This is a genomic window from Pseudomonas sp. C321 (genome assembly GCF_055407105.1).
The window spans coordinates 54,726-112,396 of record NZ_JBUZRB010000010.1 but is presented as its reverse complement, the minus strand read 5'-3'; the positions used below and the strand labels follow the sequence as shown (position 1 = coordinate 112,396).

Sequence of the window (57,671 nt, the reverse complement as noted above, 5' to 3'; positions counted from 1 at the left end):
GCAGGAATGGCCGGTCGCTGGGGATCGGCGTGGTGCGTTCAAAGCCTTGCAGGTTCTGCTGCCACCATTGGCGCGCCTCGGCCAGGTTCTGGCGTTGCAGCCAGGCAATGTAGTCGCGATAGCGCGGCGGCATTGCCAGTTGCGCGGCACGGCCTTCGCCCAACGCCGTGTAAATGTCGAAGAAATCGTTCATCAACAACGAGCGGCACCAGGCATCGATCAGGATGTGGTGGTTGCTCATCATGAACCAGTAACGGGCCTCGCCGACGCGGATCAGCCGCAGATGGAAAGGCGCCTGGTTGAGCAGATCGAAGCCAGCTTCGCGCTCGCTTTTGAGCAGCGCTTGCAGACGCGGCTCCTGTTCAGCTTGCAGCTCATTGCTCCAGTCCAGGTACTCGATGGGCGTATGACCCGGCTTGTGGATCACCTGCAACATATCTTCGCCAACGTTCCAGCAGAACGAGGCGCGCAAGGCTTCATGACGGGCAATCACTGCCTGCCAGGCCAGGGCGAAGCGCTCGGGATTCAGTTCGCTGTTGATGCGGTAACGGTCCTGCATGTAGTAGAGGCCGGTGCCCGGTTCCAACAGGGTGTGCAACAGCAAGCCTTCCTGCATCGGCGTCAGCGGGTAGACGTCTTCAATGGCGCTGGCTGGCACCGGCAGTGCATCGAGTTGCGATTGGGTCAGGTGCGCCAGCGGGAAGTCGGACGGCGTGAGGCCGCCGGCATCGTCGCGCAGACAATGCTCGATCAGGCTCTGCAACTCGCCCAGATAAGCATCCGCCAATTCGCTGATGGTTTGGCTGTCGTGACGTTCGCGGCTGAAGGTCCAGCGCAGCACCAACTCGCCGCCGTAGACCTGACTGTCGACGCTCAACTCGTTGGGTAAAGGCGCGTCCGGATCATGGGCCGGGCCTGCAGACTCCTCCAGCGGGAGGAACAACGCGTCGCCATCAAAACTCTGGTCGAATTGGCCGAGGTAGTTGAAGGTGATCGCCGCCGTTGGCAAAGCGGCCATGGCCTGGCGGCACAGGTCGTCCGCCAGGTAGCGCAGCACGCCATAACCCAGTCCTTTATGCGGCACTGCACGTAGTTGTTCCTTGATCGCCTTGATCGAGGCGCCCTGCCCGGCGGCCTCTTCGATTTGCACAGGTGTCAGGCGCAAGGGGTAGGCGCTGGTGAACCAGCCAACGCTGCGGGTCAGGTCGATTTCATCAAACAGGGTTTCACGACCGTGGCCTTCCAGCTGGATCAGCGCCGATTCATGGCCGCTCCAGCGACACAGCACACGGGCCAATGCCGTCAGTAACAGGTCGTTGACCTGGGTGCGATAGGCGCTCGGTGCCTGTTGCAACAATTGCCGAGTGCTCTCGGCATCCAGGCGCACGCTGATGGTCTCGGCGTCGCGGTTGTGCAGCGAACCTTGCGGGCGATCCACTGGCAATTCAACGGCCGGCCCGGCCAACTGCTCCTGCCATAGGCTCAACTCTTCGCGCAGGGATTCGCTGCTGGCGTAGGCCTGCAAACGAGCCGCCCAGTCGCGCAACGCACTGGTCTTGGCCGGTAGGCTGACGGACTGGCCGTCGCTCAGTTGGCGATAGACGTTTTGCAGATCTTCCAGCAACACCCGCCAGGACACGCCATCCACCACCAGGTGATGGATCGCGATCAGCAGGCGTTGCTGGCCCAGCGGTCCATCCACCAGCAAGGCGCGTATCAGCGGGCCGTGCTCCAGGTCAAGGCTGCGCTGGGCGTCGGCGAACAGCACAGCGCACTGCTCCATGTCCGGCACTTGAGCCAGCCACAGCACGCCGCCTTCCGGCACCACCAAGTGTTCGGCGTGCCACTGAGCATCGCGCCAGGTGAAGCTAAGGCGCAGGGCATCGTGATGTTCCAGCACCGCCAGCAGCGCCTGTTCCAGGCGATGGGGGTCGAGGGCCTGCACCGGCGCCAGCAGCAACGCCTGGTTCCAGTGATGGCGGGCCGGGATCTCGGTATCGAAAAACCAGTGCTGGATCGGCGTCAAGCCAGAGGCGCCGGCCAGCACGCCTTGCTCGGCGCTGATCTGCTCGCATCGGATAGCGACGGCTGCCAGGGTCTGCACGGTCTGGTGCTGGAACAAATCGCGAGGGCTGAAATGAATCCCCGCCTGCCGCGCCCGGCTCACTACCTGGATCGACAGGATCGAGTCCCCGCCCAGCTCGAAGAAGTTGTCGTGCAGCCCAACCTGCTGCACGTTAAGCACCGCGCACCAGATCGCCGCCAGGGTCAGCTCAAGCTCGTTGCTCGGCGCCACGTAGTGTTGACGATTGGCCTGCGGGTCCGGCTGCGGCAAGGCGCGGCGGTCGAGTTTGCCGTTGGCGGTCAGTGGCATGCTGTCCAGCACCATCAGGTGCGTCGGCACCATGTAGTCGGGCAGTTGCGCCTTGAGATGAGCCTTGAGGGATTCGCGCAAGGCGCTGTGATCCGCCTCATCACTGACCAGATAGGCCACAAGGTGTTTGCCGCTTGGGGACTCCAGGGCCAGCACCACGGTTTCACGCACCGCTGGGTGTTCCAGCAGACGGCTTTCGATTTCCCCCAGCTCGATACGGAAACCACGAATCTTCACTTGATGGTCGATACGTCCCAGATACTCCACCAGCCCATCGGCGCGTTGGCGCACCAGGTCGCCGGTGCGGTAAAGACGTCCACCACTGGCAAACGGATCAGCGACAAAGCGCTCGGCTGTCATTCCCGCACGCTGGTGATAACCCTGTGCCAGACCAGCACCGCCGATGTACAACTCGCCGGTAGCGCCCTGGGGAACCAACGCCAGATCGGCGTCAAAAATATAGGCTACACGCGCACCGATAATGCTGCCGATCGGCACGCTGCCAGCGCCCTCTTCCAGATGCTCCGGGGCGAGGCAGGCCAACGGCATGACCACCGTTTCAGTCGGACCATAGGCGTTGAAAAACAGCGCCGGCTGGAACGCAGCGCGGATGCGTTGCAGGTGCTCGCCGGTCAGCGCTTCGCCGCCGGTGATGCACATGCGCACCGGCAACGTCTGGTTCTGCGTGGCCAGCCATTGCGCCAACTGGCTGCCGTAGCTGGGAGTAAAACCAAGGATATTGATGCGATGTTGTCGAATCAGCCCGCAGATTTCTTCGGCATCCCACTGGCCCTGGGCGCGCAACACCACCTGCGCCCCACTGAGTAACGGCACCAACAGGCGCTCGGTGGCGGCGTCAAAGTTGATGGAATAGAAGTGCAGTTCACAGTCATCCGCACGCATGCCAAAACGCTGGATGACCGCCTGGCAATGCATGGCGATTTCACCGTGGGACACCACCACGCCCTTGGGTTTACCAGTGGAGCCGGAGGTGTAGATCAAGTAGGCCTGATGTTGCGCAAGGCTGATGGACGGCAATTCGCTGGCGGGGTAATTGGCCAATTGCGGCAGGTCATCTTCCAGGCACCAGCGGCTGACGCTGGCGGGCAGATCGCCTAGCGCTTCGAACATCGGCGCATCACTGAGCAACAAGCCAATGCCGCTGTCTTCGATCATGTAGTGCAGGCGGTCCAGCGGGTATTCCGGGTCCAGAGGCACATAGGCGCCGCCGGCCTTGAGGATCGCCAGCAGGCCGATGACCATTTCCAGGGAGCGCGGCAGCGCCAGGCCAACCCGCACCTGCGGGCCGACACCGCGCTCGCGAAGCATCCAGGCCAGGCGATTGGCGCGGCCGTCCAACTCGGCGTAGCTCAAGGTCTGCTCGGCAAAGGTCAGCGCTGGCGCATCGCCGCGGGCCAGGGCCTGTGCGCTGAACAGATGGTGAATGCATTGATCAAGGCGATGTTCACCGGCTTCAATACCAAGGCTGTCTTGCAGGGCGCGTTGCTCATCGGCTTGCAGCAGCGCCAACTCACTCAGGCGCTGCTGAGGATCGGCAATCAAGGCTTCCAGCAAGTTGCGCCAATGCTCGGCCATGCGCGCAATGCGCGGCTCGTCGAACAGGTCGGTGCTGTAGGTCAGGCAGCAACCCAGGCGATGGTCGAGGTCGGTGACTTCCAGGTTGAGGTCGAACTTGGTGGCGCGGGCGTCGTTGGCCAGGTACTCGACGGTCATTGCGGCCAGTTGGCGACTTTGCTGGAACTCCCAGCGCTGCACGTTGCACATCACCTGGAACAGCGGGTTGTACGCCACACTGCGGGGAGGTTGCAGGGCTTCCACCAGATGGTCGAACGGCAAGTCCTGGTGGGATTGCCCCTCGATCACAGTGTGGCGCACGTGCTCGAACAGCTCGCCGACGCGCATCTGCCCATTGAGTTGGCAACGCAGCACCTGAGTGTTGAGGAACGCACCGATCAGCCCTTCACTTTCCGGACGAATACGGTTGGCCACCGGCGCGCCAATGCGCAGGTCGGTCTGGCCGCTGTAGCGGTAGAGCAACACGGCGAGGGTCGCGGTCATGGTCATGAACAGGGTCAGGCCACGCTCGGTGTTGAAGCTGCGCACGCGGGCGGCAAGGTCATCGCTGAGGTCGAAACGGTACAGCTCGCCTTGATGACTTTGCACTGGCGGCCGTGGTCGGTCGCTGGGCAGTTCCAACAGCGGATGTTCAGTGCCCAATTGCGCGGTCCAGTAATCCAGCTGGCGTTGGCGCTCGCCGGACTCCAGCCACTGGCGCTGCCACACACTGTAATCCAGGTACTGCACCGGCAGCGGTTCCAGGGGTGATTCGCGCTCGTCGATAAAGGCTTCATAAAGCGCACTGAGTTCACGGGCAAAGATGTCCATGGCCCAGCCTTCGGTGACGATATGGTGCAGGGTCAGCACCAGGTAGTGTTCCTGCTCGCCGGCCTTGACCAGACAGGCGCGCAGCAGCGGACCGGTTTCCAGATCGAACGGCGTGTGGGCTTCGCCGTCGGCCAATTGCTGCAAGCGTTGCTGACGGGTTTGCTCATCCAGCACGGAAAAATCCTGCCAGTCCATGCGCACGCCGGTTTGCGCCGCGACTTTCTGCTGCGCCACGCCATTGATGCTCGGAAAGGTGGTGCGCAGGGTTTCGTGACGCATGATCAAGGCCTGCAAGGCCGCCTCGAAGCGCCCGACATCCAGCACCCCGCGCAGCCGCGCCATACCGCCGACGTTGTAGGCCGGGCTGTCCGGCTCCATCTGCCAGAGGAACCACATGCGCTGCTGGGAATAGGACAACGGTACAGGCTGGCTGCGGTCGACTTTGGCGATCGCTGTCTGTTGATTGCGTTGCCCCGAGGCCTGGATCAAACGTACTTGTTCGGCAAAATCGCCCAGTTCACTGGCTTCGAACAAGGTGCGCAGCGGCAGCTCGACGTCGCAGGCCTGGCGGGTGCGGGAGATGATCTGCGTGGCCAGCAGCGAATGGCCGCCCAATGCGAAGAAATCATCCAGCAGGCCGATACGCGGCAGGCCCAGCACTTCGCGCCAGATAGCGGCGATTTGCTGTTCAAACGGTGTTTGCGGCTCGACGTGCTCACGCACTTGCCAGACGGGTTCCGGCAGCGCACGGCGGTCGACTTTACCGCTGGGGCTCAGGGGCATGGCGTCCAGGCGCATCAGTTGCGCCGGGACCATATATTCCGGCAACTCGGCAGCCAGGGCCGCCTTCACGTCCTGTTCATCCAGCGGTTGGCTGGCCGTGTAGTAGCCGATCAACTGCGCACCGGCAGCCGTTTCCCACACCAGCACCACGGCCTGGGCGATGCCGCCCAGGGCCAGCAGGCGGGCCTCGATTTCCTCCGGTTCAACGCGAAAACCGCGCAGCTTGACCTGCTGATCCAAACGACCGAGGTATTCCAGCACGCCGTCGGTGCTCCAGCGCACACGGTCACCCGTGCGGTACAGGCGTGCGCCCTCTTCTCCCAACGGGTCGGCGACAAAGCGTTCCGCCGTCAGCCCGGCACGGCCGAGATAACCACGGGCCAGACCCACTCCGCCGATGCACAACTCACCCGGCACACCCACCGGCAGCGAATTGAGCTGGTCATCCAGCACCCGGCAAATCACGTTGCCCAATGGCCGGCCAATCGGCGAACGCTCACCATCTTCGGCGCGGCAGTGCCAGTGGGTGACGTTGATCGCAGTTTCGGTCGGGCCATAACGGTTATGCAGTTGCACCGCCGGCAATTGCGCCAACACCCGATTGCGCAGCTGCGCGGGCAAGGCTTCGCCGCCGGAGAACAGCCGACGCAAGCTGGTGCATTCGCCCGCCTGCGGCTCATCGACAAACAGCTGCAACAGCGGCGGCACGAAGTGCAGCGTGGTCACGCCATGCTCCTGCACCAACTGCGCGATGCGATGAGGATCACGATGCTCGCCGGGGCCGGCCAGTACCAGGCGGCAGCCGGTGATCAACGGCCAGAAACACTCCCACACCGAGACGTCGAAACTGATGGGCGCCTTTTGCATCAGTACATCGGTTTCGTCGAGTTGATACGTGGCCTGCATCCACTGCAAACGCTCGGCCAGGGCAGCATGGGTGTTGCCCACGCCCTTGGGCTGGCCGGTGGAGCCGGAGGTATAGATCACGTAGGCGAGGTTGTCGCCATTGAGGTGCAGGCCAGGCGCGTGACTCGGCCAACTGTCGAGCTTGAGGCTGTCCATGGCGATGACGCAGACGCCCTCGGCCGCAGGCAGTTGTTCCAGCAAGTGGGTTTGCGTGAGCAGCAGTTGCACGCCGCTGTCCTTGAGCATGTACGCCAGGCGCTCGGCCGGGTAATCCGGGTCCAGCGGCACGTAGGCGCCGCCGGCCTTGAGGATCGCCAGCAGGCCGATCAGCAGTTGCGGCGAGCGCTCGGCGGCAATCGCCACACACACGTCGGGGCCGACGCCTTTGTCGCGCAGGTAATGGGCGAGGCGGTTGGCCTGGGTGTGCAACTGGGCAAAGGTCAGGCTGGCGTCCTGCCACACCAGCGCGGTGCGCTCCGAAGTGTGTTGGTTGAGTTGCTCCGGCAGCAGGCGTTGCGCCGGCAAGCACGGCGCCTCACTCCATTGGCGTTGCTGCGCGTGCTCGTCGGCATTGAGTAATGTCAGGTCACCAATGGCCTGTTGCGGTTGTTCGCACACCGCTTGCAGCAAGTTGACGAAGTGTTCGGCCAGCCGCTGGATCGTGGCGCTATCGAACAGTTCATCGGCGTAGTCGAAGGACAGGCTCAAGCGCCCGTTGCGGTCTTCTTCGCTGTGCAGTTGCAGGTCGAACTTGGCTTCGCGGCTGTGCCACGGCAACTCCTCGGCGAGCAGGCCAGGTAAACGGCGCAAGGCACTGAGGTCGCGTTGCTGGTGGTTGAACATGACCTGGAACAGGCCTTGTTCGCGGGCTTGCGGGAACGCTTCCAGCAGTTGCTCGAACGGCAGGTCCTGATGCGCCTGGGCGCCCAGGGCGGCATGACGGGTTGCCGCCAACAGCTCGCTGAACGGCAGACGCGCGTCCAGCTCGGCGCGCAGTACAAGGGTGTTGATAAAGAAGCCGATCAGGCCTTGGGTTTCCTGGCGCCCACGGTTGGCGTTGGGCACGCCGATGCGGATGTCGCGCTGGCCGCTGTAGCGGTGCAGCAGGCTCTGGAATGCCGCCAGCAACAGCATGAACGGCGTGGATTCATGGGCCTGGGCGGTCTGGCGAATCGCTTCGCCCAGGCTCGCGCCCAACCGCACACTGTGGCGTGATGCGCTGCGATGTTGTTGGGCCGAGCGCGGATGATCTGTGGCCAGGCTCAAGGTCGGATGCTCGTCGCCCAACTGTTCCTTCCAATAGGCCAACTGCCGCTGACCTTCGCCCTCCGCCAGCCATTGGCGCTGCCAGCTGCCGTAGTCGGCGTACTGCAAGGCCAGGGCCGGCAGTTCGATGGTTTGTCCCTGAGACGCGGCAGCATACAGGCGTGAGAATTCGTCGATCAGCACGTTGAGCGACCAGCCGTCGGCGATGATGTGGTGCATCGTCACCAGCAGTTGGTGGTCTTCATCGTCGAAGCGCACCAAGGTCACCCACAGCAGCGGACCTTTCTCCAGATCGAACTGGGTACGGGCTTCGTCTTCGCGGATTTGCTGGGCGCGGGCTTCGCGCTCAAAGGCAGGCAGGTCGCTGAGGTCGATGACTTGCAGCTCGAAAGCCGTGGTGGCGTCGATTCGTTGGAACGCCTGGCCGTCACGTTCAAAGAAGCGCGTGCGCAGGGCTTCGTGGCGCTGGATCAACTGCTGAAAGCTGGCGCGTACCGCGTCTTCATCCAACGCCCCGCGCAAGCGCAAGGCGCCGGGAATCGTATAGGCGCGGCTCTGCGGGTCCAGTTGCCAGGTGATCCACAGGCGGTTTTGCGCCAGGGATTGCGGCAGGTCGTCCTGGCGCGACAACGCATGGATCAAGCCTTGGGCCACTCCGCCGTCCTGTTGCAACTGCGCAACACTGGCAGCGAAGGTAGCGAGGGTCGGCGCTTCGAACAGCAGGCGCAGGTTCAATTCCAGGCCCAGGCTTTCCCGCAGGCGGGCGACCACCTGGGTGGCGCTGATGGAGTTGCCGCCCAGCAGGAAGAAGTGATCATCGGCGCCAACCTGAGCCACCTGTAACTGTTCGCACCAGATGGCGGCAATGCGGCCTTGCAACTCGGATTCCAGGCGGGCGCTATCGCTTGTTTGCGCGTGCAACTGCGGGAACTGCGCGTAGCTGTCGAGGCTGCCATCGGCCAGGCGATTACGGCAGGCGGACCGCTGGACTTTGCCGCTGGAGGTTTTCGGCAATGCACCAGGGTTGAGCAATACCACTACGCACGGCGCTTGCTGATAGGCCTCGGCCACGGCTTGGCGGATGACCTTGATCAGCGCTTCAGGCGCCAGGATTTTTTGCACGCTGCGGCTGATTTCGGCGGCAATGCCGATACCTTCCAGGCCCTGGTCATTGACTGCAAAAGCGGCGACCCGGCCCTTGCGCACCACTTCCACTTCGCGCTCGATGGTTTGTTCAATGTCCTGGGGGTAGAGGTTGTGGCCACGCACGATCAGCAGGTCTTTCAAGCGACCGGTGATGAACACCTCGCCATCGCGGATAAAGCCCAGGTCGCCGGTACGCAGCCAGGTGCGGCCGGCGTGCTGGACGAAGGTCTCGGCGGTGGCCTCGGGGTTGCGCCAGTAGCCGTGGGCGATGCTCGGGCCAGCGGCCCAGATTTCGCCGACGGCATTGTCGGCCAGTTCCGCCAGGGTCTGCGGGTCGGCAATCAGCACCGCGTGTTCGGGCTGGCTGGTGCCGCAACTCATGATCGCGCAGCCAGGCCCCGGCTCGGCGCGGTTGGCGGCCAACGCCTGTTCGTCCAGGCGCAAGGCCGGGATGCCTTGGCCACGAGTGCTGCCAGCGACAAACAGAGTCGCTTCGGCCAGACCATAGGAAGCGAAGAAATTATTCGGGGTAAAACCGCAGGGTGCGAACTTCTCGGCGAAACGTTCCAGGGTGTCCAGGCGGATCGGCTCGGAGCCGGAATAGGCCACACGCCATTTGCTCAAGTCCAGGCGTTCCAGGGCCGAATCGCTGACCCGCTCGCTGCACAAGCGGTAGGCAAAATCCGGCCCGCCACTGATAGTGCCGCCGTACTCGCTGATCGCTTCCAGCCAGCGCAAGGGCCGGCCGAGGAAGTAGGCCGGCGACATCAACACGCAAGGCACACCGCTGAAGATCGGTTGCAGCAGGCCGCCAATCAGGCCCATGTCGTGGTACAGCGGCAGCCAACTGACGATCACATCGTCGGGATTGAGATCAATGCCAAAACCGCGACGAATCAGCAGTTCGTTGGCTACCAGGTTGCCATGGGTAACTTGCACGCCCTTGGGCAGCGCCGTGGAGCCGGAGGTGTATTGCAGGAAGGCGATGTCATCGCCTGCCAGGTTCGGGGCGATCCAGCGGTCAGCGATCCCGCTATCCAAATCATCGACACACAGCAACGACGGTGCTGCATTTATCTGCGCCAGCGAATCGCGCAGGCCCGTGGTGGTCAGCAACAACCGTGGCTCAGCGTCAGCGATGATCGACAGCAGCCGCTCCTGGTGATGACGACGGGTGGACTCCGGCGGATAGGCCGGCACCGCGATCACCCCGGCGTACAGGCAGCCGAAAAACGCCGCGACATAATCCGCACCGCTGGGGAACAACAGCACCGCACGGTCGCCCTGGCCCGCCGTGGCCTGCAAGGCGGCGGCGATGGTGCGGGCACGCAGGTCCAGGTCGCGGTAACTGAGGACGACGTTTTGCTCGGCGGACTCGGCCAGAAAACGCAGGGCCAGTTGATCCGGGGTCTGCGCGGCACGATGCTGGAGGGACTGGACCAGGGTACGAGGAAGTTCGAAGGCGTCCATCATGGGGTTCCTGCCTGAAATCGGCTTACGGGGAAATCGAGGGAATGTGTGGCCAGGGAGGCAATGGCTTTTTCAGCCGGTCGCCTGGGCCAAATGCCGCGCCGCGCCATTGCGCCAGCGGGCCAAGTGTTCGTCGGCATAACGCCTGAGGCAGCGCAACACGCTGTCTTGCTGCTGCACGAGGAAGAAGTGATGGCCCTCAAACATGTCCAGGGAAAAACCGGTGGCGGTGTCTTCCTGCCAGTCCAGCAGTTGCTCGGCACGCACGCTGTCCTGTTTGCCGCCAAACACATGGATCGGCATCGACAACGGCTCGCGCTCGCCGTACTGGAAACTGCCACAGAGGAGAAAGTCGGCCCGCAGGATCGGCAGCATCAACTGCATCAGCTCGTGGTTCGCGAGGACGTCTTCTGCCGTGCCCTTGAGTTCACGCAAGCGGGCGATCAGTTCTTCGTCGGTTTTCTCGACGGCGTATTCGCTGACATCGCGATGGGCCGGGCCAGCAGTACCGGATGCAAACAGCGCCAGCGGCTGTGGTAACCCACGCATGTGCAGGGCATGGGCCAACTCGAACGCCAGCAGGCCGCCGAGGCTGTGGCCAAACAAGGCGTAGGGGCCATCGAGTTCGGTGCTGATTTCATCGGCCAGTTGCGCGGCCAGGGCCTTGATATCGCGTTGCAACGGCTCATCCATGCGCATGCCGCGACCCGGCAGCTCCAGCGGACAAACCTGCAACCAATCCGGCAATGCCCTGCGCCAGCGGCTGTAGACCATGGCGCTGGCGCCTGAATAAGGCAGGCAAAACAGGCGCAATCGACTCGGCGTGCTCATTTCAGACCACCCCTACCTGGAACACGCTGTTCTCAAGACACGAACCCATTTTGTCCTCCTGCGGGTGCTAATCCTTGGCCGGTTTGTTAACTGGCCTGTCACCCATGAGAACGGATGGCGCCTGCAAATAATTAGTCATCGGGGGGCAAGCGAGACGCGGTTCACACCTCACAGCAAGACATAAGATTAGTTCGTCTTCTCATTTGACAATCATTATCATTAAGCATAATTTGTTGCCCGATGTGTAGGAGGACTCAGCACGGACGCCCTCCACTAACCTTATTTGCAGCAAGGTGATTTCCATGACGGAACAAGTATCCACAAGCAGGTGCGACTCACCGCTACTCCAGGCCTTTGTCGACAACCGGCTGATTCTGGTCAAGATCGCAGCGCGTATCACCGGCTGCCGCTCCCGTGCTGAAGACGTGGTGCAAGACGCCTACTTCAGGCTGCAATCGGCGCCACAGATCACTTCTTCGTTCAAGGCTCAACTCAGTTACCTGTTCCAGATCGTGCGCAACCTGGCCATCGACCACTACCGCAAACAGGCTCTGGAACTGAAATACTCCGGGCCCGAAGAGGAAGGCTTGAATGTGGTTATTCATGGCGCGTCACCGGAAACCTCCCACATCAATTTCTCCACCCTGGAAAACATCGCCGACGCACTGACCGAACTGCCCAAGCGCACTCGCTACGCGTTCGAGATGTACCGCCTGCACGGCGTGCCGCAAAAAGACATCGCCAAGGAACTGGGGGTTTCGCCGACGCTGGTGAACTTTATGATTCGCGATGCGCTGGTGCATTGCCGCAAAGTTTCGGGCACTCATAGCGATACGTTTGCGCGGCGGGTCTGACAGCCCTTGGGGGGCTGAAAGAACTGGTTCAATGTGTGTGGGTTGGGTTGGGTTGGGGGCATATCCGTTATTTTGGTTGGGGCGGATTAGGGTTACGCCCTTACGGCGTGTCACTTTCGAAAAGCGCGAAAGTAACCAAAGCGCTCTTGCCCCACCACTTGGTGCCTCGCTTAGGCTCGGCATGCCTTCTCTCCGGCATTGCTCCGTGGGCCGCCGCGATGGGCCATCCTTGGCCCAGCGCGGCTAAACCGGCGTCCTGCCGGTTTACCCACGGATCAATGCCTGCGTTCAGCCATCGTGGTTAACGGGGCGCCTTAGATCAAGATCAAAAGCAAAAGCACGGCGGCCTGGTAGCCGACCTGAGTGGTGAGAAGCAAGAGCGGATCTACTGCCCACTGTAGGAGCGAGCTTGCTCGCGATGGTCGTTAACGATGACGTGGGCTTCCTGGATGAACGCGGCGCCCTCAGGTTCTTCGCGAGCAAGAACTAGGCGTCCCCCTCGCTCCTACAGAAAAGCGGATTGGCACTGGCTCTTGATCTGCCTGCCCATAAAACCAGAGGCCGAACGCAGGTGTTGCGCCGATAGGTAGGGCAGGAGCGCTTTGGTTACTTTCGTCTGGGCTGGCATTCCGGCTTTTCGAAAGTGACACGCCGTAAGGGCGTAACCCTAAGTAGCCGTTACCGCAGCAACGGATATGTACACGGCAAGCCCCCGCCTCAAACCAACCCGCATCGGTCAAAAAACCGCTCACGCCCCAGAATCATCAGCGCCGCGCGCTTGTGGGGAAAGTCGAATTCCTTCTCGCAGTGGAAACACTGGTTCTGCATATGGCTGATCATCTTCGCGTTATCGGCGCGAGGCTCGGCCACCACCCGCTGGGTGCGCGGGTCATCAAGAAACAGGTAATGCACCAGCGCCGACAACCAACTGGCAACCTTGTGCGGCCCACGGTGATGCTCCTCCCCTACCAGCATATGAATGCCCCGATCGTAATCGGCAACGTCATAGAACGGCGCGATGCGATCTTCCTTGGCCCAATAGGCCTCGAAATAGGCAAACGGTTCATCGTCGAAACAGCCCATCAACGTCAGGGTATGAGGGTCAGCATCAAGCTTGGCCAGGTACTTGCGGTGCTGCTCCAGGCTGCCGCTTTCCTCCCAGAAATTCGCCACTCGCGGGCTGTTCTGCCAGCGATTGAAGCGGGCCAGGTCAACGTCGATCTCCACCGTACGCAATGACACCCAGGCGCCCAGGCGCGTATCGAAACGTCGATAGACTTCACCGCGAGGCTTGGGCGCACGGGCGGGATGACGCTTGCCGGCACTGATGATCATTTGCTGCGCATAGCCGCCACTGAAGGGCTGGCCCAGCCAGGGTTGCGGCAATTGCCAGAACAAGGTGCGCTCGCAGTGGAATTGGCCTGCCGCCTCAGTGGCCACCAGCAAACCGCTGCGCAAGGCGTCGTCGGGTGCGTGTTCAAGGTGCCAGGTCAGGCGCTGACGCAGCGGTTCCTTGGCAAACAGCCAGTAACACGCTGCCCACAAGGCACGTACCGAAGGCACCTCACTCGGTGTTTGCAGGTGAAGATGCAGCGCATCGCCCCGCTCCAGTCGCAGACGGATCAGCGGCTGGCCTTCCAGGGTCAGGATCAGCCGGCTATCGGTTTCATCTGCATTCAGGGCGGGCCCTGCCGGTAGCGGCAGGACAGACAAGTCATTGAGATTGGACATGGAGAGGGCTCACGGTAATCGTCGGCAGTTAGACGAAGTGACGTGAACCGGCAGGAAAAATTTAAGCCTATCTTGCGCAGGTCATGGCGTAGCAGGCACGGACAGGACGTCGATCCGGTAAGGTTCGAAGATCTTCAGCAGCTCGCCGCTGTCCCGCAAGCCCTTGAGCAACTCGGAAAACGCCGCGTCACTGATAGGCGCCTTGGGCCGCAACAACGCATAGTGGTGATACACCTGATCAATCCGCTCGGACACCAGGAACTGCCCAGCCATATCAGCATTGCGCACTAAAAAATCGCTGAGGTAGGAACGGGTCACCAAGGCGATGTCGGCGCGGCCACGGGTGACCATCAGCAGGTTGCTGTCGTGGGAATAGGTCAGCGTGGCGTTGAACTTCTCGGCCATGTATTTGGGGTCAGCGTTGAAGTTGGCAAAGGCGTAGTGATAACCGCTGAACACCGCAAGGCGCTTGTCGTTCAGGTCGGTGAAGTACGACTGGTCACGACCGGGTTCACGCTGGGCGACGAATATTTCCGCGTCTTCCAGGCCCATGTCGACAGTGGTGTGGGCGATGTTCTGCCAGCCCCATTGCGGGTTCTCGAAGATCGCCATGTCGATCCGGCCTTGCTGCAAGTCACGAAAACGCCGGGGAATCGAAGTGGGTACCAGCACAAACTGATATTCGGTTTGCGCACGGTTCAAGGCTTCCACCAGTTGCGGCAGCAAGCCGGTGTCAGCGCCCTGCTCCGGGCGCACCGTATAGGGCGGAAAATGCGCAGCACCGACCCTCACCAGTTGCGAGGCCGAAGCGGGCATTAACCACAGTGTGCCAAGCGCCAATAGTGTAAGTCCCGCAGCCAGCCGCAATGGCGAAAACATCAAGGCACGCACCGTTCAAAACTCTGATCCCGCTAAGCTAGGCGTTTTTTTCTGGAGAGACAACTTTGTGCCCAACAATTAGCAGCTTGCGTAACTTGTCTAATCAGCCTTGAGCACCAACAGCAGCGCTTCGTCTGCCAGTTGCTCCAGGGTCATGCTGCCCTGGGCACGGAACCACGTGTTGGTCCAGGACAAGGCACCCGTGAGAAAACGCCGGGTGATAAACACATCGCCCTTGATATAACCAGCCTGCTTGGCCTCGCCCAGCACCTGCAACCAGATGTCTTCGTAGACATCGCGCAACGCCAGCACCTGGGCCTGCCCTTCGGCTGACAGCGAACGCCACTCGTACACCAGCACCGCCATCGCCTCGCCACTGCCGCCCATGATCGACTGCAGTTCGCAGCGAATCAGCGCCAGCACTCGCTCGCGAACATCGCGGGCCTCAGCCAGGGACGCGCGCATCATGGCCGTGTTGTAGTGGATGGTTTCTTCCATTACCGCCCGCAGGATTTCATCCTTGCTCTTGAAGTGATGAAAGATGCTGCCGGACTGGATACCCACCGCGCTGGCCAGGTCACGCACCGTGGTGCGCTCAAAACCCTTGTTGCGAAACAGGTGAGCCGCCGTTTGCAGCAACTTGCCCCTGGCACTGTCGGGATCGGTCAATTGCCCGCCGTCGACCATGGTGCGCATTACCCTCAGGGCTTTTTGCTCATCCATGCTGCTCTCCTCAACTACTTTATGGCGTCATGGCCGGCAATTTAGGCCGTGACAGCCACCCAAGCAAGCGCTTGGGCGAAAGTTGTGAGTAGAGTTTACAAACCAAGCGCTTGCTTGGTAGTCTCAGCCCAGCGATTTCAGAGAAGGACTTCTCATGAACAAGACCGTTCGTATCGGCTGCGCCAGTGCCTTCTGGGGCGACACCTGCACCGCTGCCGCGCAACTGGTGCACGGCGGCGCGCTGGACTATCTGGTGTTCGACTACCTGGCGGAAGTCACCATGTCGATCCTCGCCGGGGCACGGATGAAAGATCCCCAGGCCGGCTACGCCACGGACTTTGTTGAAGTCCTTACACCCTTGTTGGCGGGTATCCAGCGCCAGGGCATCCGCGTGATCAGCAACGCCGGTGGTATCAATCCCCAGGCTTGCGCCGCCGCGTTGCAGGCCGCCTGCGATCAGGCGCAGATCCCGTTGAAGATCGCTGTGCTGCTGGGCGATGACCTGCAACCCACCTTCAAACACCTGCGCGGCATCAGCGACATGTTCAGCGGCGCGCCATTGCCGGCGATGTGCGTCTCCACCAATGCTTACCTCGGCGCACCAGGCATCGTCGAGGCGTTAAAGCTGGGCGCCGATATTGTCATCACCGGCCGCGTGGTCGATAGCGCCGTGGTCAGCGCGGCGCTGGTGCATGAGTTCAACTGGTCATGGCAGGATTACGATCACCTGGCCCAGGCCGCGTTGGCCGGGCATATCATCGAATGCGGTGCCCAGTGCACCGGCGGTAATTTCACCGATTGGCGTGATGTGCCGGATTACGAGCACATCGGCTTCCCCATCGTCGAAGTCAGCGCCGATGGCCAGTTCACCGTCAATAAAGTCCAAGGCTCGGGTGGGCTGATCAGCGAGCTTAGCGTCAGCGAACAATTGCTCTACGAGATCGGCGACCCACGCGCCTATCTGTTGCCCGACGTGATCTGCGATTTCAGCCAGGTCAAACTTCAACAGCAAGGCAAAAACTGCGTGCGACTGCACGGCGCCAAAGGCCTGCCGCCCACCGACCAGTACAAGGTCAGCGCCACCTACCCCGACGGTTTTCGCTGCACCGCCAGTTGCTTGATCGCCGGCATCGATGCGGTGGCCAAGGCCGAACGGGTCAGCCAGGCAATCATCAACAAGACCTCGCAGTTGTTCAGCCAGCGCGGCTGGGCTCCTTATACAGACGTCAGTATCGAACTGCTGGGCAGCGAAGCCACCTACGGCGCCCACGGCCAACGCCAGGACTGCCGGGAAGTGGTGGTGAAGCTGGCGGTCCGTCACCCAAGCAAACAAGCCCTGGTGCTGTTCGCCCGGGAGATCGCCCAAGCAGCCACCGGCATGGCGCCGGGATTGACCGGCATCGTCGGCGGCCGGCCAACGGTGTATCCGTTGATTCGGCTGTTCTCGTTCTTGATCGACAAATCCGCCTGTACGCTTTCGATCGACTTTCTCGGCGAACGTCACTCTTGCGACCTCCCGAAAAGCGAACCGCTTAACACCCAAGCCCTGCCCGTCCCTCTCGACCCACCCAAACCCCAGGGCTGCGCCGACGCCAGCGTGCCTTTGGTAAAACTGGCCGTGGCCCGTTCCGGTGACAAGGGCAACCACAGCAACATCGGCGTGATCGCCCGCCAGCCCGAATACCTGCCCTGGATCGCCGAGGCGCTGACACCGGAGGTCATCGTCGACTGGATGAGCCACGTACTCGACCCGATTCACGGCCGCGTGGAGCGCTGGTATTTACCCGGCAGCCACAGCCTCAACTTCCTCCTGGAAAACGCCCTGGGCGGCGGCGGGATTGCCAGCCTGCGCATCGACCCCCAAGGCAAGGCCTTCGCCCAGCAACTGCTGGAGATACCCATTGCGGTGCCGCAACACATCGCTGATCAACTTAACTAGAGGACGCACGCCGTGGCCTTCGACTCGATCTTCAAAGCCGATCTGTTCCAGGGGCAGACCATTATCGTCACCGGCGGCGGCAGCGGCATTGGCCGTTGCACCGCCCATGAGCTGGCGGCCCTCGGCGCCCATGTGATCCTCGTGGGTCGCAAGCCCGAGAAGCTGCAAAAGGTCGCGGCGGAAATTACCGAAGACGGCGGCCGCGCCAGTTGGCAGGCCTGCGATATTCGCGATGAGGAAGCCGTCAAAGCCTTGGTCAGCCAACTGATCCAGGAACACGGCGCAATCCACGGCCTGGTGAATAACGCCGGCGGCCAATACCCCTCGCCCCTGGCATCAATCAATCAGAAAGGCTTTGAAACCGTGTTGCGCACCAACCTCGTCGGCGGGTTCCTGATGGCGCGGGAAGTGTTCAACCAATCCATGAGCAAGCCTTCCCTGGGAACAAAAGGCGGCGCCATCGTCAACATGCTCGCCGACATGTGGGGCGGTATGCCGGGCATGGGCCACTCCGGTGCGGCGCGTTCAGGCATGGACAATTTCACAAAGACCGCCGCCTTCGAATGGGGTTATGCCGGGGTGCGGGTCAACGCCGTGGCACCCGGCTGGATTGCCTCAAGCGGCATGGACACTTACGAAGGCGCGTTCAAGGCCGTGATCCCGACCTTGCGCGAACACGTGCCCCTCAAGCGCATCGGCACCGAGTCGGAAGTCAGTGCGGCGATAGTGTTTCTGCTCAGCCCCGCTGCCGCCTTCATCAGCGGCAGCACCTTGCGCATCGACGGCGCCGCCAGCCTGGGCAGCCGTGCCTGGCCGCTGCACAAGGCGCACCCTTCGAGCGCATCCTTTAACGGATTTCACCGGGCGTATCTGCCAGATGTGCTCAAGGAGGAGAAATAAGCCATGCCGGTGATCGACTCGCAACTCGACGTCCACAGCCCGCCGTTCGCCCAGAACCGCGAAGCCATGCTCACGACCCTCCACCACCTGCGCCAACTGGAGCAAAACCTGCTGAGCAAGGCCCTGGAGGCCAAGCCAAAATTCGACAAGCGCGGGCAACTGCTGCCTCGTGAGCGCCTTAACCTGTTGCTCGATCCGGGTGCGCCATTTCTCGAACTGGCTAGCCTTGCCGGCTACAAACTGCACGATGACAAGGACGGCAGCCAGGCCGGCGGCGGGCTGATTGCCGGGATTGGTTTTGTCTCGGGCGTACGCATGCTGGTGGTGGCCAACAACAGCGCGATCAAGGGCGGAACCATTTCCCCCAGCGGCCTGAAAAAATCCCTGCGCCTGCAGCAGATCGCCATGGAGAACAAGCTGCCGATAGTGACCCTCGCGGAAAGCGGCGGCGCCAACCTCAATTACGCGGCAGAGATCTTCGTCGAGGGCGCCCGCAGTTTCGCCAACCAGGCGCGGATGTCGGCCATGGGCCTGCCGCAAATCACCGTAGTTCACGGCTCGGCTACGGCAGGTGGCGCTTATCAGCCGGGGCTTTCGGATTACGTAGTGGTAGTGCGCGGCAAGGCCAAGCTGTTTCTCGCCGGCCCACCGTTGCTCAAGGCGGCTACCGGCGAGGTGGCCACCGATGAAGAGTTGGGCGGCGCCCAGATGCACGCACAAATCGCCGGCACCGCCGAATACCTGGCCGAAAACGACGCCGACGGTGTGCGCATCGTTCGGGAGATTGTCAGCCTGTTGCCCTGGGATGATCGGCTGCCCGTCACGCCGGCGCGGCCCTATGCCGAGCCGTTGTATCCGGTGGAGGAACTGTTGGGCCTGATTCCCGACGATCCGAAAAAACCCTACGACGTTCGCGAAATTATTGCGCGGGTGGCGGACGCTTCCAACTTCCTCGAATTCAAGGGTGAGTTCGATCCCCACACGGTGTGCGGCCACTTGCAGATCCAGGGCCGCGCCTGCGGCTTTATCGGCAACAATGGCCCGATCACCCCCAGGGGCGCGAGCAAGGCGGCGCAGTTTATCCAGCTGTGTGACCAGAGCCAGACGCCGCTACTGTTCTTCCACAACACCACCGGTTTTATGGTCGGCACTGAATCGGAGCAGCAAGGCGTGATCAAGCACGGCGCGAAGATGATCCAGGCGGTAGCCAATGCTCAAGTCCCGAAACTGACCATCGTCGTCGGCGGCTCCTATGGTGCCGGCAACTACGCGATGTGCGGCCGTGGCCTGGACCCGCGCTTTATCTTCGCCTGGCCCAACAGCCGCACCGCGGTGATGGGCGGCGCCCAGGCGGGCAAGGTGCTGCGCATCGTCACCGAGGCCAAACAACTCAAGGACGGCCTGGTGCCCGACCCCAAGGTGCTCGACATGCTCGAACAGGTCACCGCACAGAAACTCGACAGCCAGTCCACGGCGCTTTATGGCAGTGCCAATCTGTGGGACGACGGGCTGATTGATCCACGGGATACCCGCACCTTGCTTGGGCTTCTGTTGGATATTTGCCATGAAGCCCAGGTGCGGCAGTTGCAGCCCAACAGCTTTGGTGTGGCGCGGTTTTAATCATTATTTCGCCCGTGGCGCTTTGCGTCACGACAGGGAGCACAATAAAAATGATCTTCACCCCGGAACACGAAGAACTGCGTCGCACCGTCCATGGCTTTGTCGAGCGCGAGATCAACCCTCACGTCGATGAATGGGAAAAGGCCGGACGCTTCCCGATCCACGAGATTTTCCGCAAGGCCGGCGACCTCGGCCTATTGGGTATTTCCAAACCGGAAAAATTCGGCGGCATGGGCCTGGACTACAGCTACTCGATTGTCGCCGCCGAAGCGTTCGGCACCATTCGCTGCGGCGGTATCCCTATGTCCATCGGCGTGCAGACTGACATGTGCACCCCGGCCCTGGCCCGCTTCGGCTCCGATGAGTTACGCGACGAGTTCCTGCGCCCGGCCATCAGCGGCGAACAAGTGGGCTGTATCGGCGTTTCGGAAACCGGCGCCGGTTCCGACGTCGCAGGGCTGAAAACCCATGCCCGCAAGGACGGCGACGACTACGTGATCAACGGCAGCAAGATGTGGATCACTAACTCGCCGAGCGCTGATTTTATCTGCCTGTTGGCCAACACCTCCGACGACAAGCCGCACATCAACAAGTCGCTGATCATGGTGCCCATGAACACTGCGGGCGTCAGTGTCAGCCCGGACCTGGAAAAGCTCGGCATGCACAGTTCGCAAACCGCCCAGGTGTTTTTCGATGACGTGCGCGTGCCCCAGCGCAACCGCATCGGCCATGAAGGCGCGGGCTTCATGATGCAGATGCTGCAGTTCCAGGAAGAAAGGCTGTTCGGCGCCGCCAATATGATCAAGGGCCTGGAGTACTGCATCGACAGCACCATCGAGTACTGCAAGGAGCGCAAGACCTTCGGCAAGGCGCTGATCGACAACCAGGTGATCCACTTTCGCCTGGCGGAGCTTGCCACCGAAATCGAATGCCTGCGGGCGCTGGTCTACCAGGCCACCGAGCAATACATCAAAGGCCAGGACGTGACGCGCCTGGCCTCCATGTCCAAGCTCAAGGCCGGGCGCCTGGGCCGGGAAGTCAGCGACAGCTGCCTGCAATATTGGGGCGGCATGGGCTTTATGTGGGACAACCCCGTGGCCCGTGCCTATCGCGATGTGCGGCTGGTGTCGATCGGCGGCGGCGCCGATGAAATCATGCTGGGGATCATCTGCAAGCTGATGGGTACGCTGCCGGGGAAAAAACCATGATCAGCCTGCCCGCTTGCGAAACGCTGTTGCTGGAACCTCACAACGGCGTGCTGCACGTTACCCTTAATCGCCCGCAAAGCCGCAATGCCATGAGCTTGCAGATGGTCGAAGAACTGCGCGCAGTATTGGCAGCCGTGACCAGTGACAGCCAGGTGCGGGCGCTGGTCATCAGTGGCGCTGATGGGCATTTCTCGGCAGGTGGTGACGTGAAGGACATGATCGGCGCAGGCTCGCGGAGTGCTTTGCGGGATCTGAACCGTGCATTCGGTACGCTGTTGCAGGAAGTCGAAGGGTTGCCACAGGTGGTGATCGTAGTGTTGCAAGGCGCGGTGCTGGGGGGTGGGTTTGGTTTGGCCTGTGTCAGTGACATCGCCATTGCCGATCACCAGGCGCAGTTCGGCTTGCCGGAAACCAGCCTCGGCCTGCTGCCCGCGCAGATTGCGCCGTTTGTGGTCAAGCGCATTGGGTTGACTCAGGCACGGCGCTTGGCTTTGACGGCTGCGCGGTTTGATGGAGTTGAGGCTGAGCGACTGGGGTTGGTGCATTTTGTTGAGCACGATGCCCAAGCGTTGGCTGAGCGGCTGGACGAGGTGTTGGGGCAGGTATTGCGATGTGCGCCTGGGGCCAATGCGCGGACCAAGGCTCTGCTGCTAGCCAGTTTGGAGCAGCCGATGGAGACGTTGCTGGACCAGGCGGCGGAGTGGTTTGCCGAGGCGGTGACGAGCGAGGAAGGGATTGAGGGGACTCAGGCCTTTGTGCAAAAGCGCAAGCCTCGGTGGAGTAGATGAAGACTTTTGAAGGTGTACATATCCGTTGCTGCGACAACAGCGGTTTAGGGTTACGCCCTTACGGCGTGTCACTTTGCAAAAGCGGCATCCTTGCCGGTTTACCCACTGAGCAACACCTGCGTTCGGCCTCTGGTTTTATGGGCAGGCAGATCAAGAGCCAGTGCCAATCCGCTTTTCTGTAGGAGCGAGGGGGACGCCTAGTTCTTGCTCGCGAAGAACCTGAGGGCACCGCGTTCATCCAGGAAGCCAGCGTCATCGTTAACGACCATCGTCGGAACGCCGCCCGGAGCAAGCTCGCTCCTACAAGTGGCATGGGGTCCGTTTTTGCTTTTCACCACTCAGGTCGGCTACCAGGCCGCCGTGCTTTTGATTCTGATCTAAGGCGCCCCGTTAACCACGATGGCAATGCCACAGCGAGGCACCAAGTGGTGGGGCAAGAGCCTTTTGGTTACTTTTGGGCTCTTTTCAAAAGTGACACGCCGTAAGGGCGTAACCCTAAGCCGCCGTTACCGCAACAACGGATATGTACTCAATAAACCAGGGGGCCCCTCATGCCAAAATTCACCAAAATCCTCATCGCCAACCGCGGCGAAATCGCCTGCCGCATCCAGCGCACCGCCCAATCCCTGGGCTACCGCACCGTCGCGATCTACAGCGACGCCGACGCCAACGCCCTGCACGTCCAGATGGCCGACGAAGCCGTCAATATCGGCCCGCCCCCGGTGCAACACTCCTACCTGAACATCCCCGCCATCCTCGACGCTGCGCGCCGCACAGGCGCCGACGCAATCCACCCCGGCTACGGCTTCCTCTCGGAAAACCCCGAGTTCGCCAGCGCCTGCCTGAATGCTGGCCTGATCTTCATCGGCCCCAGCGCCGAAGCCATCGAACTGATGGGCAGCAAGCGCCTGTCGAAAATCGCCATGCTGGCCGCCGGTGTACCGTGCATCGCCGGTTACCAAGGGGCCGAGCAGGATGACCCCACACTGCAACGCGAGGCAGATCGCATCGGCTACCCGCTGATGATCAAGGCCAGCGCCGGCGGTGGCGGACGCGGCATGCGCCTGGTGCACAGTGCCGACCACTTGTTGGAGCAACTGCGCACCGCACGTTCCGAAGCCCTGAATGCCTTTGGCAGCGCCGAGCTGATTCTGGAACAGGCGTTGATCGAGCCGCGCCATGTCGAGGTCCAGTTGTTCGGCGATACCTCGGGCAACCTTATCTATCTGGGCGAGCGTGATTGTTCGATCCAGCGCCGTCACCAGAAAGTCATCGAAGAAGCGCCCTGCCCGGTCATGACCGTCAAGTTGCGCCAGGCCATGGGCGAAGCGGCGCTCAAGGCCGGACGCGCGGTGAATTATGTCGGCGCCGGCACCGTCGAGTTCCTGCTGGACAAAAGCGGGCAGTTTTACTTCCTGGAAATGAACACCCGCCTGCAAGTGGAGCACCCGGTGACCGAACTGATCACCGGCGTGGACCTGGTGGATTGGCAATTAAAAATCGCCGCCGGCCAGCCCCTGCCCTTGCGCCAGGACCAAGTCACTCTGACCGGCCATGCCATGGAAGTGCGCCTGTATGCCGAAGACCCGGCCCAGGACTTTCTACCGCAGACCGGCGACGTGCTGCGCTGGGAACCTGCAGCCGGTGTGCGGATTGATCATGGTTTGTGTGAGGGCCAACAGATCAGCCCTTTCTACGACCCAATGCTGGGCAAGATCATTGCCCACGGCGCCACCCGCGAAGAAGCGCGGCGCAAGCTGCTGCGAGCGGTGGAAGATTGCGTACTGCTAGGGGTTACCAGCAATCAGCGGCTGTTGGCCAACCTGCTCAAGCATCCACAGTTTGTAGCCGGCGACTTCAGTACCGGTTTTATCCCCGAACATTTCAGCCATGACCCCTGCCTGACACCGCCCACGGCAACCGGTGAAGAACTGGGCCTGGCTGCCGCGCTGTTTTATCAGCACAGCGCCAGCGCCCATCGCAACGAGCTATCGAGCTGGCGCAACAACGCCAGCGTGCCCTGGACCTACCGCCTCGCCGTGCAGGATGAAGTCCGGCCGGTTAGCCTCAGCGTACTGGCGGACAATTTGCTGCAGGTAGAAGTCGATCAGCAGGCCATTGAAGTACGCGACCTGAGCAGCGACGGACGCTGGGCCACTGTGTCGCTCAATGGCATCCGCCGGCGCATCGCCTACCATCTGGACGGCACGCAACTGTGGTTGTCTGGCGCAACTGGCAGCCTGTGTGTAACCAACCGCACCCAAACCGTTGCCAACCGTGAAGCCCCGGCAAGCAGCGGCACGGTGAAGGCGCCGATGGATGGAGCCATCGTCGAGGTGCAGGTACACGAAGGTGATTCGGTGAGCAAAGGCCAACTGTTGCTGGTGCTCGAAGCAATGAAAATGGAACACCCGCTCAAGGCCGGCATCGACGGTGTGATCAAGCGAATTCAAGTATCGGCCGGCGATCAGGTGCGCAATCGCCAGGTTTTACTGGAGATCGAGTAACCGCTGGGCGGAACTACCAGGCTTGGCTACGCTCTATCCCCATCAGGACGGGAAGAGTACGGGAACCTGCGATGCCTCATTGGCTGATTATTGATCTTGAAGCCACAACGGATGAAGGCGGCTGGCCCGTGACGGAGATGGAAATCATCGAAATCGGCGTGAGCCTGGTCAACCGCCAGGGCCGCGAACTGGATCACTTCCAGCGTTTCGTGCGGCCACAGCGTCGGCCTTTATTGACGCCGTTTTGCCGCAAGCTGACCCACATCAGCCAGGCTAATATCGACGGCGCCGCGCCCTTGAGCGAGGTCTGGCCGCTGTTCGAACGCTGGCTGGGCCAGCATCAGGCGCGCCTGGAAGGTTGGGCCAGCTGGGGCGACTATGATCGCCAGCAACTGCAACTGGCCTGGCAACAGCAGGGCCTGAGCAGTGCCCTGGAGCACACGCCCCATGTGAACCTCAAGCAGCACTTCGCCAAGGCCCGGCGCCTGGACAAGCCGTTGGGGCTCAACGGCGCGTTGCAACTGGCGGGCATGCAGTTCAATGGCCAGCAACACCGGGCACTGGAAGATGCGCGCAATACGGCGCGCCTGCTGCCGTTGATTTTGCCCGTGTAGAAGGCATACTGGCCGACCTTTCTTGACCCTTTTTCGAGGATTCGCCCATGTTTAAAGTCAACGAGTACTTCGACGGAACCGTCAAGTCGATCGCTTTCGGCACCGCAGAAGGTCCGGCAACCATAGGCGTCATGGCCCCGGGCGAATACGAATTCGGCACCGCCCAGAGGGAAATCATGCACGTGGTGTCGGGCGCGCTGAGCGTCAAGCTGCCGGACAGCAGCAACTGGGAAACTTTCGCCGCCGGCAGCCAGTTCCATGTCCCGGCCAACAGCAAGTTCCAGCTTAAAGTCGAAGTGGACACCGCTTACCTGTGTGAATACCGCGGTTAATACGCGGTTAAAACACAAAGCCAACGTTCAAAAAAATGCCCGTCTCGTGAGAGACGGGCATTTTTCATTCCGGCGCCTGTTACTCCAGAATCGTCACCGGCATGCCGACTTCCAGGCGACCAGCGCCGTCGTTGACCAGGTTCTGGCCGAACATGATGTCGCCCGCCTGCTCGCGGTAAGTCTTGAGCGTGGCCAAAGGTTCGCGGTCGGCGCTGCGCTCACCGGTCTGAGGGTCGATGGTGGTAAGGATGCAGCGCGAGCAGGACTTGACCACGCGAAACTCCACATCGCCAATACGCACCCGCTTCCAGCCGTCTTCGGCGAAGGGCTCGCTGCCTTCAATCACCAGGTTGGGGCGAAAACGCAGCATCTCCATCGGCCGGCCGATCCGTTGCGACAGGTCGTCCAGGGATGCCTGGCCGATCAGCAACAGCGGGAAGCCATCGGCGAACGCCACCTGGTCATCATCCTTGCCATAGCCGGCTGCCGTGGTCCGCGCACGTTCCAGCGGCACCTGAACCAGGCGCGTGGGTTTGCCGATAAAGTCACTGACCCACGCGGCCGCCTCGGCGCCAGCATCCGGCACGCGCAGCGTGTCGCGCCAGATAGTGACGCCGCGCAGTTGCGCGTCAGCGCCAGGCAGCGCTACTTCCAGGGTCGGGAAACCCGCCGCACTCAAGGTCAGCCCGCCCTGCTCGTTCCACAAGGCCGATAACTGGCTCATCTGCGCGACGGCCCGCTGGGTCAGGAAGCGCCCGCTGGCTTCATCCACCAGCATCCAGCGTCGATCCCCTTCCAGCCCGAGTTTATCCAGGCTGATATGGGGCAAGGTTTCACCCTTGCCGGACTTTAATGGGTACCGATACAACGCGCTGAGACGCAGCATGAGCCTACTTTCCTGATGGGCAAAAACGTCACCCTATACGAGGGTGGCCCGGGAATCAAAGGTCAGGCTGGCACTTCATCGAGCATCAGGCGCTGGCGAACCACGTCCACCAGTTTGTCCGGCTGGAATTTGGAGAGGAAGTTGTCGCAGCCGACCTTCTTCACCATTGAATCGTTGAAGCTGCCGGACAATGAAGTGTGCAACACCACATACAGGCTGCGCAGGCGTGGATCGTTGCGAATCTCGGTGGTCAGGCGGTAGCCGTCCATCTCGGGCATTTCGGCGTCGGTGAAGATCATCAGCAGCTTGTCGGTCATCACCTGGCCGCTGTCCGCCCAGCCCTTGAGCATATTCAGGGCCTTGAGGCCGTCGCTGGCGATGTGCATCTTCACTCCCAACTGCCCCAAGGTGTCACGCAGTTGCGACAGGGCCACGTTGGAATCGTCCACCAGCAGCACTTCGCGGCCGCGGGCCCGCTCCAGAACCGGGTCCTCCAGCTTCTCCCGGGAGACCTTGGCGTTGTAAGGCACGATCTCCGCCAGGACTTTTTCGACGTCGATGATTTCCACCAACTGGTCATCGACCTTGCTGATAGCGGTCAGGTAATGCTCGCGCCCGGCGCTGGCCGGTGGCGGCAGGATGGCTTCCCAGTTCATGTTGACGATGCGGTCCACGCCGCCCACCAGGAACGCCTGTACCGAACGGTTGTACTCGGTGACGATGATGGTGCTGTTGGGACCCGGCACCAGGGGGCGCATGCCGATGGCTTGGGACAGGTCAATCACCGGCAGGGTCTGGCCGCGCAGGTTGACGACGCCGCAGACAAAGGGATGGCGCTGGGGCATCAAGGTCAGCTTGGGCAACTGGAGCACTTCCTGCACCTTGAACACGTTGATCGCGAACAGCTGCCGCCCGGCCAGGCGAAACATAAGGATCTCCAGGCGATTCTCACCCACCAATTGCGTGCGTTGATCTACCGTGTCGAGAATGCTGGCCATTAAAGACTCCTGGGTTGCGCTGAAGGATTTTCTGCTTACTGAAAGAGGTTATCGGCGGTAAACGCCGGACCTTGACCCCCCGATAAAATGTCACGCAAACGCATTGATGTCACACTGACATCATGCTTTACTAATCCGGCCTCTCCTCTGGGCAGTCAAACAACGTCGCGCGACCCTGAAATCGCCGCGAAGTTCCGTCGTGTAAGGGATTCCCCTAGCTGCAATCAGGTCCAACCTGATATTCGCGATATCCAATAGCCATTAATGTGACGCCATTCTCATTGCATGAATGGAGTCAGGCTTTTGTTTGCTATCGCAAGCCCACGTCTCGCGGACCTGCCAGGCACTTATGTCTTGGCAACCGAAGTTGAGCGAATGATCTTGAATATCGCCACAAACAGGGACACTGGCCGCCACGGCCATCATTTAGATAAACGCACTACGGCAAAATTAGAAGCCAACTACAGATTTTGGTCATGTTTCAGCGGTAGCTTGACGCCATTCCCTCTGTACGATTTCTCATCGTCTGACAGTATGTTGTGGAGACTTGCATGATGAACGACGGTAAAGAGTGGCGAGATGCACTTCCCGACTTCCTTCTTGAGGCTGAAATGCTGCTGGCCAAGTCTGAAGAGTGCTTGAGCCACCTGCATTTGATCCGTAACGACAACGACGCCATCGACTGTATGAAAAACAGCCTGATCAAGCTCGCCGAGAAGGCCGACGCCATGACGCTAGGGGCTATCAGCGATTTTTCCCGTCATATCCAGGATCTGATCAGTAACGCCGAGAGCCCAATGCAATTGCATGACAAAGCACTTTCGGCACTGCACGACTGCCTGACACTGATGGCCTGGCAACTGGAATTGGTTGATGCCAAGACCGGCAAGCTCAGCCTGGATGAAAGCGAACAAACCACGCTGATTGCGACGGCGACCCAACAGATCCCGCAAAAAGATTTTGGCTATCAATCCCGAGAGCATCTGCCGCACGCATCCTGAGTGCTCTTCGCCTTTAATTCGCGCCTGCCAACGGATGTCGCATCCAACTACCGTCCGGTCCAAAACCGACAAGGACAACTAGCACGCGGGCGCGTGTTCATTGATATATATCAATAGGCCCGCAACGCTAATAGCGATACAAAACAGCTTGAATAAGACAATTTTTTCCCTCTGGGACTAAATAGGACTAACACTCAGTTTTCCCCTGGATTCGCGGCCGTCGTCGATAACGGCTCCAGGCGACCAATGGTAATTGTTAGTGGTACCATGCCGCACTCGAAGTGGCTGAAATTCATGATGCACAAGAATCTGAAAAGCCCCTCGAATCAATGCCAAGGCCAACACCCTGTCGACCCGGTATTGAATCGGGATCATGACCCGGTAGCGCTTTCCAAACAGAGCCCAGTCAGCCGCCTTGACCGGTCTCCCCGCAGCGAACATCCATTGGCTCCATCCGCTATGTACGCCAGCCTCAAGTCACTCATCGCAAGGTCCGTGTCCCGAAGCAATGCACGCTGGATGACACTCAGCCTTTGTGCTTGCGCGACGCTGGTCAGCCTGTGGGTCTATGCCCACGCCGAGCCGTTGCCGATAGCGCTGTTGATACTCAACCTGGCGACCCTGGTCGCCGCCGGCCTGCAACGCTGGCGCTCGCGCAAGTCGATCAAGCTCCTGCCCCAGGAACTGGCCGACCGCCTGCTGCAAGTCCAGAAAAGCGAACGCCATCGTTTGAGCCGAGAACTGCATGACGATATCGGCCAACTGCTGACCGCCGCCAAGCTGCAAAGCGAATGGCTCAAGCGCCGTCTGCCGCAAGAGTTGCAAGGCCAATGCACGGTGCTGTGCAACACATTGAATGAAACCCTGACCAAGGTGCGGGACGTCTCCGCCATCCTCAACCCCCGGCAACTGGCCAGTCTTGGCCTGGAGGCCAGCCTGCGGGCGCATCTGCTCAAGACCCTGGAAAACACCAAGGTGAGCTGGAGCCTGGAATGCCAGCAGCGGCTGACCGGCATTCCGGAAGAGATGGCCGTCGCGGCCTTTCGTATTACCCAAGAGGCGGTCACCAACATGCTGCGCCACGCCCAGGCATGTAATCTGCTGGTGCGCCTGCAACGCCTGCCCCAAGGCCTTTCGCTGTTTATCAGCGATGACGGCCTGGGATTTTCGCCCGCCATCAACCCTGGTCAGGAAGGACAAAGGGGCATGGCCGGCATGTCTGAGCGGATTGATCAACTGGGAGGCACATTGTCCGTCAATAGCCAGCCAGGCAAAGGAACCCGGATCGAAGCGCTTTTCCCCTGGGCGCCACGCGCCCTCGAACGGGCCAGCCCCCATAAGGTTCTAGAGTGACCTGCAACTTACTCCTGGTGGATGACCACGCGTTGATCAGGGCCGGCGTGCGCGCGCTGGTGCTGGATATTCCCGGCTACGCGGTGATCGGCGAGGCCAATGATGGTGCGCAGGTGCTGGAGCAATTCGACGCCCTGCAGCCCGATATCGTCCTGCTGGACCTGTCGATGAAACACACCAGCGGGCTGGATGCCCTGCAGCAACTCAAGCGCGCCTATCCCAAGAGCAAAGTGCTGATCCTGTCGATGCACACCGATCCGGAGTTGATCATGTGCGCCCTGGAGGCAGGCGCCCACGGCTACCTGCTCAAGGACACCACCGCCAATGAGCTTGAGCATGCGCTGCTGGCCCTGCGCAACAACGAGCGCTACCTGAGCCCTGCCATCGCCCATACGGTGATCAACCAGGCGCTGATCCGCAACCATACCCAGGCCTCTACCCTGCCTCACCGCCACAATCTGACCGCGCGCCAGCTGGAAATCCTGCGGCTGATCGTGCGCGGCAAGTCCACCCGAGAGATCGCCAATGGCCTGGGCTTGAGCATCAAGACCGTGGAGGCTCACCGCTCGCAAATCATGAAGCGCTTGCAGATTTTCGATGTGGCGGGCCTGGTGCTATTTGCCGTGCGTGAACAGATCATCAGTCTGGACGACTAGACACCAACGGCGAGTCCTTCGGCAAGTGCACCCGCAATGCCCGTGGCAATGCCGCGAAACGCAGGTCGTCGCCCTTGAGCGGTTCGCCGTCCAGGTTGATATCCAACCCTTCGGCGACCTTGATTTCCACCCACGGCAGGCGCGCGCGGACAAATAGGTTGTCCAGGCCCCAGCCGTCGGTCATCAAATTGCGCAGGGTACCGACGACCTCCTGGGGTGCCGGCAGGATACTGATATCCAGCAAACCATCATCGACCATGGCTTGCGGGCACAACACATGCCCACCGCCGGCCTGACGACCGTTGCCGATACCCAGGGCCAGTAATTCACCCCGCCAATGGAAATCCGGGCCCTGTAACTCGCCATAGGCCGCGTGCAATTCGCTGAACCGCGACAAGCCGGTAAACAGGTAGGCCGCACCGCCCAGTACCTTTTTCAGGTCTTCGGAGGTATTGGCGGTGACCTGGCTGCCAAAACCGCCGGTGGCCATGTTCAGGAAAATCTGCCCGCCGACCTCGCCCAGGTCGATGGCAACGGCCGGGACATCCAGCAGGTTCAGGGCCTGATCGGGCTCCAGCGGTACGCCGGCGGCACGGGCGAAATCATTGGCGGTGCCCAGGGGCATCAGCACCAGGCTGGCGTCGGTCTTGGCCTGGGCCATGGCTTGGGCGACATCACGCAATGTGCCATCGCCGCCGCCGGCGATCAGCCGGGTGTAGCCGGCGTCCAGCGCTTCGCCGACCAGGCGCTGGGCATCGCCGCCCTCCCAGGTCACGCGCACGGCCAGGTCCCAGCCTTGTTCGCGCTTACCTTGCACCGCCGCCCGCACCTGCTCGTTGAGGGCTTGTTTGCCGTGCAGAACCAACAGTGCCTTGGGCTTGCTCATGGGTTGAGGCTCCTACAGTTCAAAGGGTCATGAGGGATGTGGACCTTGAGCAACGGGAAAAAAGTCATTGGCCTGATGAATTAATTCATCAGACCAACAGCTCGCTCAAAGGGATGAAGTTGACTCGATCGCCCTCTGCCAGCGTCGTACCTTCCAACACCTCTACCAACCCCTCGGCCCAGGCGGCACTGCGCAGCACACCGGAACTCTGATTCTGGTAGATGATCGCTCGCCCGTGCTCCAGGCGCCCGCGCAAGTACTCGCGACGATTGCCTGGCTTGGGCCAGACAAACCCCACTGGCACGTCGAAACGCAGTGGCTGTACATCTTCTACACCCTGGCGACGCAACAGATAGGGCCGAGCCAGCAAGGCGAAGGTCACCAGCGTGGAAGCCGGGTTACCCGGCAAACCGATCACCGGCACGCCGCGAAAATGACCAAACGTCAGCGGCTTGCCAGGTTTGATCGCCAACTTCCAGAGGGCCAACTCGCCCTCTTCGCGCAAGGCGATGCCGAGGAAATCCGCTTCACCCACCGAAACCCCGCCCGTGGACAGGATCAGGTCGACCGACCCCAGCCCCCCCAGCCGAGTGCGGGTCTGTTCCAGGTCATCGGGCAAGATACCAGCGTCCACCACCTCGCACCCGAGGCGCTCCAGCCAGCTACACAGCACCCGACGGTTGCTGTTGTAAATCTGCCCCGGCCCCAGCGGCAGGCCGGGCTCAATCAATTCGTCGCCGGTGGAAAGCACAGCGACGCGAGCGCGACGTACCACATCCAGCCGAGCACAACCCAGGGAAGCCGCCAGCCCCAATTCAATCGGCCCCATGCGTGTGCCAGCGGACAAGACCTGTTCGCCAACGGTGGTTTCCTGGCCTTGGGGGCGGATGTTCTGCCCGGCGCGCAAGGCTTCGGTAAAGCTCACCCGCTGATCGACGTGGACCTCGGCGTTTTCCTGCATCTCGACGCAGTCCGCACCTTCAGGCACCGGGGCACCCGTGAAGATCCGCGCACAGGTGCCTGCCGCCAGCGGTTCCGGCACCTGGCCGGCGAAAATACGCTGGCTCACCACCAGAGGCTCGCCGCTCCAATCCGACAGGCGCAGGGCGTAGCCGTCCATGGCGCTGTTGGGCCACGGCGGCAGGTCAAGGGTGGAAATCAGCGCCTGGGCCAGGACGCGCCCGTCGCACTCGGCCAGCGGCAAACTTTCCCGCTCGCGGATAGGTGTGGCCTCGGCCATGGTCAACAGGCGCCCGAGGGCATCTTCTACCGGCATCAAGGCACCCGTCTTGCCTGGCTTATCCACGAGATTCACAAGGCTCGGCCTGTTTCAGGTGCGGGACGAAATTGCACGGCCCGTGACGAGAATCCAACTGCTCGGCGAGAATCCCATCCCAACCAGTGCGTACGGCGTTGGTGGAACCCGGTAGGCAGCACACCAAAGTGCCATTAGCCAGGCCAGCCAGGGCGCGCGATTGCACGGTGGAGGTGCCAATATCGGCCACGGATATTTGCCGGAACAGCTCGCCGAAACCATCCACTTGCTTGTCCAGCAGGCAACTGACGGCTTCCGGTGTGCTGTCACGGCCGGTGAAGCCGGTGCCGCCGGTGATCAGTACCACTTGCACCACGTCCTCGGCTATCCAATGGGCCACTTGCGCACGGATTTTGTACAAGTCATCTTTGAGCAGTACCCGCTCGGCCAGACGATGGCCAGCCGCAATCAGGCGGTCGACGAAGACTTGGCCAGAGGTATCGGTTTGCAGGGTGCGGGTGTCGCTGACAGTCAAAACAGCGATGTTCAGGGGTACGAAAGGCGTATCAGCCTTGGCTTTCATGGCTCGGTCCGGTTGTCGAAGGAACAGCCCGATGTTATATCACAGCCCCCTATTTCACTGCCGCAGCGGAGCCGTCATGCCATTCAATTCTTCGCCCTTGCCTTGCTCGATCCTGCTGCTGGCCGGCGGGCGCGGCCAGCGCATGGGCGGCCTGGACAAGGGCTTGCTCGACTGGCGCGGTGAGCCGTTGATTGCCCACCTGCATCGACTTGTGCGCCCGCTGACCGATGACCTGATCATCTCCTGCAACCGCAATCAGCCGCAGTACGCGCCCTACGCAGACCAGTTGGTAAGCGACGACAGCCCGGACTTCCCTGGCCCGTTGGCCGGTATTCGCGTCGGACTGGCCGCCGCTCGCCATGAGCACTTGCTGGTATTGCCCTGCGATGTGCCGCAAATTGACGCGGGACTGTTGAGCGACATGCGTGAGAAGGCGCAGCAAAATCCCCAGGTTCCGCTGATGCTGCGCCACGGTGATTACTGGGAACCCTTGCTCTGCGTCATACCGACACGCCTGCGCGCAGACATCGAAAGCGCCTGGCAGGCCGGTGAGCGCAGCCCGCGGCAGATCCTGCTGCAACTGGGAGCCCAGGCTCTGATTTGTCCGGAAAATGATCCGCGCCTGGCCAACTTCAATACACCGCAGTTGCTGCACACCCCACCCGGCGTGTAAGAATGAGCCTTGAACAAGGAACTTTGCGTACGTTCTATACGTCACAAGGTCAGTACTCAAAAAAGCATTCTCTCGGAGACAGACTCATGACTCAACGGACCATCGCCGCTCTCATGCTTGCACTAGGCCTCGCTACCCTTGCCGGTTGCGCCTCGCCAACAGTGATCACCCTGAATGACGGGCGCGAAATCCAGGCTGTCGATACCCCTGAATTCGACCAGGACTCGGGGTTCTACGAGTTCCAGCAGCTTGATGGCAAGCGCACCCGGATCAACAAGGACCAGGTTCGCACCGTTAAAGACCTGTAAGTCTTAACGCTCGAAACGACAAAGCCCGCTTAATGCGGGCTTTGTCATGTCTGGCGCCTGGAGTTACCACGCAAGGGTAATTTCACTGTTGAAGCGGCGCTCCACCCCGCTCACCGGATCAATAAACCGCACCCCTTGGGCCAGTAGTTTGAGCGGGTTGGCGTAGTCATCCTCGGCGTCCTTGATAACCTGGGGGTAAAACGGATCGTTGCAGATACTGGCCCCCAGCGCCGTCATATGGACCCGCAACTGATGCTTCTTGCCGGTCACCGGAAACAGCCCATAGCGCCACAGGTCACCGTGCTTTTCCCGCACCTCGACCGCTGTTTCGGTGTTGCTCACGCCGGGACCTTCCTGCATGCGGAAGAACGGTTCGCCGTCCACTAGCCGGCTCTTGTGTACCAGCGGGAATGTCACCCCAGGCAAAGCTGGCGCAATGGCTTCGTAGATTTTTTCGATCTGGCGGGTGGGAAACAACTGTTGATACGCCGAGCGGCTTTGCGGGTTGGAGGAAAACAGCACCAATCCGGCCGTGTGGCGATCAATGCGGTGCAGCGGCACCAGCGAAGGGTTGTCCAGACGGCGAATCAGGCGCCGCAACAGCGTTTGCTCGACATACTCACCAGCGGGCGTGACGGGCAGGAAGTGCGGCTTGTCAGCCACAACCAAATGCTCGTCGGCATACAGGATCGTCTCCTGCACCGGGATCGGTTTTTCGTCCGGCACTTCGCGAAAGTAGTGGATGCGCAGGCCTTCCTTGTACGAAAGATCCAGGGGAATCGGCGTGCCGCTGCCATCAAGCACCCGGCCACGAGCGATGCGATCCAGCCATTGCTCACGGCTGATGGCTCGAAAATGATCGCACAAGCAATCCAGAACCGTCGCCCAAGGGCCAGGAGGCAGGTACAAGGTGCTGGCTTGGTGCTGGGAAGCGGAAAAACCGGAATCGGACATGCGTGCGCTCAAGGCCTGAAAATACAGACGGGCATTATCCTGCATTCAACCAGATCAGGCCCAGGAAAGATCTCAAGCCTTGGCCAATTGCGCTCGCAATACCGGCGACGTACTGGCGGCCTCGGTAAACTCCTTGAGCCAGCGCAATACATCCACCGCCTCCCAGCGGCCCGGATCGTAAAGCGCATACAGCAAGCCCTGGTACCCGACCACATCCAACTGTTTGTGATAACCGGCCCGCTGGAAAAGTGCCTCGATTTCCGCGAAGCAGGTATTGAAATGCACTTTGTTAAACGGCGTCTTGCCTTCCGTGACCAGCCCATCGAGGCGCAGCTCATTCACCGCATCGCGCACAACCTCTGCGGACATGCGATTGACGCTGCTTTTCAGTTGTTCGACATTCACCACGGGCTTTCCCTCTCACTCAATCACTGTACAAGCATACAGTAACCGAAAAATCGGGAACTCGCCATTGGATTAGTGCTAGAACAGAAAGGCCACGACCTGTTCGGTATCGAATGGCCAACCCAGTTCGGCCCCCGTATCCACCCGGCGCAGCACCGGAATACGCAGGCTGTAGGCTTCGAACAGGGCTTCGGAATCGGCGATATCCACCAGTTCCACCAGCAGCCCATGCTCGACCAACGGCATGACTTCGGCTTCGGCGACTTCACAGAGATGGCAACCCAGGGTGCCGAATAACTGGCATTCAGGAGGCATGACGAACGGACCTGACAAGGAATAGGCGTCCATTCTAGACCGCAGGAAAAACATCGTCGATGTCGACCGGACTTATTGCGGCCGCATCCAAAAAACCTTGATCCAGATCACCATGGCCTATAACTGATTCAGCGACTCTCGCGGCTTTTTTTCCAGCGATAGCCCTGGTCCCTCGACGGAGATGTTTGTGTTTGCCAACCTGCTGATCATTCTTGCCTCATCCCTGGTAGTCATTGCACTGTTTCGCCGGCTGCAACTGCCGCCCGTGCTCGGTTACCTCTGCGTGGGCCTGGCCGTAGGGCCTACCGCCCTGGACTGGGTGAATGACAGCGAAGACCTGCCGGACCTGGCCGAATTGGGCGTGGTGTTTCTGCTGTTCTCCCTGGGCCTGGAGTTTTCCCTGTCGAAAATGCTCGCCCTGCGCCGGGTGGTGTTTGGTCTGGGCAGCTTGCAAGTGCTGTGCTGCGGGCTGCTGCTGGGAGGCTTGCTGACGCTGTGGGGGCTGTCGCCCACCGCCGCTCTGTTGCTCGGCGCCGGATTGGCCTTATCGTCGACCGCCATCGTCAGCAAGGAGCTGACCAGCCTCGGCGAAATTTTCAGCAGTCATGGTCAGAATGCCATCGGTGTCTTATTGTTCCAGGACATAGTGGCGGTGCTGTTGCTGACCCTGGTGCCGGTGTTCGCCGGCAACAGTGAGCAAGCCTGGTATTGGGCGTTGCCCGTGACCCTGGGCAAGACGCTGGTGCTGTTCCTTGGCCTGCTGCTCGCCAGCCGCTGGTTGCTGCCCCGACTCTTCCATGAAGTGGCCGCCTCTCATTCCGCGGAACTGTTCGTGCTGCTGGCGTTGGTGATTGTGCTGCTCACGGCATGGCTGACGCACTTGCTGGGCCTGTCCCCTGCCCTCGGCGCTTTTCTCGCTGGCATGCTGTTGGGTGAAAGCCACTATCGGCACCAGATCGAAGCCGACATCCGGCCGTTTCGCGACATTCTGCTGGGGCTGTTTTTTGTCAGCATCGGTATGCTGATCGACCTGCAGCTATTCGTCAGTCACAGCCTGCTGATTCTCGGCCTGACCCTGGCATTGATGCTGATCAAGGGTGGTGTCGTCGCGCTACTGGTCAAGCTGCGTGGCAGCGACAGCGAAACCGCCTGGCGCAGTGGCCTGGCCCTGGCCCAGGGCGGTGAATTCTGCTTCGCCCTGATGGCGCAAATGCAGCTGAGCCGGCTGCTGCCCGACGAGATCAGCGGCTTGCTGTTGGCGGCAACATTCTGCTCGATGCTGCTGACGCCGCTGCTGCTTCGGGCTGCTCCCGCCATCGCCCTGCGCCTGCACCACAAGCCTAACCAGCAAGTCCAGCTGGAAGAAATCACGGCCCTCAATGCCGAGCTGCAAGGGCATGTGTTGATCTGCGGCTATGGCCGGGTCGGGCGGTCCATCGGGCGTTTTTTACGCCACGAACAACTGGCTTTCATTGCACTGGATGATGACCCGGTCCGAGTTCAGGAAGCCGCTACAGAGGACGCCAGCGTGCATTATGGCGATTGTCGCCGAGGCGCCTTGCTCAGCGCCGTCGGGCTTGAACGGACGCGGTTGGTGGTTATTGCAGTGGACAATACCGACGTCGCATTGACCGTGCTCAAGGAGGCGCGTCGAATCAACCATAAGGTGCCAATCCTGGTGCGTACCCGCGACGACAGCCAGTTATCCGAGCTGAAAGCCGCCGGGGCCAGCGAAGTGGTGCCCGAACTGCTGGAGTCCAGCCTGATGCTCGCGTCTCACGCGTTGATCATGCTGGGGTTGCCGGACCAACAGGTGCAGGCCCGTGTCGACGAAGTGCGGCATAACCGCTACCGTTTGCTCCACGGTTTTTATCAGGGCGCGGACACTAATCGGGAGGCGCCGATCAATCCTGACTGACGGCGCCAATCTTGTGGATCGACAAGTCCGCGCCGTAATACTCCTCCTCCTGACTCAAGCGCAAACCGCAGACGCGCTTGATCACCCCATACACCAGGAACCCGCCTGCCAGGGCCACAACCACGCCCAACGCAGTGCCTATCAACTGACTGATCAGGCTCACCCCGCCCAGTCCACCCAAGGCGCTCTGGCCAAAAATGCCGCAGGCAATCCCGCCCCACACACCGCATAACCCATGGAGCGGCCAGACACCCAGTACATCATCAATTTTCCAGCGGTCCTGGGCGGCGATGAAGCACCAGACGAACAAGCCCCCCGCCACCACGCCAGTCACCAGCGCGCCCACCGGGTGCATCAAGTCCGACCCGGCGCAAATCGCCACCAGCCCGGCCAACGGACCATTGTGCAAAAAGCCTGGGTCATTGCGACCTATCACCAGCGCCGCCACGGTGCCTCCGACCATTGCCATCAGCGAATTGACCGCCACCAGCCCGCTGACCCCGGACAGGGTTTGCGCACTCATGACGTTAAAGCCGAACCAACCAACAATCAGAATCCACGAACCCAACGCCAGGAACGGAATGCTCGACGGCGCAAACGCCACCAGCCGCCCGTCCCGATAACGGCCCTGACGCGGCCCCAGCAACAGCACCGCCGCCAGCGCCAGCCAACCGCCCATGGCATGGACCACCACGGAGCCGGCAAAATCATGGAAGCTGGCACCGAAGCTGGCCAGCAACCAGGCTTGCAGACCGTAATTGCCATTCCAGACCATGCCTTCGAAAAACGGGTAGATAAACGCCACGATCAAAGCCGTAGCGCACAACTGCGGTGCAAAACGTGCACGTTCGGCAATGCCACCGGAAATGATCGCTGGAATGGCAGCGGCGAAGGTCAGCAGGAAAAAGAACTTCACCAGGCCATAACCATGGTCAGCACTGATCACCGCCGCTGGTTGCATGAAGGTGACGCCATAGGAAATCCAATAGCCTATAAAGAAATAGGCCAGGGTCGAGATGGCGAAGTCACTGAGGATTTTCGACAGTGCATTGACCTGGTTCTTCTGGCGCACCGTCCCGACTTCGAGAAAGGCGAAGCCGGCGTGCATGGCCAACACCATGACCGCACCGATCAGGATAAACAGGGTATTGGAGCTGTGGACCAGAGTGTCCACCGCACTTTGCAAATTTTCCATGGAGGTTGGCAGGCCTGCAGTTCAGGAAAAAGCACCAAAGCAGTTCATTGCCTTAACTTCGCGCACTAAATTGGCACCGCCGGCACCTCCCTCCTCGGAGGGTGTGAACCGCTTTAGCGCAGCGAGGGTTGAAGAAGGCAATTACTCCCTGGTTTTTCCGCTAGTTTTAGTTATTTAGGGTAAGGTTTTTTAAGGCTTTGCCCGCAACCGCCCAAATTCAGCGCAAACCGACAGGTTTGCGCACCAAGGCAAAGCAAAAGCTGTACCAGGCATTTGCAGTGAACCTTCACTGACGCCGATGACTCGAAACCAAAAGCTTCAATAAGCTCGAAAGCACCCGACAGCCACTCACGGAGATAACCATGGCCAGCAAAACGGCAAAGACTGCTCAAGAAATACTGATGGCGGATTTTCAAACCCTGGTCAGCGATACCGAAAAGCTGCTGGACGACACCGCGATACTGGCGGGTGACCAGGCGGATGAACTGCGTACAAAAATTCACGACAGCCTGCTCAAGGCCCGTGAAACCCTGCAACTGACCGAAGACTCCCTGCGCGAACGCAGCAAGGCAGCGGTCACGGCCACCGAAGACTATGTACAGGCCAACCCTTGGCAGTCCGTCGGCATCGCTGCCGGCGTCGGCTTTCTGATCGGCCTGCTGGCTACAAGGCGCTAATCATGTCTATCGGCGAATCCGGCTCGTCCTCGGGCCCAAGTTCCTCATCGCGGCGCCTGGGCGCTGCAGTCCTGGGTTTGCTGCACAGCCATGTCGAGTTGTTCGGCATTGAGTTGCAGGAACAGAAGGCACGCACCGTCAGCCTGTTGCTGTTCGCCGGGCTGGCATTGGTGTTTGCTCTGCTGTTGCTGGTGGGCTTGTCGGCGCTGGTGATGATCCTGGTGTGGGATACCTATCGCCTGACCGGGATAATCAGCCTATGCGTCTTCTATGTGCTGGCTGCGGCGTTCTGTGGGTTGCGCTTGAAGGCAGCCATCTTCGATGAGTCCACTCCTTTCCACGCCACCCTCGAAGAGCTGGCCAATGACCGTGAGCGCCTGTTGCCATGAGCCTGACTGAACTGCCGCAAACCAACTCCCGGCGGGAAATGCGCAAGGCGTTGATCCGCCTGCGCATGGAGATGCACCGCCAGGAAATTCGCCATGAGTCCCAAAACCTGCTGCTACCGCTGCAAAAGGTGCGCAACATGGGGCAAAGCTGGCAGGACGGCTTTGGCATCAAGCATGCGCCGCTGTGGGGCGTAGCCGTGGTAACGCTGCTGGGCTTTCTCACCGGCAAAGGCGCCAAGGGTGGCGGTATCGGCACCATGACCCGCCTTGTGCGACTCGGCGCCGGGCTCATTCCCTTGATCAAACTGGCGATGCAGGGCGCCTCGCGCAAGAACTGACAGACGCTGGCTGCATTCTTGCACACGGATCAGGCCCGGTACCCTTGCATAGGGACCGGGCCTTTTTCATGTCGACTCTTTTCCCATCAGACGTAACTTAAGGAGGCTCTGTGATCGACGGGCAACCGCTCGCCTGCTTTCAGCCATTCATCGATACCGCCACCGGGCGCATTGCGGGAGTGGAAGCGCTGGGACGCCTGCGCCAGGCTGACGGAGAGCTGCGCTCGGTAGGCCCATTGTTTGCCGATCCGCGCACGCCCACTGTCGCCTTGCGCCGCCTGGATCGGCAGATCCGCGACAACGCCTTGAGCCGCCTGCACGAAGCGCCCGAAGACTGGTTCCTGAGCCTGAATATCTCACCGCACTGGATCACTCACCTGCGCCCCGGCCAGCCTTTACCAAGTCTTAAACAACTGCAGGCCCACGGCGTCGACCCACGGCGCATCGTGTTCGAGATCACTGAACTGGGGGGAGACAGCCTGCGCCTGGCTGAAGTGGTGGCGCGCTATCGTCAGGCCGGTGCGCGCATTGCCATCGACGACTTTGGCGCCGGCTACTCGCAACTGGATCGGGTGCTGGCCTTGCAGCCGGACATTCTCAAGCTGGATATGCGTCTGTTCCAAGCCGCTGCCCTTGGCGGCCCCAGCAGCGACGTAGTACGGGCACTGGCGCAGATGGCGGAGAAAACCGGCTGCTGGATCATCGCCGAAGGTGTGGAAACCGAGGCGCAACTGAGCTTTGCCCTAGAGTGTGGATCGCGCTATGTCCAGGGCTATCTGTTTGCCCAGGCGCAACTGGACTGGTTCGCCGCCGACGCTTTTGTACCGCGCTTCGCCCAGTTGCGCGCGGCTTATGTCCAGCAGAAACTGGCAGAGCGCGGTCGGATCATGCAACTGCGCCAGCAACTGGTCGAACTGATGCAGATCCTGCAAACCTGGGCCCAGGCACAAGCACCCCTCAGCCAGTTGCCGCAGTTGCCGGCCTTCCCCTGGCTACTGCGTTTTTACCAGTGCGATCGCCATGGCACGCAGTTGACGCCCAACTTCGAGTGGTGCCAGGACGCCTGGCAGGCCGACAGCCGTTATCTGGGGCACAACTGGTCATGGCGTCCTTATTTCTACTATTTACTGGCCGAGGGCTGGGACGAGCGCCGCCTGACACTCTCCACCACCTACCGCGACGCCACCACCAATCAGCACTGCCTGACAGCAGGACAATTCTTCGATAACGGTCAGCGCTTGCTGTTAATCGATATCGACGCGGTCGGCTTATAGTTTTCCTCTTGCGCCCAAGGGGCTGAACCGGGAAGCTGGAAAGCGTTATTCACCGCACGGAGAGACCCTGACTTGGATTGGCCCACCCTGCTTACCCGCGAACGCCTTGGAAAATCCCTACACAGCCCGGAAGAACTGGGTCGCAGCCCGTTTCACAAAGATCATGACCGGATCATCTTCTCCGGCGCTTTCCGCCGCCTGGGCCGCAAGACCCAGGTGCACCCGGTCTCCAGCAACGATCATATTCACACCCGGCTGACCCACTCCCTGGAAGTCAGCTGCGTCGGGCGCTCCCTGGGCATGCGCGTGGGCGAAACCATCCGTAACGCGCTACCCGACTGGTGTGATCCCAGCGACTTGGGAATGGTGGTGCAATCGGCCTGCCTGGCCCACGACATTGGCAACCCGCCGTTTGGCCATTCGGGTGAAGATGCGATTCGCCACTGGTTCCAGCAGGCTGCAGGCCGTGGCTGGCTGGATGACATGAGCAGTGCCGAGCGCAAAGACTTTCTCAACTTCGAAGGCAACGCTCAAGGTTTCCGGGTACTGACACAACTTGAATACCATCAGTTTGATGGTGGCACCCGCCTGACCTACGCCACCTTGGGCACCTACCTGAAGTACCCGTGGACCGCCCGCCACGCCGATTCCCTCGGCTACAAGAAACACAAGTTCAGCTGTTACCAGAGCGAGCTGCCGATCCTTGAACAGATCGCCCAGAAACTAGGCTTGCCACAACTGGAAGAACAACGCTGGGCGCGCCATCCATTGGTGTATCTGATGGAAGCGGCCGACGACATTTGTTATGCCCTGATCGACCTTGAAGATGGCCTGGAAATGGACTTGCTGGAATACGCCGAGGTCGAATCGCTGCTACTGGACCTGGTGGGCGATGACTTACCGCAAACCTATCGCCAGTTAGGCCCCCTCGATTCCCGGCGACGCAAGCTGGCCATCCTGCGGGGCAAGGCCATCGAGCACTTGACCAATGCCGCGGCACGGGCCTTCGTCGAGCAGCAGGACGCACTGCTGGCTGGCACCCTTGAAGGTGATCTGGTGGAGCACATGCACGGTCCTGCCAAGCGCTGCGTACTGAACGCCAAGGACATGGCACGCAAGAAAATCTTCCAGGACAAGCGCAAGACGCTGCATGAAATCGGCGCCTACACCACCCTGGAAATCCTCTTGAATGCCTTCTGCGGCGCCGCCCTGGAACAGCATGGTGGTCGTACACCGTCCTTCAAGAATCGGCGCATCCTGGATTTGCTGGGCAACAGTGCCCCCGATCCGGATGGGTCACTGCATCGCTCGTTCCTGCGCATGATCGACTTCATTGCCGGCATGACCGACAGCTACGCCAGCGAGATGGCGCGAGAAATGACCGGGCGTTCAAGCCCCCAATAAAGAAGCGCCCTGTCGGGCTGTCCTGACAGGGCTATTCCCCTAAAAGAATCTGCCTACGAAGGGAACAGAGCAGACTGATCGAATTAATCCCAACACCCGATGAATAATCACGCGCCTTCTTATCCAATACAGCAATCAACGCCTACATTCCTGCGACCCAACGACAGTTCGACACATGACTCGCGGGCCGTATCGGTACAAGCCTTGGTTGGAGTCATTCCAGCATGAGCCATTCTCATGGAACCCCCCTATGCTCAAACAACAACCGCGCATCCTGTTAGTGGAGGATCACCCCTTTCAACTTCTGGCCACCCAATGCCTGCTTAAAATTTTCGGTTTCGACCAACTGACACCGGCAGAGAATGCCGAGCAGGCAATAAAATTGATGACGCTGGCTCAAACCCCCTTCGACATCATGCTGTGCGATCAATGCCTGCCAGACCTGCCAGGACTGGAGTTGGTAGAAATAGCCAGCCGCGCAGGGTTTATACGATATGCCATCCTGCTGAGTGGACTGCCCGCTGTCGAACTGGAAAACCTCAAAGTCCAGGCAATACAACGTGATGTCCCCTTGCTCGGCTACCTGGTCAAGCCTTTGAACAAGGAGCAACTTGGCGCACTGATCAGCCGGGCGGTATTTGGCAGGACTAAACAACATCATCAAAACCCAGCCAACTTGAAGCACGGCGACATTGAACGTGTAGGACATTAAACATCCAGCCATTACGAAGTTTCGCTATTGCCCAGCCGTTCGATAGCTAGTTCTCGAATCCTCATACGCCACATGTAAAATTCTTAAACCTCGTCAAAGAAAGCCTTGGCAAAGGGTAATCCATTACATTTTTTTATGTAGGACCTTTCCTATTTTACATCTGCCCAGCATTCACCTCACGCCCCCGCATCAACTTCTGAGCTAATGTGCCCGCTTTATTTGCACATACATGGAATTTGATCATGAACTCAGTTTTTATTATCGACGACCACCCCGTTATCCGACTTGCAATTCGAATGCTGTTAGAACATGAAGGTTACAAAGTAGTTGGAGAAACGGACAACGGTTGCGATGCAATACAAATGGTCCGCGAATGCCTTCCTGACCTGATAATACTTGACATCAGCATCCCGAAGCTTGATGGCCTGGAAGTGCTTTGCAGGTTCAATGCCATGAGTTCCCCCATGAAAACCCTGATTTTGACGGCCCAATCCCCGACACTCTTCGCAACACGCTGCATGCGATCAGGTGCTGACGGCTATGTCTGCAAAGAGGGCGACTTGAGTGAACTGCTAAGTGCCATAAAAGCTGTTTTATCCGGGTACAACTATTTCCCCAGCCAAGCACTAAATGGTAACTGCTCAGAAACTAGCGAAAACGAAGAATTAAATCTCTTCAAATCAGTCAATGACCGCGAACTTATGGTTTTGCAACTTTTTGCACAGGGCAGAACAAACAAGGAAATAGCCAAAGGTATGTTTCTTAGTAACAAAACAGTCAGCACCTACAAGAAGAGACTCATGCAAAAACTTAAAGCCGCCTCTTTGGTAGAGCTTATCGAGATGGCAAAACGCAACGCGTTAGTGTGAGAAACAGAATGCCCAGGCGCTTAAAGGACCTTCTAATCATATTGAGTACAGGTTTGTGCTTAAGCACAGCCGTGCCTGCCACTCTAACTGCTCAAGAGCGTTACTCACTGCTGAGTCGTGTAGGCAGTGTTCAAATGGATACTCAACTGGATAAAACACAGCGCCAATGGCTACAAAGCAAACGCGAGTTGGTGCTGGGTACCTCAGCACCCGACTATCCACCCTTTGATATCACCGCCAGCGGTCATGACTATGAGGGCATCACAGCCGACTATGCCGGCATCCTGTCCAAGGCACTCGCATTACCCGTCAGCGTGCTGCGCTACCCAACCCGAGAAGCGGCGATCCAGGCATTGCAAGCCGGCGAAGTAGACTTGCTGGGCACTGCCAACGGGTTTGAGGCGAGTAACCCCGAGATCGTCCTGTCAACGCCCTACGCCGTGGACCAGCCTGTGCTGGTCACCCGTGAAGGAGAAAACCGCTCGCTCAGCGACGGCCTGATCGGCATGCGGTTAAGCCTGGTCTACCACTATCTGCCCCTGGCGGAAGTCGAGGCACTGTACCCAAAGGCAATTATCCAGGCCTATCCGTCCTATCAAAACGCTCTCAACGCCGTTGCCTTCGACCAGGCTGACGTATTTCTCGGCGACACCATCTCTACCCACTACATGATCAACAAGGGCTATCTGAAAAATATTCGCATGGCCAACTTCGGCAAGCACGAAGCCTACGGTTTCAGCTTTGCCGTACGCCGGGATCAGCCCATCTTGTTGAGCATCATCAATTCCGTCCTGGGGGTCATTGCAACCAACGAGCAGGAAAACATCTCCAAACGCTGGAGCGCCGGCAGCGACATATTGCTGACCGATCACAAACTGCAACTGAGCCAGCGCGAAGAGCGCTGGCTCAAAGAGCATCCCGTGGTAACGGTGGTCATCAATGAAACCTTCGCACCGATGACCTTCCTCGACGCAGACGGCACCCTGCGCGGCATCACTGCAGATCTTCTGGAGCTGATTCGGCTGCGCACCGGTTTACGCTTCGAGACCCAGCACTCCCGCAACCTCAACGACATGATCCAGCAGGTAGAAAGCAACAAGGCCGATATCATCGCAGCAATCATCCCCAGCACCGAACGGAAGGCCAAGCTGAGTTTCAGCCGGCCCTACCTGGAAAATTCCTATGTACTGCTAACGCGCAAAGGGCCTGACGCCCCCTCAAGCCTTGAACAACTGACGGGCAAACGCCTGGCGATAACCGAAGGCAACCCCTTGGTGAGCTATTTGCGTCAAGCGTTCCCGCAGATCAAGTTGGTGGAAGCCAGCGATACCTTCAAGGCCTCGGAATTATTGGCCCAAGGGCACGTGGAAGGTGCCGTCAGTCCGCTGGTGGTCGCCAACTACTTCCTCTCCTCACAGGTATTCCAGGACAAATTGCAGATCAGCTCCAGCATCGGCACCCAACTGGCCTCCTTTTCCCTGGCCACCTCACGTAGCGCCACCGAGCTAAGCTCGATTCTCGACAAGGCATTACTCAGTATTGCCCCGGATGAACTGGGGATCATCAACAGTCGCTGGCGTGGTTACACGGCGGCATCCGATAGCTATTGGCGTAACTACCATCACCTGATTCTCCAGATCATCACCGGCGCAGGCCTCCTGCTGCTGACGTCCCTGACCTGGAATGCTTATATGCGCAGGCAGATCAAGCACCGACAGATGGCTGAGCGTGCCCTCAACGACCAGCTCGAATTCATGCGGGCCCTGGTTAACGAAACGCCTCATCCGATCTATGTACGCGATCGCAACGGATTGCTTCAGACCTGCAATGACAGCTACCTGCAGGTTTTCGGCGTCAGGCGCGAAGAGGTGATTGGCAAAAGCGTTACCCAGATCGGCCTGGACATCGATTTGGAGGCCCGCCAATACCACGCCGATTATCAACGGGTAGTCGCCGAAGGCAGTCCGTTGATTCTCGACCGTTCGTTGCATATTCATGGGCAAAAACTGACGATTTACCACTGGATTCTGCCGTACCGCGACTCCACCGGCGAGGTCAGGGGGATCATTGGTGGCTGGATCGACATCAGCGAACGACGCCAATTATTCGATGAACTGCGGGCCGCCAAGGATCGTGCAGATGAGGCCAATCGTGCAAAAAGCACATTCCTGGCGACCATGAGTCATGAAATCCGCACCCCCATGAATGCAGTCATCGGCATGCTTGAGCTGACCCTCAAACGTGCCGACCACGGCCATCTGGACCGTCCGGCCATCGAGGTCGCCTACAACTCGGCGAAAGACTTGCTGGAGCTGATCGGCGATATCCTGGACATCGCCCGTATCGAATCCGGCCGCCTGAGCCTGGCACCGGAGCGGGTCAATCTGCGGGAGCTCATTGAGTCGGTGGTACGGGTCTTTGATGGCTTGGCGCGCCAGAAATCCCTCAGCCTGTTACTGGAGTTCAACCGCAGCGTCGAACATACCGATGTGCTGATCGATCCACTGCGCTTCAAACAGATCCTTTCCAACCTGGTGAGCAATGCCATCAAATTCACTGAGCTGGGCCAGGTGAAGATCAAGGTGGATGTCCAGGCCACCAGCCAGACACAACACGTCAACATGAAACTGGTGGTCGAGGACACGGGCATCGGGATCACCAGGGACGATCAGCAACGGCTGTTCGAACCTTTTGCCCAGGCTGACAACTCAGGGCATTTGGCCAGAAGCGGTGCAGGCCTGGGGCTGGTGATCTGTCGCAGCCTGTGCGAAATGATGGGCGGGCATCTGAGCTTGAGCAGCGTGCCCAGAGTCGGTACCCAGGTGTATGTTTCGCTGAACATGACCAGCCTGGCGCCGACACATCCCGTGATTGAGTTGAAGCCGGTGGTGGTGGAAATCGCAGCCGTACTGAACGTGCTGGTGGTAGACGATCACCCGGCAAACCGCTTGCTCATATGCCAGCAACTGGGTTTCCTCGGCCATCAGTTCACAGCGGTCCAACATGGCGCAGCAGGATTCCAGGCATGGCGCCAGGAACACTTCGACCTGATCATCGCCGACTGCAATATGCCGATCATGAACGGCTATGAATTGACCCGCTCTATTCGCGAGCACGAGCAACGGGAAAACATGGCGCCCTGTATTGTCCTGGGCTTCACCGCCAATGCCCAGCCGGAGGAGAAACAACGCTGCAAGGACGCGGGCATGAATGACTGCCTGTTCAAGCCCATCAGTCTCACGACCCTGGAACGGCACTTGGCCGAGGTCAGACCCCTGCCTTCCAGCAAACTTTTCAATCTCGACAGCCTGCATGCACTTACCGGCGGTGATCCGGCGTTAAGCCGACGCCTGCTGGAAGAGCTGTTGAGCAGCAGCCGCAATGATCGTGGTGAACTCATGGCGTTGCTGGCACAAGGAGTCCGGCAGGACCTTATCGACCAGGCTCACAAGATCAAGGGCGCTGCCCGGATCGTCCAGGCCCGTGCATTGGCCGAACATTGCGAAGTCCTGGAACAGGCCTGCGACAGCACTGATCAGCCGAGTATCGATCCTTGGGTCAAGGCAATCGAGGCGTCCATGCTGGAACTGGAGCGGACCCTACAAATGCAACTGGACAGCCTGACAAGTCGTTGACGACAGACTGTAACCTGGCTGCAGGTTGCAGCTGCAGCCAGGGCCACTACTCATTCAACAATCGGTAAGGCGCAGGAAAATCGCTGCCAGCTGTTCAATACCGACCTTATCCCCAGGGGTAAAACGCGCCAGCTTCGGGCTGTCCAGGTCCAGAACGCCGATTAGCCGTCCGTCCTTGACCAGCGGCACCACCAATTCGCTATTCGACGCGCTGTCACAGGCAATGTGCCCTGCAAAGGCGTGAACATCGTCCACCCGTTGTGTTTGCCGCGTGGCCGCAGCAGCGCCGCAAACACCACGCCCAAAGGGAATGCGTACACAGGCTATCTGCCCCTGGAAAGGCCCAAGCACCAATTCTTCATCGCGATTGAGGTAGAAGCCGGCCCAGTTCAAGTCATCGAGCTGATTGAACAGGAACGCCGAAAACTGCGCAGCGTTGGCGATAAAGTCCCGCTCATCGGCCAACAACGATTCCAGCTGTGCGTAAAGCATGTCGTATCCATCAAGGCCGGTACCGGCCTGCTGCAAATCGATCATGGCTGACGCTCCAGCAATTTGAGGCCAACCCAATAGCGGGCGAACTGATAAGCGCAACGGCCGTTGCGATTACCGCGACCGGTTGCCCAACGTACCGCGAGAATGTCCAGCGCTTCGTCACGTTGCCACTGCAAGCCGGCCTTGCTGGCCAGCTCACCGATCCAGTGCTCGACCACGTCGAGAAAGTGCTCCTGGTTGAACGGGTAAAACGACAGCCACAGGCCAAAACGATCAGACAGGGCGATCTTGTCTTCCACCGCTTCATTGGGGTGCAACTCGCCATCAACCATCTTCCAGTTTTCGTTGTCGCTCTGGTTTTCCGGGACCAGGTGGCGGCGGTTGGAAGTGGCGTACAGCAAGACGTTTTCCGGCGCCTGCTCCAGGGAGCCGTCGAGTACGCTCTTGAGGACCCGGTAATCGCTTTCGCCGGCCTCGAACGACAGGTCATCGCAAAACAGCACAAAACGTTGTGGCAATTTGACCAACTGCTCGACCACCCGTGGCAGGTCGGCCAGGTGATCTCGCTCGATTTCGATCAGGCGCAGGCCGGCCTTCGCATGCTGGGCCAGCAAGGCGCGCACCATCGAGGATTTACCGGTGCCGCGCGAGCCCCAGAGCAACGCATGGTTGGCCGGCAGGCCATCGAGAAACTGTTGGGTGTTACGGGCCAACTGCTCGCGCTGTTTGTCCACACCGATCAAGTCGGACAAACGCATGTCCAGGCTGACTTCCAGCGGTAACAAGAAGCCACTGCGGCCTTCACGCTGCCAACGGGCGGCCAGGCACTGATTCCAGTCAATGGCCTGGCGAGGCGCCGGCAATAACGGTTCCAGACGAGCGAGCACCGCATCGGCCCGCTCAAGAAAGGCATTCAATCGAGAATCCACGACTATTCCTCTGGCAAGTTCTTGTAAAAGATGGCGTATTGGAAACCCTGACGCAGACCGCACAGGGCTGCACCTGAATAAATCGATTCATGCCGGGCAAGGCCGATAGCCTCTGATGTTCAGCTATGCTTGCCGGGCGAAGGGAAACGTAAAGTGGTTCAGCACCCGATGGATATCAAGTTCACCCACCGCTTGTCTTATAAACAAGCCAGACTGACTGTGCTGGTCGGTTTCGTCTTGGGAACCTTGCTCAGCCTGATCCAAATCGGTATTGATTATGCCAGCGAAGACGCCTCCATCAACCGGGAAATACGCTCGCTGATTGAAATCAGCCATGACCCAGCCTCACGCATCGCCTACAACATCGACGCCGAACTGGCGCAAGAGCTGACGCAGGGCCTGTTGCACTCCCCTGCCATCACCCGTGCCCAACTGATCGACAACAACGCAACGGTACTGGCTGACGTTGATCGACCACGCAAGGAAAGCAGCTACCGCCCCATCAGTGACTTCCTGTTTGGCGCCAATCGCCAGTTCGAAGACCGGCTGTTCCTCGCCCACATGCCAACCGAATCCCTTGGCGTCTTGCGCCTCGACGTCGACACCTACACATTCGGCAGCCGCTTTCTTCGGCGCGCCGAGATCACCCTGCTCAGCGGTTTTACCCGCAGCCTGATCCTGACCGGGATCTTGCTGGGATTGTTCTACGTGATGCTGACCCAACCGCTGGTGCGGATCATCCGCAAGCTGAGTACCCGCAACCCACGTGGCGCCGCCCAAGGCCGCCTGGACTGCCCGCCAGGGCATGAACACGACGAGATTGGCGTGTTGGTCAACGTCGCCAACCAACAGTTCGAAAACATGGAAGCCGAAATCCAGCAACGCCAGCAAGCCGAGGACCGTCTAACCGAGTACCTCGGGCAACTGGAAAATATTGTTTCTGCCAGGACCACCGAGCTCAAGGCGATCAACCACCGGCTGAGCCAATCCAACGAAGAATTGGAAGCCGCGAAGATGACGGCCCTTGGCATGGCCCAGGCCCGTGCCGCCTTCCTGGCCAACATGAGTCACGAAATTCGCACGCCACTTAATGGGCTGCTGGGAATGATCGCCCTTTCCCTGGACAGCCCGCTGAATGCCGAGCAGCGCCAACAGCTATCGATTGCCCATGACTCAGGCAAAGTCCTGGTGGAATTGCTCAACGACATTCTCGATATGTCCAAGTTCGATGCCGGTCAGCTTGAGCTGGAGACGATCCCGTTCGACCTTGGTTCGCTGGTGGAAGACACCGCCAATCTGTTCTCGCAAAACGCCGCGCCCAACGTCGAGTTGACGTGCCTGATCGACCATCAGTTTCCCGCCCAGGTCATCGGCGATCCGACCCGGGTCAGGCAAATCGTCAGCAACCTGCTGTCCAACGCCTTGAAGTTCACCCGCTTTGGCCGAGTCGATGTGCGCCTCAGTGCGCACAACGGTCGAGTCAGGATCGAGGTCTGCGACACCGGCATCGGCATTGCCCAGGATGCCCAGGTGAAGATTTTCCAACCGTTCACCCAGGCCGGCGCCGGCATCACCCGCCAGTTTGGCGGGACCGGACTGGGGCTGGCACTGACCCACAGCCTTTGCGAAGCCATGCGCGGCCGCCTGAGCATCAGTTCGGAACCCGGCTTTGGCAGCCAGTTCTGCGCTGACCTGCCTCTGCCCACCCATATACCTGTCGTGCGCCTGGCGCCCCTGACGGGCGAGGTGCTTGCCATTACCTCTGCCAGTAGCGGTCTGGCGGAGCTGCTGAACACCCTGTTGCCCAGTTGGGGGCTGACGCCGCATTGCCGCACCATCGACGATGACTTGAGTGGGCTCAAACCCGACCTGCTGATCACCGACTGCGCCGAATGTCTGTTCCGCCTGCGCCCGGCGATTAGTGCGCCGATCCTGCTGGTCACCGCCTATGGCAACTTCATGCCCAGCGAAGAAGTCGCCGCCCTGGCCCCTTTGCAACAACAGGCGCGGCCATTGAGCCGCAATGCGCTGTACCAGATTTTGCATCGCAACCTGCTCCCCGACACAAACATCGTCCTTGACCTTGCCCAGTTGGAAGCCGGCCCGATCACCCATCGGGCGCGCATCCTGCTGGTGGAAGACAATCCGGTCAATCAGTTGGTGGCCAAGGGCATGCTGAGCAAGCTCGGCTGTGAGGTGATCGTTGCGGCCCACGGTGGCGAGGCCCTCAAGCTGCTTGAAGAACAACGTTTCGACATGGTGTTGATGGACTGCAACATGCCGGTCATGGATGGCTACGAGGCAAGCCGGCAGATTCGCCGCAGCGGACGCTGGCCGGAACTGCCAATCGTCGCGCTGACCGCCAACGCCCTGTCCGAAGAACGAGAGCGCTGCCGGGCCGCGGGAATGAATGACTACCTGGCCAAGCCTTTTCGACGGGAAGAACTCAGCGGCCTGCTCGACCTGTGGGTGCCGACTACGACAAGTCTTTGATCTGCCTGAGCAACTGATCCAGACCGTGGCGCAAGGCATCTGCCTGACTCAGGTCGACGCCACTGTCACACAGCAAGCGAGCCTTTAGCGGTTGAACCCTGTCACGCAGGCGCCTGCCCGCCTCGGCAAGACTCAGGTGCACCTCACGTTCGTCGCTGGCACTGCGCTGGCGCCTGACCAGGGCCAATTGCTCAAGGCGCTTGAGCAGCGGCGTCAAAGTGCCGGAGTCCAGTAACAGGCGTTCGCCCAAAGCCTTGACCGTCGGCTGCGGTGGCGCCGCATCCTGCCATTCCCACAACACCAGCATCACCAGGTATTGCGGATAGGTCAGGCCCAACTGATCGAGCATCGGCTTGTAGGCCCGCGTCACCGCACGGGAGGCTGCGTACAGCTTGAAACACAACTGACTGTCGAGGGCCAGGGACTCGTTGGGCAGGTCGGTCATTTGAGCAACGCTTCGATCTCTTGGGTCAGTTCCTGAGGTTTAGTGGTGGGCGCGAAGCGCTTGACCACCTGGCCGTCACGGCCGATCAGGAACTTGGTGAAGTTCCACTTGATACCCTTGGAACCCAGCAAGCCCGGCGCACGCTGTTTAAGTTGCACAAACAACGGATGAGCCTCGCCACCGTTCACATCGATCTTCTTGAACAGCGGGAAGCTGACACCGAAATTCAACTCGCAAAATTCGGAGATGACACCTTCGTTACCCGGCTCTTGCTTGCCAAACTGGTTGCAAGGGAAGCCCAGCACCACCAGCCCCTGGTCCTTGTATTGCTGCCAGAGTTGCTCTAGACCCTTGTATTGCGGGGTGAAGCCGCACTTGCTGGCGGTATTGACCACGAGGATCGCCTTGCCGGAGAAATCGGCCAACGTCTTTTGCTCACCTTTTATGGTGGTGCAAGGGATGCTCAGCAGGTTGTCGCTCATGGCAGTGCCTCGAAAGAGATAAGGAGGCCTAAAAGATAGTAGGCAATTCAATTGCGTGCAATTTAATTTACCAGGCTTATACCTTGACATAACCCCCTGCAGGCGCGAGTGCCTGCAGGGTTACTGTCTAGCGTGCCACCAGATCCAGGCACACAGAATTGATGCAATAGCGCAAACCGGTCGGCGGCGGGCCATCAGGGAACACATGACCCAGGTGAGCATCACACTTGGTGCAGGTGACTTCAGTGCGAACCATGCCGTGGCTGACGTCACGGATCTCGACCATTGCCTGCTCGGCAATCGGCTCGTAGAAGCTGGGCCAGCCGCAGCCGGAATCAAACTTGGCCTTCGAATCGAACAACGGTTCATTGCAGCAAATGCAGTGGTACACACCGTCGACCTTGGAGTCGTTGTACTTGCCGGAAAACGGCCGTTCGGTGCCCTTGAGGCGACAAACGTTGTACTGCTCTGGGTCGAGCATTGCCTTCCACTCATCAACGGTTTTCTGCAACTTTTCCATCGGTACACCTCGGCAACTGAAAAAGCCTGATCTGTGTCTTTTCCATGGATCAGGCGGCACGTATGATTGCGCCTCGTCAAAACGCCAGTCTGGCACCCGCTTTACCGGCATTCAAACGTATTTATGGGTGCGCCAGCGCAGGATTCCCAGCACGGTAGTGTCCACGCCGTCTGGATCGTTCATTTTCGGGATCACATCGCCATGCAGGTCAGCAAATCGAACAAGCTCGCCAACGTCTGCTACGACATTCGCGGCCCAGTGCTCAAGCACGCCAAACGCCTGGAAGAGGAAGGCCATCGCATCCTCAAGCTGAACATTGGCAACCCGGCGTCCTTTGGTTTCGAAGCGCCGGATGAAATCCTCCAGGACGTAATCCGCAACCTGCCCACCGCCCAGGGTTACAGTGACTCCAAGGGGTTGTTCAGCGCCCGCAAGGCGGTGATGCAGTACTACCAGCAAAAGCAGGTGGACGGCGTCGGCATCGAAGACATCTACCTGGGCAACGGTGTATCCGAGCTGATCGTGATGGCCACTCAGGCCTTGCTCAACAACGGTGACGAAGTGCTGGTACCGGCACCCGACTATCCGCTGTGGACTGCCGCCGTGACCCTGGCCGGCGGCCATCCAGTGCATTACCTGTGTGATGAACAAGCCAACTGGTGGCCGGACCTTGCGGACATCAAAGCCAAGATCACCCCCAACACCAAGGCACTGGTGATCATCAACCCGAACAACCCCACCGGCGCCGTCTATTCCAAGGAAGTGCTGCAGGGCATGCTCGAACTGGCTCGCCAGCACAATCTGGTGGTGTTCTCCGACGAGATCTACGACAAGATCCTCTACGACGATGCCGTGCACATCTGCACTGCATCCCTGGCGCCGGACCTGTTGTGCCTGACGTTCAACGGCCTTTCCAAATCCTACCGGGTAGCGGGTTTCCGTTCCGGCTGGGTGGCTATCTCCGGGCCCAAGCACAACGCGCAAAGCTACATCGAAGGCATCGACATGCTGGCCAACATGCGCCTGTGCGCCAACGTGCCAAGCCAGCACGCGATCCAGACCGCCCTCGGTGGCTACCAGAGCATCAATGACCTGGTGCTGCCGGCCGGTCGCCTGCTGGAACAGCGCAACCGCACCTGGGAACTGCTCAACGACATTCCCGGCGTCAGCTGCGTCAAACCCATGGGCGCCCTGTATGCCTTCCCGCGGATCGACCCGAAAGTCTGCCCGATCCACAACGATGAAAAGTTCGTCCTCGACCTGCTGCTGTCGGAAAAGCTGCTGGTGGTCCAGGGCACAGCGTTCAACTGGCCGTGGCCCGATCACTTCCGCGTGGTGACTTTGCCGCGCGTGGATGACCTGGACATGGCCATAGGTCGAATTGGCAACTTCCTGAAGTCCTATCGCCAGTAATGAGTTTTTCCACTGTACGACTCACTTAAGGTCGTACAGCGATTATCTGGCAACACATCTGTGCCTGACACGGGCGCAGGCATTTACAGCCCCCACCTCGTCCCCCTGGTCGCGCACTCGCCAATAACCATGGGGCTGAGCGGGGATTTTCACCGACCTGCAAACTCGGAAATCCCCTTCAAAGCTTTACATTCAGGCTGTAGGACACAGTTTGAAATAGTCGCCCTGTTGAATAGCCCAGTGCCGCACCTTATATACCCCGCAGTACGCAACACATTAAGCATGAGGAGAATTCTACAACCATGATGCGCATCCTGCTGTTCTTGGCCACTAACCTGGCGGTCGTGCTGATTGCCAGCATCACCCTGAGCCTTTTCGGCTTCAACGGGTTCATGGCGGCCAACGGGGTTGATCTGAACCTCAATCAGCTGCTGGTTTTCTGTGCGGTTTTTGGTTTCGCCGGGTCGATTTTCTCGCTGTTCATCTCCAAGTGGATGGCGAAGATGAGCACCAGTACCCAGATCATTACTCAGCCGCGTACGCGGCATGAGCAATGGCTGATGCAAACCGTCGAGCAATTGTCCCGCGAAGCCGGAATCAAGATGCCCGAGGTCGGGATCTTCCCAGCCTATGAAGCCAACGCGTTTGCCACGGGCTGGAACAAGAACGATGCTCTTGTTGCCGTCAGCCAGGGCTTGCTGGAGCGTTTCTCGCCCGATGAAGTGAAGGCCGTGCTGGCCCACGAAATCGGTCACGTGGCCAACGGTGACATGGTCACCCTGGCGCTGGTACAAGGCGTGGTGAACACCTTCGTGATGTTCTTCGCGCGCATCATCGGCAACTTCGTCGACAAGGTCATCTTCAAGAATGAAGGCGGCCAGGGTATTGCCTACTACGTGGCAACCATCTTCGCCGAACTGGTACTGGGCTTCCTCGCCAGCTCGATCGTGATGTGGTTCTCGCGCAAACGGGAATTTCGCGCTGACGAAGCTGGTGCTCGCCTGGCCGGCACCAATGCGATGATCGGTGCCCTGCAACGCCTGCGCTCCGAACAGGGTCTGCCGGTGCATATGCCCAACACCCTGACCGCCTTTGGCATCAACGGTGGCGTCAAGCAAGGCCTGGCTCGCATGTTCATGAGCCACCCGCCACTGGAAGAGCGGATCGACGCCTTGCGTCGTCGGGGCTAACGAACTGGTAGCGACACAGAAAGGGGCGATTGGATCGCCCCTTTTTTTGTGGGCGCCTCTTCAGCCCTTGGCCAACCGGTAAACCCGCTCATCCAGTCGCGTGACACCGCCCTGCAAGAACTTCCAGCTCCCTCCCAGAATGTCCTGCTCGTCAAGAACGTCCAACTGCCAGTGTTGCCCCAACAGCAACCGTACTTCTTCGTCAGTCACTGCAAACGGCGGTCCGGCCTTCTGCGCTTGTTCATAGTCGAGGGTGATCAACAGGCCCTGGCAACCTCGGGCCAGGATGCTGTTCAGGTGCGCGGCATACTGCTCACGCATCAACGGTGGCAAGGCTATCATCGCCGCACGGTCATAAAACGCTGTGCACTCGGCCACGTCTCCCTCATCCAAAGCGAAGAAATCACCGCACCACAGCTCAACAGATCCCGCCTGATAAACCCTGAATAACCCCCTCTGACTGATTTTCGGTGTAAGCCCCTGTTCACTGAAAAAGCCTTCAATGGCCGTTTCCGACAGCTCCACGCCAATAACCTGATGACCCTGACTGGCCAGCCACGCCAGGTCCAGGCTTTTACCGCACAACGGCACCAGCACTCGCGCCCCGCTCGTCAAGACCAATGCGGGCCAGTGGCGCTGCAGGTAAGGATTCACCTCGGGCAAATGAAAGCCAATCTGATTGCGCGCCCAGCGCTCATGCCAAAACTTGGGATCCATGAATCACCCTGAAAATTCGATCAAATAGTACTAAAACTTATATTAGATTTAGATCAATGATCTGATTGAAGATGGCACCATCTTAACCTCAGGACCGCTCTCATGCTCCCCAGCCTGTTTATCTCTCACGGTTCGCCCATGCTCGCCCTGCAACCGGGCGCCAGCGGTCCGGCCTTGGCGCGGCTGGCGGCCGAGTTACCGCGCCCCAAGGCAATTGTTGTGGTGTCGGCGCACTGGGAAAGCCAGGGCCTGTTGGTCAGCGGCAGTCCGGCTCCAGAAACCTGGCACGACTTCGGCGGCTTCCCCGCGGAGCTGTTTGCCGTGCAATACCCGGCGCCCGGCCAACCGCAGCTGGCAGTACAAATTGTCAACTTGCTCCAGAAGGATGGTTTGGATGTGATGATCGACACCAAACGTCCATTCGACCATGGCGCCTGGGTGCCGCTGTCTCTGATGTACCCCGATGCCGATATCCCGGTGCTGCAAGTCTCGCTGCCCAGCCGCCTCGGCCCTGCCCTGCAAACCCGAGTTGGCCATGCGCTCGCCAGCCTGCGCGAGCAAGGCGTGCTGCTGATCGGCTCCGGCAGCATTACCCATAACCTTGGCGAGCTGGATTGGCACGCCGGGCCGGAAAGTATTGAACCCTGGGCTCGGGACTTTCGCGATTGGGTTGTGGAGAAGCTTGCAGCCGGTGATGAAGCCGCATTGCACGACTATCGTCGCCAGGCACCCAATGCAGTACGCAGTCATCCCAGCGATGAGCATTTGTTGCCGTTGTACTTTGCACGGGGCGCAGGCGGGCAATTCAGCGTTGCTCACCAAGGCTTCACCATGGGGGCGCTGGGAATGGATATCTATCGATTTGGCTAGCTCAAACTTCAGGCATAAAAAATCCCCGAACCAGTCGGGGATTTTTTATGTTCGATCAATCAGCTCAAGAGCGGATCAATCTTCGCGATAGCGACGCAGCTTGAGCTGCTTGCCGGCAACACGAGTGTCCTTCAGCTTGGTCAGCAGTTTTTCCAG

48 protein-coding genes (2 of these 48 cut by a window edge) are annotated in these 57,671 nt (G+C 59.9%); 27 read left to right on the top strand and 21 right to left on the bottom strand.

All coding sequences use genetic code 11. The annotated features are described in order from the left end of the window. On the bottom strand, positions 1-10,354 hold the 5' portion of the coding sequence (locus tag ACZRJ6_RS23300) for a non-ribosomal peptide synthetase (protein ID WP_463970229.1). It extends 2,594 nt beyond the left edge of the window; the window shows 10,354 of its 12,948 coding nt (coding positions 1-10,354); the start codon lies at positions 10,352-10,354; its stop codon lies beyond the left edge, outside the window. 69 nt (positions 10,355-10,423) lie between these two features. After that, entirely contained in the window at positions 10,424-11,182 is a 759-nt protein-coding gene (locus ACZRJ6_RS23295) for a thioesterase II family protein (RefSeq protein ID WP_463970230.1), read from the bottom strand. 302 nt (positions 11,183-11,484) lie between these two features. Here ACZRJ6_RS23295 and ACZRJ6_RS23290 point away from each other — a divergent pair, with 302 nt between their 5' ends. Next, positions 11,485-12,036 carry an RNA polymerase factor sigma-70 gene (locus ACZRJ6_RS23290; RefSeq protein ID WP_133098807.1) on the top strand — a complete coding sequence of 184 codons (552 nt, stop codon included), beginning with the start codon at positions 11,485-11,487 and terminating at the stop codon, positions 12,034-12,036. 717 nt (positions 12,037-12,753) lie between these two features. On the opposite strand, the gene ACZRJ6_RS23285 is transcribed toward ACZRJ6_RS23290, so the two are convergent. The 3 genes from ACZRJ6_RS23285 to ACZRJ6_RS23275 form a co-directional block, all read right to left on the bottom strand. Then, complete coding sequence (locus ACZRJ6_RS23285) at positions 12,754-13,767, bottom strand: GNAT family N-acetyltransferase (protein WP_463970231.1); 1,014 nt, start codon at positions 13,765-13,767, stop codon at positions 12,754-12,756. Positions 13,768-13,848: 81 nt separating this feature from the next. Next, on the bottom strand, positions 13,849-14,646 hold the full coding sequence (locus tag ACZRJ6_RS23280) for a substrate-binding periplasmic protein (RefSeq protein WP_463970232.1): 798 nt from the start codon (positions 14,644-14,646) through the stop codon (positions 13,849-13,851). 99 nt (positions 14,647-14,745) lie between these two features. Then, positions 14,746-15,369: a TetR/AcrR family transcriptional regulator gene (locus tag ACZRJ6_RS23275; RefSeq protein ID WP_149415265.1), complete on the bottom strand. Its 624-nt coding sequence runs from the start codon at positions 15,367-15,369 to the stop codon at positions 14,746-14,748. A 154-nt stretch (positions 15,370-15,523) separates the two neighbouring features. Between ACZRJ6_RS23275 and ACZRJ6_RS23270 the strand changes: the two genes are divergently transcribed. The 8 genes from ACZRJ6_RS23270 to ppnP all read left to right on the top strand — a co-directional run bounded on the left by ACZRJ6_RS23270 (position 15,524) and on the right by ppnP (position 25,277). Further along, complete coding sequence (locus ACZRJ6_RS23270) at positions 15,524-17,308, top strand: acyclic terpene utilization AtuA family protein (protein WP_463970233.1); 1,785 nt, start codon at positions 15,524-15,526, stop codon at positions 17,306-17,308. Between the two features lie 12 nt (positions 17,309-17,320). Beyond that, complete coding sequence (locus ACZRJ6_RS23265; protein WP_463970234.1) at positions 17,321-18,208, top strand: SDR family oxidoreductase; 888 nt, start codon at positions 17,321-17,323, stop codon at positions 18,206-18,208. A 3-nt stretch (positions 18,209-18,211) separates the two neighbouring features. Then, the gene (gene atuC, locus ACZRJ6_RS23260) at positions 18,212-19,828 is read left to right on the top strand and encodes a geranyl-CoA carboxylase subunit beta (RefSeq protein ID WP_463970235.1); all 1,617 of its coding nucleotides are present in this window, start codon (positions 18,212-18,214) and stop codon (positions 19,826-19,828) included. A 50-nt stretch (positions 19,829-19,878) separates the two neighbouring features. Continuing rightward, a complete protein-coding gene (gene atuD / locus ACZRJ6_RS23255) occupies positions 19,879-21,036 on the top strand; it encodes a citronellyl-CoA dehydrogenase (RefSeq protein WP_463970236.1) in 1,158 nt (385 codons plus the stop codon). Next, positions 21,036-21,824, top strand: coding sequence for an enoyl-CoA hydratase/isomerase family protein (locus ACZRJ6_RS23250; protein ID WP_463970298.1), 789 nt, complete (start codon positions 21,036-21,038; stop codon positions 21,822-21,824). The genes atuD and ACZRJ6_RS23250 overlap by 1 nt, the downstream gene beginning before the upstream one ends. 551 nt (positions 21,825-22,375) lie before the next feature. Beyond that, positions 22,376-24,331, top strand: a complete 1,956-nt coding sequence (locus tag ACZRJ6_RS23245; RefSeq protein WP_463970237.1) for an acetyl/propionyl/methylcrotonyl-CoA carboxylase subunit alpha — start codon at positions 22,376-22,378, stop codon at positions 24,329-24,331. Positions 24,332-24,402: 71 nt separating this feature from the next. After that, positions 24,403-24,945: a 3'-5' exonuclease gene (locus ACZRJ6_RS23240; RefSeq protein ID WP_149414140.1), complete on the top strand. Its 543-nt coding sequence runs from the start codon at positions 24,403-24,405 to the stop codon at positions 24,943-24,945. A gap of 47 nt (positions 24,946-24,992) precedes the next feature. Further along, positions 24,993-25,277 (top strand): pyrimidine/purine nucleoside phosphorylase, encoded by a 285-nt coding sequence (ppnP, locus tag ACZRJ6_RS23235; protein WP_463970238.1) that lies wholly within the window; start codon positions 24,993-24,995, stop codon positions 25,275-25,277. Between the two features lie 79 nt (positions 25,278-25,356). Here ppnP and ACZRJ6_RS23230 read toward each other — a convergent pair whose 3' ends face one another. Together ACZRJ6_RS23230 and ACZRJ6_RS23225 are read right to left on the bottom strand one after the other, a co-directional pair. Then, the gene (locus tag ACZRJ6_RS23230; protein ID WP_463970239.1) at positions 25,357-26,163 is read right to left on the bottom strand and encodes an MOSC domain-containing protein; all 807 of its coding nucleotides are present in this window, start codon (positions 26,161-26,163) and stop codon (positions 25,357-25,359) included. 62 nt (positions 26,164-26,225) lie between these two features. Beyond that, a complete protein-coding gene (locus tag ACZRJ6_RS23225) occupies positions 26,226-27,161 on the bottom strand; it encodes a chemotaxis protein CheV (protein WP_463970240.1) in 936 nt (311 codons plus the stop codon). A gap of 554 nt (positions 27,162-27,715) precedes the next feature. On the opposite strand from ACZRJ6_RS23225, the gene ACZRJ6_RS23220 reads away from it, so the two are divergent. The 3 genes from ACZRJ6_RS23220 to ACZRJ6_RS23210 all read left to right on the top strand — a co-directional run bounded on the left by ACZRJ6_RS23220 (position 27,716) and on the right by ACZRJ6_RS23210 (position 30,171). Further along, positions 27,716-28,162 (top strand): hypothetical protein, encoded by a 447-nt coding sequence (locus ACZRJ6_RS23220; RefSeq protein ID WP_463970299.1) that lies wholly within the window; start codon positions 27,716-27,718, stop codon positions 28,160-28,162. A 459-nt stretch (positions 28,163-28,621) separates the two neighbouring features. Continuing rightward, the gene (locus ACZRJ6_RS23215; protein ID WP_463970300.1) at positions 28,622-29,515 is read left to right on the top strand and encodes a sensor histidine kinase; all 894 of its coding nucleotides are present in this window, start codon (positions 28,622-28,624) and stop codon (positions 29,513-29,515) included. Further along, positions 29,512-30,171 (top strand): response regulator, encoded by a 660-nt coding sequence (locus ACZRJ6_RS23210; RefSeq protein ID WP_463970241.1) that lies wholly within the window; start codon positions 29,512-29,514, stop codon positions 30,169-30,171. Before ACZRJ6_RS23215 ends, ACZRJ6_RS23210 begins: the two co-directional genes overlap by 4 nt. Here the strand turns inward: ACZRJ6_RS23210 and yegS are convergent. From yegS to moaB, 3 genes are all read right to left on the bottom strand, one after another. Further along, the gene (gene yegS / locus ACZRJ6_RS23205; RefSeq protein WP_463970242.1) at positions 30,155-31,057 is read right to left on the bottom strand and encodes a lipid kinase YegS; all 903 of its coding nucleotides are present in this window, start codon (positions 31,055-31,057) and stop codon (positions 30,155-30,157) included. The genes ACZRJ6_RS23210 and yegS overlap by 17 nt on opposite strands. 88 nt (positions 31,058-31,145) lie before the next feature. Next, positions 31,146-32,372 (bottom strand): molybdopterin molybdotransferase MoeA, encoded by a 1,227-nt coding sequence (locus tag ACZRJ6_RS23200; protein WP_463970243.1) that lies wholly within the window; start codon positions 32,370-32,372, stop codon positions 31,146-31,148. Next, positions 32,356-32,895, bottom strand: coding sequence for a molybdenum cofactor biosynthesis protein B (moaB, locus tag ACZRJ6_RS23195; RefSeq protein WP_463970244.1), 540 nt, complete (start codon positions 32,893-32,895; stop codon positions 32,356-32,358). Before moaB ends, ACZRJ6_RS23200 begins: the two co-directional genes overlap by 17 nt. Positions 32,896-32,971: 76 nt before the next feature. Here moaB and mobA point away from each other — a divergent pair, with 76 nt between their 5' ends. Both mobA and ACZRJ6_RS23185 read left to right on the top strand, forming a co-directional pair. After that, positions 32,972-33,568, top strand: coding sequence for a molybdenum cofactor guanylyltransferase MobA (gene mobA, locus ACZRJ6_RS23190; protein ID WP_149414148.1), 597 nt, complete (start codon positions 32,972-32,974; stop codon positions 33,566-33,568). Between the two features lie 86 nt (positions 33,569-33,654). Then, the gene (locus ACZRJ6_RS23185) at positions 33,655-33,876 is read left to right on the top strand and encodes a YgdI/YgdR family lipoprotein (RefSeq protein ID WP_463970245.1); all 222 of its coding nucleotides are present in this window, start codon (positions 33,655-33,657) and stop codon (positions 33,874-33,876) included. A 63-nt stretch (positions 33,877-33,939) separates the two neighbouring features. On the opposite strand, the gene ACZRJ6_RS23180 is transcribed toward ACZRJ6_RS23185, so the two are convergent. The 3 genes from ACZRJ6_RS23180 to ACZRJ6_RS23170 form a co-directional block, all read right to left on the bottom strand. Then, positions 33,940-34,830, bottom strand: coding sequence for a pseudouridine synthase (locus ACZRJ6_RS23180; protein WP_463970246.1), 891 nt, complete (start codon positions 34,828-34,830; stop codon positions 33,940-33,942). A 72-nt stretch (positions 34,831-34,902) separates the two neighbouring features. Next, on the bottom strand, positions 34,903-35,238 hold the full coding sequence (locus ACZRJ6_RS23175; RefSeq protein ID WP_149414149.1) for a transcriptional regulator: 336 nt from the start codon (positions 35,236-35,238) through the stop codon (positions 34,903-34,905). A gap of 75 nt (positions 35,239-35,313) precedes the next feature. Further along, positions 35,314-35,550 carry a glutaredoxin family protein gene (locus ACZRJ6_RS23170; RefSeq protein ID WP_463970247.1) on the bottom strand — a complete coding sequence of 79 codons (237 nt, stop codon included), beginning with the start codon at positions 35,548-35,550 and terminating at the stop codon, positions 35,314-35,316. 187 nt (positions 35,551-35,737) lie between these two features. Between ACZRJ6_RS23170 and ACZRJ6_RS23165 the strand changes: the two genes are divergently transcribed. Then, on the top strand, positions 35,738-37,468 hold the full coding sequence (locus ACZRJ6_RS23165; protein ID WP_463970248.1) for a cation:proton antiporter: 1,731 nt from the start codon (positions 35,738-35,740) through the stop codon (positions 37,466-37,468). Here the strand turns inward: ACZRJ6_RS23165 and ACZRJ6_RS23160 are convergent. Then, a complete protein-coding gene (locus ACZRJ6_RS23160; protein WP_463970249.1) occupies positions 37,455-38,663 on the bottom strand; it encodes an ammonium transporter in 1,209 nt (402 codons plus the stop codon). The genes ACZRJ6_RS23165 and ACZRJ6_RS23160 overlap by 14 nt on opposite strands. A gap of 362 nt (positions 38,664-39,025) precedes the next feature. Here ACZRJ6_RS23160 and ACZRJ6_RS23155 point away from each other — a divergent pair, with 362 nt between their 5' ends. The 8 genes from ACZRJ6_RS23155 to ACZRJ6_RS23120 all read left to right on the top strand — a co-directional run bounded on the left by ACZRJ6_RS23155 (position 39,026) and on the right by ACZRJ6_RS23120 (position 47,961). Continuing rightward, positions 39,026-39,340 carry an ElaB/YgaM/YqjD family protein gene (locus ACZRJ6_RS23155; protein WP_133098832.1) on the top strand — a complete coding sequence of 105 codons (315 nt, stop codon included), beginning with the start codon at positions 39,026-39,028 and terminating at the stop codon, positions 39,338-39,340. A gap of 2 nt (positions 39,341-39,342) precedes the next feature. Continuing rightward, positions 39,343-39,729 carry a phage holin family protein gene (locus tag ACZRJ6_RS23150; RefSeq protein WP_133098833.1) on the top strand — a complete coding sequence of 129 codons (387 nt, stop codon included), beginning with the start codon at positions 39,343-39,345 and terminating at the stop codon, positions 39,727-39,729. Next, entirely contained in the window at positions 39,726-40,067 is a 342-nt protein-coding gene (locus ACZRJ6_RS23145; protein WP_149414153.1) for a hypothetical protein, read from the top strand. Before ACZRJ6_RS23150 ends, ACZRJ6_RS23145 begins: the two co-directional genes overlap by 4 nt. Before the next feature lie 110 nt (positions 40,068-40,177). Beyond that, entirely contained in the window at positions 40,178-41,341 is a 1,164-nt protein-coding gene (locus ACZRJ6_RS23140) for an EAL domain-containing protein (RefSeq protein WP_463970250.1), read from the top strand. A gap of 72 nt (positions 41,342-41,413) precedes the next feature. Beyond that, positions 41,414-42,745, top strand: coding sequence for a deoxyguanosinetriphosphate triphosphohydrolase (locus ACZRJ6_RS23135; protein ID WP_463970251.1), 1,332 nt, complete (start codon positions 41,414-41,416; stop codon positions 42,743-42,745). Positions 42,746-42,995: 250 nt separating this feature from the next. Next, the gene (locus tag ACZRJ6_RS23130) at positions 42,996-43,457 is read left to right on the top strand and encodes a response regulator (protein ID WP_463970252.1); all 462 of its coding nucleotides are present in this window, start codon (positions 42,996-42,998) and stop codon (positions 43,455-43,457) included. 242 nt (positions 43,458-43,699) lie between these two features. After that, positions 43,700-44,326, top strand: a complete 627-nt coding sequence (locus tag ACZRJ6_RS23125; protein ID WP_463970253.1) for a response regulator — start codon at positions 43,700-43,702, stop codon at positions 44,324-44,326. Positions 44,327-44,334: 8 nt separating this feature from the next. Further along, on the top strand, positions 44,335-47,961 hold the full coding sequence (locus ACZRJ6_RS23120; RefSeq protein ID WP_463970254.1) for a transporter substrate-binding domain-containing protein: 3,627 nt from the start codon (positions 44,335-44,337) through the stop codon (positions 47,959-47,961). Between the two features lie 54 nt (positions 47,962-48,015). Here the strand turns inward: ACZRJ6_RS23120 and ACZRJ6_RS23115 are convergent, their stop codons facing one another. Both ACZRJ6_RS23115 and ACZRJ6_RS23110 read right to left on the bottom strand, forming a co-directional pair. Then, positions 48,016-48,498, bottom strand: a complete 483-nt coding sequence (locus tag ACZRJ6_RS23115; protein ID WP_463970255.1) for a GAF domain-containing protein — start codon at positions 48,496-48,498, stop codon at positions 48,016-48,018. Continuing rightward, entirely contained in the window at positions 48,495-49,385 is an 891-nt protein-coding gene (locus tag ACZRJ6_RS23110; RefSeq protein WP_350613168.1) for an ATP-binding protein, read from the bottom strand. The genes ACZRJ6_RS23115 and ACZRJ6_RS23110 overlap by 4 nt, the downstream gene beginning before the upstream one ends. Positions 49,386-49,553: 168 nt before the next feature. Between ACZRJ6_RS23110 and ACZRJ6_RS23105 the strand changes: the two genes are divergently transcribed. Beyond that, positions 49,554-51,878, top strand: a complete 2,325-nt coding sequence (locus ACZRJ6_RS23105; protein WP_463970256.1) for a hybrid sensor histidine kinase/response regulator — start codon at positions 49,554-49,556, stop codon at positions 51,876-51,878. Here ACZRJ6_RS23105 and ACZRJ6_RS23100 read toward each other — a convergent pair. The 3 genes from ACZRJ6_RS23100 to msrB all read right to left on the bottom strand — a co-directional run bounded on the left by ACZRJ6_RS23100 (position 51,862) and on the right by msrB (position 53,325). Next, complete coding sequence (locus ACZRJ6_RS23100; RefSeq protein WP_350613166.1) at positions 51,862-52,323, bottom strand: MarR family winged helix-turn-helix transcriptional regulator; 462 nt, start codon at positions 52,321-52,323, stop codon at positions 51,862-51,864. The two genes, ACZRJ6_RS23105 and ACZRJ6_RS23100, sit on opposite strands and share 17 nt — an antisense overlap. Then, positions 52,320-52,805 (bottom strand): glutathione peroxidase, encoded by a 486-nt coding sequence (locus ACZRJ6_RS23095; protein ID WP_463970257.1) that lies wholly within the window; start codon positions 52,803-52,805, stop codon positions 52,320-52,322. Before ACZRJ6_RS23095 ends, ACZRJ6_RS23100 begins: the two co-directional genes overlap by 4 nt. Before the next feature lie 127 nt (positions 52,806-52,932). Next, positions 52,933-53,325 carry a peptide-methionine (R)-S-oxide reductase MsrB gene (gene msrB / locus ACZRJ6_RS23090; RefSeq protein ID WP_350613162.1) on the bottom strand — a complete coding sequence of 131 codons (393 nt, stop codon included), beginning with the start codon at positions 53,323-53,325 and terminating at the stop codon, positions 52,933-52,935. Between the two features lie 201 nt (positions 53,326-53,526). Between msrB and ACZRJ6_RS23085 the strand changes: the two genes are divergently transcribed. Both ACZRJ6_RS23085 and htpX read left to right on the top strand, forming a co-directional pair. Further along, positions 53,527-54,738: a pyridoxal phosphate-dependent aminotransferase gene (locus tag ACZRJ6_RS23085; protein WP_149414163.1), complete on the top strand. Its 1,212-nt coding sequence runs from the start codon at positions 53,527-53,529 to the stop codon at positions 54,736-54,738. Between the two features lie 302 nt (positions 54,739-55,040). Beyond that, a complete protein-coding gene (htpX, locus tag ACZRJ6_RS23080) occupies positions 55,041-55,928 on the top strand; it encodes a protease HtpX (RefSeq protein WP_133098847.1) in 888 nt (295 codons plus the stop codon). Between the two features lie 60 nt (positions 55,929-55,988). Here htpX and ACZRJ6_RS23075 read toward each other — a convergent pair whose 3' ends face one another. Then, the gene (locus tag ACZRJ6_RS23075; RefSeq protein ID WP_463970258.1) at positions 55,989-56,645 is read right to left on the bottom strand and encodes a thiopurine S-methyltransferase; all 657 of its coding nucleotides are present in this window, start codon (positions 56,643-56,645) and stop codon (positions 55,989-55,991) included. Between the two features lie 102 nt (positions 56,646-56,747). On the opposite strand from ACZRJ6_RS23075, the gene ACZRJ6_RS23070 reads away from it, so the two are divergent. Further along, positions 56,748-57,515, top strand: coding sequence for a DODA-type extradiol aromatic ring-opening family dioxygenase (locus tag ACZRJ6_RS23070; protein WP_463970259.1), 768 nt, complete (start codon positions 56,748-56,750; stop codon positions 57,513-57,515). A 75-nt stretch (positions 57,516-57,590) separates the two neighbouring features. Here the strand turns inward: ACZRJ6_RS23070 and ACZRJ6_RS23065 are convergent, their stop codons facing one another. Beyond that, positions 57,591-57,671: the end of a DEAD/DEAH box helicase gene (locus tag ACZRJ6_RS23065; RefSeq protein ID WP_350613153.1), read on the bottom strand. It continues 1,593 nt past the right edge of the window; only the last 81 of its 1,674 coding nucleotides appear in the window; its start codon lies beyond the right edge, outside the window — the gene reads right to left on this strand; it ends in the stop codon at positions 57,591-57,593.

Bases quoted from the DNA above. Each gene is read 5' to 3' on its own strand.
- ACZRJ6_RS23290 (WP_133098807.1), top strand. From the start codon at position 11,485: ATGACGGAACAAGTATCCACAAGCAGGTGCGACTCACCGCTACTCCAG.
- ACZRJ6_RS23150 (WP_133098833.1), top strand. From the start codon at position 39,343: ATGTCTATCGGCGAATCCGGCTCGTCCTCGGGCCCAAGTTCCTCATCG.
- ACZRJ6_RS23105 (WP_463970256.1), top strand. From the start codon at position 49,554: ATGGATATCAAGTTCACCCACCGCTTGTCTTATAAACAAGCCAGACTG.
- ACZRJ6_RS23155 (WP_133098832.1), top strand. From the start codon at position 39,026: ATGGCCAGCAAAACGGCAAAGACTGCTCAAGAAATACTGATGGCGGAT.
- ACZRJ6_RS23215 (WP_463970300.1), top strand. From the start codon at position 28,622: ATGTACGCCAGCCTCAAGTCACTCATCGCAAGGTCCGTGTCCCGAAGC.
- ACZRJ6_RS23245 (WP_463970237.1), top strand. From the start codon at position 22,376: ATGCCAAAATTCACCAAAATCCTCATCGCCAACCGCGGCGAAATCGCC.
- ACZRJ6_RS23095 (WP_463970257.1), bottom strand. From the start codon at position 52,805: ATGAGCGACAACCTGCTGAGCATCCCTTGCACCACCATAAAAGGTGAG.
- ACZRJ6_RS23070 (WP_463970259.1), top strand. From the start codon at position 56,748: ATGCTCCCCAGCCTGTTTATCTCTCACGGTTCGCCCATGCTCGCCCTG.
- ppnP (WP_463970238.1), top strand. From the start codon at position 24,993: ATGTTTAAAGTCAACGAGTACTTCGACGGAACCGTCAAGTCGATCGCT.
- ACZRJ6_RS23180 (WP_463970246.1), bottom strand. From the start codon at position 34,830: ATGTCCGATTCCGGTTTTTCCGCTTCCCAGCACCAAGCCAGCACCTTG.
- ACZRJ6_RS23295 (WP_463970230.1), bottom strand. From the start codon at position 11,182: ATGAGCACGCCGAGTCGATTGCGCCTGTTTTGCCTGCCTTATTCAGGC.
- ACZRJ6_RS23115 (WP_463970255.1), bottom strand. From the start codon at position 48,498: ATGATCGATTTGCAGCAGGCCGGTACCGGCCTTGATGGATACGACATG.
- moaB (WP_463970244.1), bottom strand. From the start codon at position 32,895: ATGAAAGCCAAGGCTGATACGCCTTTCGTACCCCTGAACATCGCTGTT.
- ACZRJ6_RS23085 (WP_149414163.1), top strand. From the start codon at position 53,527: ATGCAGGTCAGCAAATCGAACAAGCTCGCCAACGTCTGCTACGACATT.
- ACZRJ6_RS23230 (WP_463970239.1), bottom strand. From the start codon at position 26,163: ATGCTGCGTCTCAGCGCGTTGTATCGGTACCCATTAAAGTCCGGCAAG.
- ACZRJ6_RS23170 (WP_463970247.1), bottom strand. From the start codon at position 35,550: ATGCCTCCTGAATGCCAGTTATTCGGCACCCTGGGTTGCCATCTCTGT.
- ACZRJ6_RS23280 (WP_463970232.1), bottom strand. From the start codon at position 14,646: ATGTTTTCGCCATTGCGGCTGGCTGCGGGACTTACACTATTGGCGCTT.
- ACZRJ6_RS23120 (WP_463970254.1), top strand. From the start codon at position 44,335: ATGCCCAGGCGCTTAAAGGACCTTCTAATCATATTGAGTACAGGTTTG.
- ACZRJ6_RS23130 (WP_463970252.1), top strand. From the start codon at position 42,996: ATGCTCAAACAACAACCGCGCATCCTGTTAGTGGAGGATCACCCCTTT.
- ACZRJ6_RS23225 (WP_463970240.1), bottom strand. From the start codon at position 27,161: ATGGCCAGCATTCTCGACACGGTAGATCAACGCACGCAATTGGTGGGT.
- atuD (WP_463970236.1), top strand. From the start codon at position 19,879: ATGATCTTCACCCCGGAACACGAAGAACTGCGTCGCACCGTCCATGGC.
- ACZRJ6_RS23185 (WP_463970245.1), top strand. From the start codon at position 33,655: ATGACTCAACGGACCATCGCCGCTCTCATGCTTGCACTAGGCCTCGCT.
- ACZRJ6_RS23100 (WP_350613166.1), bottom strand. From the start codon at position 52,323: ATGACCGACCTGCCCAACGAGTCCCTGGCCCTCGACAGTCAGTTGTGT.
- ACZRJ6_RS23275 (WP_149415265.1), bottom strand. From the start codon at position 15,369: ATGGATGAGCAAAAAGCCCTGAGGGTAATGCGCACCATGGTCGACGGC.
- ACZRJ6_RS23240 (WP_149414140.1), top strand. From the start codon at position 24,403: ATGCCTCATTGGCTGATTATTGATCTTGAAGCCACAACGGATGAAGGC.
- ACZRJ6_RS23145 (WP_149414153.1), top strand. From the start codon at position 39,726: ATGAGCCTGACTGAACTGCCGCAAACCAACTCCCGGCGGGAAATGCGC.
- ACZRJ6_RS23075 (WP_463970258.1), bottom strand. From the start codon at position 56,645: ATGGATCCCAAGTTTTGGCATGAGCGCTGGGCGCGCAATCAGATTGGC.
- ACZRJ6_RS23270 (WP_463970233.1), top strand. From the start codon at position 15,524: ATGAACAAGACCGTTCGTATCGGCTGCGCCAGTGCCTTCTGGGGCGAC.
- atuC (WP_463970235.1), top strand. From the start codon at position 18,212: ATGCCGGTGATCGACTCGCAACTCGACGTCCACAGCCCGCCGTTCGCC.
- mobA (WP_149414148.1), top strand. From the start codon at position 32,972: ATGCCATTCAATTCTTCGCCCTTGCCTTGCTCGATCCTGCTGCTGGCC.
- yegS (WP_463970242.1), bottom strand. From the start codon at position 31,057: ATGAGCAAGCCCAAGGCACTGTTGGTTCTGCACGGCAAACAAGCCCTC.
- htpX (WP_133098847.1), top strand. From the start codon at position 55,041: ATGATGCGCATCCTGCTGTTCTTGGCCACTAACCTGGCGGTCGTGCTG.
- ACZRJ6_RS23125 (WP_463970253.1), top strand. From the start codon at position 43,700: ATGAACTCAGTTTTTATTATCGACGACCACCCCGTTATCCGACTTGCA.
- ACZRJ6_RS23160 (WP_463970249.1), bottom strand. From the start codon at position 38,663: ATGGAAAATTTGCAAAGTGCGGTGGACACTCTGGTCCACAGCTCCAAT.
- msrB (WP_350613162.1), bottom strand. From the start codon at position 53,325: ATGGAAAAGTTGCAGAAAACCGTTGATGAGTGGAAGGCAATGCTCGAC.
- ACZRJ6_RS23285 (WP_463970231.1), bottom strand. From the start codon at position 13,767: ATGTCCAATCTCAATGACTTGTCTGTCCTGCCGCTACCGGCAGGGCCC.
- ACZRJ6_RS23220 (WP_463970299.1), top strand. From the start codon at position 27,716: ATGAACGACGGTAAAGAGTGGCGAGATGCACTTCCCGACTTCCTTCTT.